General features: G+C 44.0%; 40 protein-coding genes and 3 pseudogenes. 28 read left to right on the top strand and 15 right to left on the bottom strand.

What is annotated here, in order from left to right:
* Nucleotides 1–298 precede the first annotated feature (298 nt).
* The 9 genes from gshA (at nucleotide 299) to AC0J5Y_RS00175 (ending at nucleotide 8,892) form a co-directional block, all read left to right on the top strand.
* Entirely contained in the window at nucleotides 299–1,882 is a 1,584-nt protein-coding gene (gene gshA, locus AC0J5Y_RS00215) for a glutamate--cysteine ligase (protein WP_475130999.1), read from the top strand.
* A gap of 55 nt (nucleotides 1,883–1,937) precedes the next feature.
* A complete protein-coding gene (locus AC0J5Y_RS00210) occupies nucleotides 1,938–2,468 on the top strand; it encodes a disulfide bond formation protein B (protein WP_475130998.1) in 531 nt (176 codons plus the stop codon).
* Between the two features lie 193 nt (nucleotides 2,469–2,661).
* Nucleotides 2,662–3,285: a copper resistance protein NlpE N-terminal domain-containing protein gene (locus AC0J5Y_RS00205; protein WP_475130997.1), complete on the top strand. Its 624-nt coding sequence runs from the start codon at nucleotides 2,662–2,664 to the stop codon at nucleotides 3,283–3,285.
* A gap of 289 nt (nucleotides 3,286–3,574) precedes the next feature.
* Nucleotides 3,575–5,092 (top strand): UDP-N-acetylmuramate:L-alanyl-gamma-D-glutamyl-meso-diaminopimelate ligase, encoded by a 1,518-nt coding sequence (gene mpl / locus AC0J5Y_RS00200; protein WP_475130996.1) that lies wholly within the window; start codon nucleotides 3,575–3,577, stop codon nucleotides 5,090–5,092.
* Between the two features lie 301 nt (nucleotides 5,093–5,393).
* Nucleotides 5,394–5,648, top strand: a complete 255-nt coding sequence (locus tag AC0J5Y_RS00195; protein WP_475130995.1) for a GlsB/YeaQ/YmgE family stress response membrane protein — start codon at nucleotides 5,394–5,396, stop codon at nucleotides 5,646–5,648.
* Between the two features lie 147 nt (nucleotides 5,649–5,795).
* A complete protein-coding gene (locus AC0J5Y_RS00190) occupies nucleotides 5,796–6,116 on the top strand; it encodes an IS630 transposase-related protein (protein WP_475130059.1) in 321 nt (106 codons plus the stop codon).
* The gene (locus tag AC0J5Y_RS00185) at nucleotides 6,097–6,633 is read left to right on the top strand and encodes an IS630 family transposase (RefSeq protein WP_475130994.1); all 537 of its coding nucleotides are present in this window, start codon (nucleotides 6,097–6,099) and stop codon (nucleotides 6,631–6,633) included. The genes AC0J5Y_RS00190 and AC0J5Y_RS00185 overlap by 20 nt, the downstream gene beginning before the upstream one ends.
* 139 nt (nucleotides 6,634–6,772) lie before the next feature.
* Nucleotides 6,773–7,327 carry a peptide deformylase gene (def, locus tag AC0J5Y_RS00180; protein ID WP_475130993.1) on the top strand — a complete coding sequence of 185 codons (555 nt, stop codon included), beginning with the start codon at nucleotides 6,773–6,775 and terminating at the stop codon, nucleotides 7,325–7,327.
* Nucleotides 7,328–7,716: 389 nt separating this feature from the next.
* Nucleotides 7,717–8,892 carry a type III PLP-dependent enzyme gene (locus AC0J5Y_RS00175; RefSeq protein ID WP_475130992.1) on the top strand — a complete coding sequence of 392 codons (1,176 nt, stop codon included), beginning with the start codon at nucleotides 7,717–7,719 and terminating at the stop codon, nucleotides 8,890–8,892.
* 95 nt (nucleotides 8,893–8,987) lie between these two features.
* On the opposite strand, the gene AC0J5Y_RS00170 is transcribed toward AC0J5Y_RS00175, so the two are convergent.
* The 3 genes from AC0J5Y_RS00170 to dnaJ form a co-directional block, all read right to left on the bottom strand.
* Nucleotides 8,988–9,908 carry a hypothetical protein gene (locus AC0J5Y_RS00170; protein WP_475130991.1) on the bottom strand — a complete coding sequence of 307 codons (921 nt, stop codon included), beginning with the start codon at nucleotides 9,906–9,908 and terminating at the stop codon, nucleotides 8,988–8,990.
* 100 nt (nucleotides 9,909–10,008) lie between these two features.
* Nucleotides 10,009–10,839, bottom strand: coding sequence for a 4-hydroxy-tetrahydrodipicolinate reductase (gene dapB / locus AC0J5Y_RS00165; protein WP_475130990.1), 831 nt, complete (start codon nucleotides 10,837–10,839; stop codon nucleotides 10,009–10,011).
* A 175-nt stretch (nucleotides 10,840–11,014) separates the two neighbouring features.
* Nucleotides 11,015–12,154 carry a molecular chaperone DnaJ gene (gene dnaJ / locus AC0J5Y_RS00160; protein ID WP_475130989.1) on the bottom strand — a complete coding sequence of 380 codons (1,140 nt, stop codon included), beginning with the start codon at nucleotides 12,152–12,154 and terminating at the stop codon, nucleotides 11,015–11,017.
* Between the two features lie 364 nt (nucleotides 12,155–12,518).
* Between dnaJ and AC0J5Y_RS00155 the strand changes: the two genes are divergently transcribed.
* Nucleotides 12,519–13,172, top strand: coding sequence for a DUF2939 domain-containing protein (locus tag AC0J5Y_RS00155; protein ID WP_475130988.1), 654 nt, complete (start codon nucleotides 12,519–12,521; stop codon nucleotides 13,170–13,172).
* A 121-nt stretch (nucleotides 13,173–13,293) separates the two neighbouring features.
* Here the strand turns inward: AC0J5Y_RS00155 and AC0J5Y_RS00150 are convergent, their stop codons facing one another.
* Complete coding sequence (locus tag AC0J5Y_RS00150) at nucleotides 13,294–14,379, bottom strand: disulfide isomerase DsbC N-terminal domain-containing protein (RefSeq protein ID WP_475130987.1); 1,086 nt, start codon at nucleotides 14,377–14,379, stop codon at nucleotides 13,294–13,296.
* Nucleotides 14,380–14,694: 315 nt separating this feature from the next.
* Nucleotides 14,695–15,399, bottom strand: a complete 705-nt coding sequence (locus AC0J5Y_RS00145; protein ID WP_475130986.1) for a pseudouridine synthase — start codon at nucleotides 15,397–15,399, stop codon at nucleotides 14,695–14,697.
* A 198-nt stretch (nucleotides 15,400–15,597) separates the two neighbouring features.
* Here AC0J5Y_RS00145 and AC0J5Y_RS00140 point away from each other — a divergent pair.
* The 5 genes and pseudogenes from AC0J5Y_RS00140 to AC0J5Y_RS00120 all read left to right on the top strand — a co-directional run bounded on the left by AC0J5Y_RS00140 (nucleotide 15,598) and on the right by AC0J5Y_RS00120 (nucleotide 19,807).
* Nucleotides 15,598–16,217: pseudogene (locus tag AC0J5Y_RS00140) on the top strand (YigZ family protein).
* Between the two features lie 103 nt (nucleotides 16,218–16,320).
* Complete coding sequence (locus AC0J5Y_RS00135) at nucleotides 16,321–17,370, top strand: YheT family hydrolase (RefSeq protein ID WP_475130985.1); 1,050 nt, start codon at nucleotides 16,321–16,323, stop codon at nucleotides 17,368–17,370.
* A 36-nt stretch (nucleotides 17,371–17,406) separates the two neighbouring features.
* Nucleotides 17,407–17,949 (top strand): acyl-CoA thioesterase, encoded by a 543-nt coding sequence (locus AC0J5Y_RS00130; protein WP_475130984.1) that lies wholly within the window; start codon nucleotides 17,407–17,409, stop codon nucleotides 17,947–17,949.
* Nucleotides 17,950–18,115: 166 nt separating this feature from the next.
* Nucleotides 18,116–18,493, top strand: coding sequence for a DsrE family protein (locus AC0J5Y_RS00125; RefSeq protein ID WP_475130983.1), 378 nt, complete (start codon nucleotides 18,116–18,118; stop codon nucleotides 18,491–18,493).
* A 270-nt stretch (nucleotides 18,494–18,763) separates the two neighbouring features.
* Nucleotides 18,764–19,807 carry an NAD(P)H-dependent flavin oxidoreductase gene (locus tag AC0J5Y_RS00120; RefSeq protein WP_475130982.1) on the top strand — a complete coding sequence of 348 codons (1,044 nt, stop codon included), beginning with the start codon at nucleotides 18,764–18,766 and terminating at the stop codon, nucleotides 19,805–19,807.
* A gap of 240 nt (nucleotides 19,808–20,047) precedes the next feature.
* On the opposite strand, the gene AC0J5Y_RS00115 is transcribed toward AC0J5Y_RS00120, so the two are convergent.
* Nucleotides 20,048–20,995: an alpha/beta fold hydrolase gene (locus AC0J5Y_RS00115; RefSeq protein WP_475130981.1), complete on the bottom strand. Its 948-nt coding sequence runs from the start codon at nucleotides 20,993–20,995 to the stop codon at nucleotides 20,048–20,050.
* Nucleotides 20,996–21,254: 259 nt separating this feature from the next.
* On the opposite strand from AC0J5Y_RS00115, the gene AC0J5Y_RS00110 reads away from it, so the two are divergent.
* The 5 genes from AC0J5Y_RS00110 to AC0J5Y_RS00090 all read left to right on the top strand — a co-directional run bounded on the left by AC0J5Y_RS00110 (nucleotide 21,255) and on the right by AC0J5Y_RS00090 (nucleotide 26,724).
* Nucleotides 21,255–22,817, top strand: coding sequence for an MATE family efflux transporter (locus tag AC0J5Y_RS00110; protein WP_475130980.1), 1,563 nt, complete (start codon nucleotides 21,255–21,257; stop codon nucleotides 22,815–22,817).
* Nucleotides 22,818–23,218: 401 nt separating this feature from the next.
* A complete protein-coding gene (locus tag AC0J5Y_RS00105) occupies nucleotides 23,219–23,473 on the top strand; it encodes a DUF2798 domain-containing protein (RefSeq protein WP_475130979.1) in 255 nt (84 codons plus the stop codon).
* A gap of 147 nt (nucleotides 23,474–23,620) precedes the next feature.
* The gene (locus AC0J5Y_RS00100) at nucleotides 23,621–24,598 is read left to right on the top strand and encodes a zinc-binding dehydrogenase (protein ID WP_475130978.1); all 978 of its coding nucleotides are present in this window, start codon (nucleotides 23,621–23,623) and stop codon (nucleotides 24,596–24,598) included.
* Between the two features lie 71 nt (nucleotides 24,599–24,669).
* Complete coding sequence (locus AC0J5Y_RS00095; RefSeq protein WP_475130977.1) at nucleotides 24,670–25,674, top strand: YhdH/YhfP family quinone oxidoreductase; 1,005 nt, start codon at nucleotides 24,670–24,672, stop codon at nucleotides 25,672–25,674.
* Between the two features lie 201 nt (nucleotides 25,675–25,875).
* Nucleotides 25,876–26,724, top strand: coding sequence for an HNH endonuclease (locus AC0J5Y_RS00090; protein WP_475130976.1), 849 nt, complete (start codon nucleotides 25,876–25,878; stop codon nucleotides 26,722–26,724).
* A gap of 225 nt (nucleotides 26,725–26,949) precedes the next feature.
* Here the strand turns inward: AC0J5Y_RS00090 and AC0J5Y_RS00085 are convergent, their stop codons facing one another.
* Together AC0J5Y_RS00085 and guaA are read right to left on the bottom strand one after the other, a co-directional pair.
* Nucleotides 26,950–27,927 carry a hypothetical protein gene (locus AC0J5Y_RS00085; RefSeq protein ID WP_475130975.1) on the bottom strand — a complete coding sequence of 326 codons (978 nt, stop codon included), beginning with the start codon at nucleotides 27,925–27,927 and terminating at the stop codon, nucleotides 26,950–26,952.
* 67 nt (nucleotides 27,928–27,994) lie between these two features.
* On the bottom strand, nucleotides 27,995–29,590 hold the full coding sequence (gene guaA / locus AC0J5Y_RS00080; protein WP_475130974.1) for a glutamine-hydrolyzing GMP synthase: 1,596 nt from the start codon (nucleotides 29,588–29,590) through the stop codon (nucleotides 27,995–27,997).
* Between the two features lie 715 nt (nucleotides 29,591–30,305).
* Between guaA and AC0J5Y_RS00075 the strand changes: the two genes are divergently transcribed.
* A complete protein-coding gene (locus AC0J5Y_RS00075) occupies nucleotides 30,306–31,985 on the top strand; it encodes a YadA-like family protein (RefSeq protein WP_475130973.1) in 1,680 nt (559 codons plus the stop codon).
* 121 nt (nucleotides 31,986–32,106) lie between these two features.
* Nucleotides 32,107–33,168: a hypothetical protein gene (locus AC0J5Y_RS00070; RefSeq protein ID WP_475130972.1), complete on the top strand. Its 1,062-nt coding sequence runs from the start codon at nucleotides 32,107–32,109 to the stop codon at nucleotides 33,166–33,168.
* A gap of 117 nt (nucleotides 33,169–33,285) precedes the next feature.
* On the opposite strand, the gene AC0J5Y_RS00065 is transcribed toward AC0J5Y_RS00070, so the two are convergent.
* Nucleotides 33,286–34,449, bottom strand: a complete 1,164-nt coding sequence (locus AC0J5Y_RS00065; protein WP_475130971.1) for a MalY/PatB family protein — start codon at nucleotides 34,447–34,449, stop codon at nucleotides 33,286–33,288.
* 412 nt (nucleotides 34,450–34,861) lie between these two features.
* On the opposite strand from AC0J5Y_RS00065, the pseudogene AC0J5Y_RS00060 reads away from it, so the two are divergent.
* The 4 genes and pseudogenes from AC0J5Y_RS00060 to AC0J5Y_RS00045 form a co-directional block, all read left to right on the top strand.
* Nucleotides 34,862–34,936 (top strand): annotated as a pseudogene (locus AC0J5Y_RS00060) (ESPR domain-containing protein); the annotation flags it as partial.
* 405 nt (nucleotides 34,937–35,341) lie between these two features.
* Nucleotides 35,342–44,980, top strand: a pseudogene (locus tag AC0J5Y_RS00055) (hypothetical protein); the annotation flags it as partial.
* Between the two features lie 585 nt (nucleotides 44,981–45,565).
* The gene (locus tag AC0J5Y_RS00050) at nucleotides 45,566–45,901 is read left to right on the top strand and encodes a YadA family autotransporter adhesin (RefSeq protein ID WP_475132172.1); all 336 of its coding nucleotides are present in this window, start codon (nucleotides 45,566–45,568) and stop codon (nucleotides 45,899–45,901) included.
* An 85-nt stretch (nucleotides 45,902–45,986) separates the two neighbouring features.
* Nucleotides 45,987–46,448, top strand: a complete 462-nt coding sequence (locus AC0J5Y_RS00045) for an outer membrane protein assembly factor BamE (protein ID WP_475130970.1) — start codon at nucleotides 45,987–45,989, stop codon at nucleotides 46,446–46,448.
* 271 nt (nucleotides 46,449–46,719) lie between these two features.
* Here AC0J5Y_RS00045 and AC0J5Y_RS00040 read toward each other — a convergent pair whose 3' ends face one another.
* Nucleotides 46,720–47,535 (bottom strand): crotonase/enoyl-CoA hydratase family protein, encoded by an 816-nt coding sequence (locus tag AC0J5Y_RS00040; RefSeq protein WP_475130969.1) that lies wholly within the window; start codon nucleotides 47,533–47,535, stop codon nucleotides 46,720–46,722.
* A gap of 204 nt (nucleotides 47,536–47,739) precedes the next feature.
* On the opposite strand from AC0J5Y_RS00040, the gene AC0J5Y_RS00035 reads away from it, so the two are divergent.
* Both AC0J5Y_RS00035 and rlmF read left to right on the top strand, forming a co-directional pair.
* A complete protein-coding gene (locus AC0J5Y_RS00035) occupies nucleotides 47,740–48,477 on the top strand; it encodes a LysE family translocator (RefSeq protein WP_475130968.1) in 738 nt (245 codons plus the stop codon).
* Between the two features lie 65 nt (nucleotides 48,478–48,542).
* The gene (gene rlmF / locus AC0J5Y_RS00030; RefSeq protein ID WP_475130967.1) at nucleotides 48,543–49,580 is read left to right on the top strand and encodes a 23S rRNA (adenine(1618)-N(6))-methyltransferase RlmF; all 1,038 of its coding nucleotides are present in this window, start codon (nucleotides 48,543–48,545) and stop codon (nucleotides 49,578–49,580) included.
* A 113-nt stretch (nucleotides 49,581–49,693) separates the two neighbouring features.
* Here rlmF and AC0J5Y_RS00025 read toward each other — a convergent pair whose 3' ends face one another.
* The 5 genes from AC0J5Y_RS00025 to dnaA form a co-directional block, all read right to left on the bottom strand.
* Entirely contained in the window at nucleotides 49,694–50,275 is a 582-nt protein-coding gene (locus tag AC0J5Y_RS00025; protein WP_475130966.1) for a manganese efflux pump MntP, read from the bottom strand.
* Nucleotides 50,276–50,399: 124 nt separating this feature from the next.
* A complete protein-coding gene (gyrB, locus tag AC0J5Y_RS00020) occupies nucleotides 50,400–53,015 on the bottom strand; it encodes a DNA topoisomerase (ATP-hydrolyzing) subunit B (protein WP_475130965.1) in 2,616 nt (871 codons plus the stop codon).
* A gap of 499 nt (nucleotides 53,016–53,514) precedes the next feature.
* On the bottom strand, nucleotides 53,515–54,723 hold the full coding sequence (gene recF, locus AC0J5Y_RS00015; protein WP_475130964.1) for a DNA replication/repair protein RecF: 1,209 nt from the start codon (nucleotides 54,721–54,723) through the stop codon (nucleotides 53,515–53,517).
* A gap of 168 nt (nucleotides 54,724–54,891) precedes the next feature.
* Complete coding sequence (gene dnaN / locus AC0J5Y_RS00010) at nucleotides 54,892–56,067, bottom strand: DNA polymerase III subunit beta (RefSeq protein ID WP_475130963.1); 1,176 nt, start codon at nucleotides 56,065–56,067, stop codon at nucleotides 54,892–54,894.
* A 158-nt stretch (nucleotides 56,068–56,225) separates the two neighbouring features.
* The gene (dnaA, locus tag AC0J5Y_RS00005; RefSeq protein ID WP_475130962.1) at nucleotides 56,226–57,671 is read right to left on the bottom strand and encodes a chromosomal replication initiator protein DnaA; all 1,446 of its coding nucleotides are present in this window, start codon (nucleotides 57,669–57,671) and stop codon (nucleotides 56,226–56,228) included.

Below are 57,671 nucleotides of genomic sequence, written 5' to 3'. Positions count from 1 at the left end.
ATTTTTCCTGTAAAAATTTGGGTACCTGGGCTATTGATAAAAATAGAGTTGCCCTCCATAAAAACTTTCAAGAAAATAAGCACAAACGATCAATTAAAGTCCCAAATTTCTTAGGGCTTTACTGCTATTTTATGGCTAAAATTTCTGCCAAATAGTGTGGAATTCACCTTCAGCAAAACGGACAGTATTTGTAATCGTGCGTGGTTTTTAGCCTGTCTTTGGGCTAAACTGAAGTCCCTATTCTCTATTTCGATTAGCCATTGATGGTTTTTTAATCAATAATAACCAATAACAACAGATGATCCTTATGAGTAATTTTGCGAGTAGCTTTGTCGATTTTGATATTCCAAACTGGTTTGCCAGCCAACATTTAGCAGGTATGTTACGTGGTATCGAAAAAGAAGGATTGCGCGTGACGCCTGATGGTTATTTGGCCCAAACGCCGCATCCTGCCAAACTCGGCTCCAAGCTGACTCATCCTTTTATTACGACAGATTACTCTGAAAGCTTACTTGAGCTGATTACTGACCCCAAGTCATCACCAAAAGAGACGCTAAACATGCTGCGCCAGTTGCATCTGTTGGTATATAAAGGTATTCCTGAAAATGAGCTGATGTGGCCGCTATCTATGCCTTGTATGCTGTCATCAAATGATGAAGATATTCCGCTCGCGGACTATGGTAGTTCTAACACGGGTAAATTGAAAACTTTGTACCGTAGTGGACTTGGTGTTCGTTATGGTCGCCGGATGCAGACCATTGCAGGTTTACATTATAATTTATCATTTGGTGACGATTTATTCACTGCGTGGCAAACACAAACGCCGACTGCACAATCTCTAACATTAACAGAGTTTAAAAACGACAAATATCTTGGTCTGATTCGTAACTTTAAACGCCTGACCAGTTTGGTGCTGTATTTATTGGGCGCAAGTCCCAGTGTCTGCCCGTGCTTTGTTTCAGGGGTTAAGCACGACCTTGAGATATTCAATAATTCAACGTATTATAAACCAACTGCTACCAGCCTGCGGATGGGCAAACTTGGCTACACCAATAGCGTGCAAGAGCACCTTGATATCCGCTACAACAATTTGCCTGAATATATCAAAGGGCTGCGCCGTGCAATTCAGACCCCACACGAAAGCTTTGAGAAGCTTGGCTTAGATGATGAGAATGGCAATCCTATTCAAATCAACAATCATATTTTACAAATAGAAAATGAATACTACAGCCCTATTCGTCCTAAGCAAATAGCCATGAGTGGCGAAAGCCCAACTGAAGCACTTGAGCGTCGTGGTATCGCTTACGTTGAGTTTCGTGCGATTGATTTAGACCCTTATAGCGATATCGGCATCCGCTTATCTAGTGCTTGCTTTTTAGAAGTGATGGCGCTTTATTGCTTGCTTAGTGATTCCCCTGAATTACTGCCTGAAGAAGAAGAGGCGCTTGCCATCAATCTTGAGCGCGTCGTTAATGAAGGTCGCCGTAAGGATCTACAAATCCTAAATAATGGGGCTGAGCAATCATTAGAAAGCTGGATGCTGATGCATTTAAACCGTATGCAGCCACTCGCCGCCTTACTTGACGCCCATCATGGCGGCAATGATTATCGTGCAGCAGTTGCCTTGATGCAAGGTAAGGCTGGTCACTCTGAGTCAACCATTTCAGCGCAAGTAAATTCTGATAGCAAGCGCTTGGGCAGTTTATGGCAGCTTGGCTTTACCTTAGCGCAACAGCATCGCGACTCGTTATTGCAGCAAACCCTCAGTCCCAATACCCAAGCAAAATATGAAGTGCTCGCCGAAAAGTCCATTTTACAGCAAGCGGAGATGGAGGCAGCTGAAACAGAAGATTTTATGGATTTCTTGCAGCAATATCGTTAATCTTTCTTATCTTTCTGTCCTTTATTAACAAGCACTTTATAAGAGTATCTGCCCCATGCTACAGCTAACCATTTACCGCAATCTGCAAATATTTTTAGTCATAATGACCGCGATAGGCATGAGCTTTGCTCTATTTTTCTTACAGCGTTATATGGGCTTCACACCTTGCCCGCTTTGTATTTTTCAGCGGATTGGACTTATGATCATGGGCGGCTTTGCCCTCATCGCGGCGGTGCTGAATCCTAAATCAATGGCGCTACGATTGATATTATGGCTAGGTAGCCTAGCAGGTATCGGTTGGGCGACTATAGTTGCAGGGCGTCATGTTTGGCTACAGCATTTGCCAGCTGATCAAGTACCCTCATGTGGTCCGGGTTTGGATTACTGGATGGATACCTTGCCTATGCAGCAGATATTAAAAGAGGTATTTGCGGGCTCTGGTGAATGCGCCTCTATTGAATGGACGTTTTTGGGCTTAAGCATCCCTGAACAATCTCTGATTTTATTTAGTATTCTCATACTGACCCATTTGCTTATCTTGTGGCGTATCGTACGTCCTGATACTCCTAAGCCTCTCGCTCGATAAATAACGCACGGCGCGCTATTCATAGTTTATCCATTTTTATCACATAATTTAACGAAATCAAGCTCGCAACGCGGGCTTATTGTCGTTACTCTAGTCGTTTTCGTTCTATGTGATTTTTACGCTGATTTTAGAGTCAAAATGACATCGATTGTAATTAGAAATACTGTTCAAAAATCTGCTCTGTGGTAATACTATGATAAATTTTTCGCCTGTATTTCCTGCTTCCTTCCTTAATAACCGCTGTACGCGTCTGTTATTAGCCGTGCCGGTCTGTATAGCCTTGGTAAGTTGTGACAGTGCCTCTTCTTCTACAAATAAAAATACCCAAGGTGCGCCGATTAACAGCGACCAAAGTAACGTTTTGGAGAATGATGAGCCTGCCTTGCTAGAAAATGATGCCAAAGCATCAGCTAATGAAGAAAGTCATCAAGAAGGACAGACACTTATTGCAGCAGCAAGCTCGAATAATAACTCAGTACGCTCACCGATGATTTCAGCAGCAAACAGCGACAGTATGTTGCAAGCGACCTTGATGGGCGATTATGGTGGCGTGGTCCCCTGCCCATCTTGTGGCAGTATTAACGTTACTTTAAACTTATTCGCCGATGGTTCAGTATTAAAAACCAGTGTCTTTAATCAGGCTGAAACGCCACAACCGCCTTTGGTAGAATCCGGCGTCTATCGTCAAGACAATGATGTGATTACGATCGTTTATGAGAAAAAAAATATCGAAACCTATCAAATTCAAGACAATCATTTGATCATGATGGATGAGTATAAAAATCCTGATGAAAACTATGCTTTAGCACGTCAATAACTGCTTGAATAGTAACGCCATACAGCATATTTGAGATAACACTAAATACGACTATTTTATAATTCTGATAACGCCTATTTACTAGGCGTTTTTTATTGGTCAAAGAACCATGATTACTTTACAATGAGCGCTTGCCTGCTGTACCACGATTGTTGGCTCAACATAAAAGAGTACTGGCTTAAATAGTAATTTGCTAAGATAAATATTAGCTCAGCCAAAATATAGCAATCTCTTTTATTGGCTTACGTTAGATTTTCACTCCTCTTATTCAAGCTCGTACGGAACGTCTATGCATATTCATATTCTTGGTATTTGTGGTACTTTTATGGGCTCTCTGGCCTTATTGGCGCGCGAGCTTGGACATACGGTCACGGGCTCAGATACCAACGTTTATCCGCCGATGTCTACCCAACTTGAAAACGCGGGCGTGGCCATTGAGCAAGGCTATCTTATAGAGCATTTGCAACCAGCACCAGATTTAGTCGTCGTTGGTAATGCGATGAAACGCGGTATGGATGTCATCGAATATATGCTGGACACAGGTCTACGCTATACCTCTGGACCCCAGTTTTTATCTGAGCAAGTATTGCAATCTCGCCATGTCATCGCAGTGGCAGGTACTCACGGTAAAACCACGACGACGACCATGCTCGCGTGGATACTGCACTATGCCGGTATCGACACTGGGTTTTTAATCGGTGGCGTGCCACTTGTTGATACTGCTGATGCCCACTTGCAGCAAGTCTTTGCTCACAGCAGTTATTTGGGTGCTGACAAAATTGATAATGACGATTCGGCAAATACTGGCTATTTCGTTATCGAAGCAGATGAATACGATTCTGCATTTTTTGATAAGCGTTCAAAGTTCGTACATTATCGTCCGTGTACGGCTATTTTAAATAACCTTGAATTTGATCATGCGGATATTTTTGCCGATCTTGATGCTATTCAGACCCAATTTCATCATATGGTGCGCATGATTCCAAGCACTGGCAAAATCATTATGCCAACAGCGACTGTCAGCTTAGAGGAAACGTTAGCGAAAGGTGTTTGGACACCTGTTTGGCGGACAGCAGTATTGGACTCAGCGGCACATAATACTCATACAACAGATAATACTCACGCAAAAGATAAACATGTGAAAGATAGTAATGATTGGCAAGCTGAACTTATCAGCGAAGATGGTGGTCAATTTGCTATTAGTTTTGTGGCTGATACTGCTGATAAAGAAGCCACGGGAATCGTCGATTGGTCGATGAGCGGCATTCACAATGTGAATAACGCCTTGGTTGCTGTCGCAGCGGCTTATACCATCGGCGTCAGTGTCAAAACCGCTTGCGCCGCTTTATCAGCATTCGCTGGTATCAAGCGCCGAATGGAGCTTATAGGCAATGTAAATGATATCTTAGTCTTTGATGATTTTGCTCATCATCCAACAGCGATTACGACCACATTAGATGGGGCTAAGAAAAAGCTAGCTGATAGACGACTTTGGGCAATTATTGAGCCACGTAGCAATACCATGAAAATGGGTATCCATCAAGACAGTCTGGCGCAGTCTGCTACCCTTGCCGATCATACCTTATGGTATGAGCCTACCGGACTTGAATGGGGTCTAAAAGAAGTTATTAATAATGCCACTATCGCAAATCCAGATATTGGCAGCCAACAGGTAATCTCTAGCGCGGAAGATATCATTACTCATATTTGCAAATATGCCAAGGCTGGTGATGCGATTGTGATTATGTCTAATGGCGGCTTTGAAGGTATTCACCAGCGTTTACTAACGGCTTTAAATAACCGTTAATCTGGCTTTATAGCGGTATAAGTAAAAGGCATCACTCATTATTAATGATGCCACGATTTTTATTTGTCTACTTTTTTTGATTACCAACTCATAATACATTGCCATTTCGTTAGCGACTTTGCTACCTTTGTAACACCCCGTTTACCTATTTCCCTTGCTAAATAGCAAATATCGCTTTTTTCTCACAGAGCCCATACATAGGTAACATTTTTTGCTTATTTCTCGATCTCGATAATGTTTACAATGGATTCAACAAAATAAGTAAACCATTATAAATGATAGACACTTTAGGAGAATTGATATGAGCTTTATTTGGATGATTATTGTTGGTCTGGTTGCAGGTTTATTGGCACGTGCGATTAAGCCAGGTAGCGATCCTATGGGTTGGATTATGACGATTGTATTGGGTATTGTTGGTGCGATGCTTGGTGGTTTTATTGCTGGCATAATTGGTATCAATGCTGATGGCGGTTTCACTGGTTTAATCTTCTCAGTAATTGGTGCGATTATCTTACTGTTCCTCTATGAGATGATTATGAGCAAACGTCGCGTATAATTGGATATACCTAAATAGCTAATATATTTCAATAACGAATACATAAAATAAAGGTCTTGTGCAATCAAGGCCTTTTTTATGGTTTCAAATTCCTCTATCAATAGATTAATATAGTAAAAGAAACATAAATCCGCTACAGTAGACATCATGGCATACTCAAAAGACTACCGACAACTGATACTGTGCAAGCTTGAAGAAGGCTATAGCATTCGACAACTTGCAGAGGCGTATCAAATTAGCACCAACACCATCCAGCGTTGGAAAACATATCCTGAGCGTAAAAAACGTCAGTTTACCCCAACTAAGATAAACGATGAGTTACTGAGAGCCGATGTAGCCGCTCATCCTGATGATTATCAGCACGAGCGAGCTCGGCGTTTTAACTGCACTCAAAGAGCGATAGGCATCGCCTTGAAGCGCATCAGCATCACTCAAAAAAAAGAGCTTAATGCATCCAAAAGCGGATGATGAAAAACGTCTTATATTTCTTGAACACTTAAGACAGTTTGAGCTTGAGGGCAGACCCGTCATCTACCTTGATGAAAGTGGCTTTAAGTCTCATGAGAACCGACCTCATGGTTACTCTGAGAGAGGTAAAAAATGCTTTGGTCAATACAACTGGCAGCTTAAAAACCAAACCAATGCAATAGGTGCTATTTACAATAACCAGCTGTTCGCTGTGGGACTCTATGATCGCAGTGTCAATAGTGATGTATTTCATAGTTGGGTTGAACAACTGCTGCTACCAAGCCTACCGAAAGGCAGTGTGATCATTATGGATAACGCAACATTCCATAAGCGAAAAGACATAACTGAACTCATAGAAAGGGCTGGTCACGCTATTTTATGGTTACCACCTTATAGTCCTGACTTAAATCCTATCGAGCAGATGTGGGCTTGGGTCAAACAAAAACGTAAAGAGTGGCGGTTAGATTGTGTTGATACTTTGTTCTTCTATTTCTTATGGCTGTGTGGCGATTTATGAGTTCTTTGACTATACTATAGTTTTCTTATATTTATCGATAAGGATATCTCTCATTAGCTATTGATAAGCATTACTTTTGTCCCCATTTAATTTATAATATTCAACCTATTTTTTTATCTTTATCATTGAGGTGAGCCTTATGGCGTTACTCCCTATTTTAAGTTATCCCGACCCGCGCTTGCGTACGATTGCAACGCCTGTCAAGGAAGTCACTGCTGACATCAAGACCTTAATCGCCGATATGATTGAGACCATGTATGATGCACAAGGTATTGGTCTGGCTGCCAGCCAAGTGGATCACCATATTCAGCTCATCGTGATGGATTTATCTGAAGATAAAAACGCCCCTAGGGTTTTTATTAATCCTAAAGTAACACCATTGGTAGAAGAAAAGCAGTCCTATGAAGAGGGTTGTTTGTCGGTTCCGGATGTCTATGATAAGGTTGAGCGCCCAAACAAAGTGCGTATCGAAGCCCTAGATGATAATGGTGATAGGATTGATGAAGAAGTAGAAGGCTTACTTGCTGTTTGCATCCAACATGAAATGGATCATCTAAATGGGGTGATTTTCGTCGATTATTTGTCGCGTTTGAAACAGACGCGTGCCCGTGATAAGGTGCGTAAATTCCTTAAAATACGTGAAAAGCAAGGCGAGCAAGTCGCGGAAAAAGCGCTACAGCCAGCAAATTCTTAATCTATATTAAGCTCAGCATAAAAACGATACAGCGGGACTGGAATGAATTTTTTGCAGCCTCTGTCTGCGCAGGCACAGCACGCCAGAAAAATTTATACCAGTGCCGCGTCAAAACATGATGTATCTACTTTATTTAGAATCGACTATATTTCTCTGATAAGTTGATTGTCACATACGTTTATCATCACGTGGTTTCGTTGGCTCATGCTACGTTTTATTAGACGCTGTCTGTTTTAGATACTGCACATAGCACAGCGATAAGGGGACGATTGAACGCTTAGATTTTAGCGTAAAAAATTTGGCTTTTATTATTAGTTCTGGTTAGCATCACTCCTTATTAGCTTCACTCCTTATTCTCATTAAATACTGTTTTTATTAAAGGTTCTACTATGATTAAAATCGACCAATATTTTGACCCTGCCGGCTGGCAGAAATTCACTAAAGCTGCTGAAGGTCGTGAAACACCACTCTTGGTGGTAGATCTCAATCGCATCAAAACAAAGTTTCATGAAATGGTCGGTTTTTTTCCTCATGCTAAAATCCATTATGCGATGAAAGCAAGCCCTGCCGTCGAAGTCATCAATCTGCTTGCTGAGCTTGGTTCAAACTTTGACTGTGCCTCAATTTATGAGCTTGATCGCGTGCTTGACTGCGGCGTTGAGCCCTCACGTATCTCTTATGGTAATACCATCAAAAAGCCTGAACATGTCAAATACGCCTTTGAAAAAGGGGTTGATTTGTATGCGACCGACTCAGAAGCAGATCTAAAAAATATCGCAAAACATGCGCCTGGTTCAAAGATATTTGTACGTATCTTGGTACAAGGGTCAGATACCGCTGAATGGCCATTATCACGCAAATTTGGCTGCCATCCAAACATGGCGATTGAGTTATTGATTCAAGCGCAGGAGTTGGGCTTGGTACCTTATGGCATCTCATTCCATGTGGGCAGTCAGCAAAAAGACGTTGCTGCTTGGGATGATGCTCTAGCCAAAGTCAAATATATGTTTGATTGGATGAAGAACGAAGAAGGCATTAAGCTACAAATGATTAATTTGGGTGGCGGCTTTCCGGCAAACTATCTGAGCGAAGTCAACCCTATCAAAGTCTATGCTGAAGAGATTCAAAGCTACTTAAGTGATGACTATAGTGCCGAAGATATGCCAGAGATTATTTTGGAGCCCGGTCGCTCATTGGTTGGTGGTTCAGGTGTACTGGTTAGTGACGTGGTATTGATCTCTCGTAAGTCGCATACTGATCTGACACGTTGGGTCTATACCGATGTGGGTTTATTTCAAGGTTTAATCGAAACCTTGGGGGAAGCTATCAAGTACCCTGTTTATACACCAAAAATGGAAACCTCAACCAGCGCGGGTACGGTCGTATTGGCAGGTCCTACTTGTGACTCAACTGATATTATGTATGAAGAGGCAGGTTATCAGCTACCGGAAGAGCTAGAGATTGGTGACAAGATATTTTGGTTAACTACGGGTGCTTATACCAACTCGTACTCATCTATTGAGTTCAATGGTTTTCCACCATTAGAAGTGGTCTATGTTGACTAGTTTTTGATAAATAATCGTTACTATAAAAAGCGCGGCATTGTGAATAACAGTGCCGCGCTTTTTTACGTTTATTTCGCTATAGTACTTATCATTAGCTACTGTACTAGTAGCGATATTGGCACATCATTGCTACGGTTATTATTTTGGTTGCCACCATAACCTGCGGTCTGATTTTGACTGTTTTGAGAGATTTGCCCTATAGTTACCCACTGTCCACGTGGCACAATAAGGGTACTATTCAATCTTTGCCCTTGCACACTACTATTGTAACCATGGCGATTATAAGGAGAATTGGCGCGCACGAGCTTCTCTTCAACTTGGGTCAATTGTACTTCGACTTGTCCATTAGCAAGCAGTCTTGGCGTGACCGCGATACCTTGGCTCGTTGGCAATAAGACCTGCTGCTGGATAATAATCTTTCCTACTGGACGGTTGTAAGCTGGATAGGTTGGATAACTATTGGCAGTATAGGTTTGATTTAGTGCGTAGAGTGTATCAGTGCTGATGCTTGCCGTGCTACCTGACAAGGTTTGGATTTGGTATAAATTGTTATTCTGCTGATGGCTATTACTCTGGTTGATAATCCCTACGCCTTGGATACCGCTATTACTAATAGTGACCTGCCCTTGCTGAATATTACCCTGAACACTACTATTATTGCCGACACGCACAGCGACCGTCAATGCCTGTGGCTGACGGTCAATCTGAGTCAATAACTGCTGCACTGCTTGATAATTGGTAGCTGTCGTGTACAGGACTAACTTATCTTGATAAGTGGTGACCGTACCGCCGTCACGGCTCGTGTTTAACTGTTGGCGCACAGCTGGTAGTAATAAATCACCGCCGTAAGTGTGAATGACGTAGGTTTGATAAGCAGCTGCTTGTACGACTATTGGCACTACAGTTAAACTTAGGATAAATACTATCTGGCGTCCATAATTTATGGTTTTGACAGTTTTTATCATAGCCAGCTTTCGACCAAAACTCGCTATTAGATTTTCACTAAACTTATTCATGATTGACCTCTAACAATAGTTAAACGCTATCAAAAGCCATACTCAGCAGCGACCAAACCATAAGAAAAACCCTAATAACTCAAACCTTGCTCGTTAAAGCTTAGTCATTTAAACCTAAGACATCCTGCATATTATATTGTCCAGCCGATTGCTGAACAATCCACGTAGCGGCACGCACAGCGCCAGCAGCAAAAGTCATCCGTGCGCGCGCACGATGGGTAATTTCAACAACTTCGCCATCTGCAATAAACATCACAGTATGATCGCCGATGATTTCACCGCCACGAATCGCATGAATCCCAATCGTACCTGATTCGCGCTCGCCAGTTTGTCCTTCACGACCATAGACAGCGACGTCTTTTAGGTTCTGTCCACGTGCTTCTGCCACAGCTTCTGCCATCATGTAAGCCGTACCTGATGGCGCATCGATTTTATGCTTATGATGCGCTTCAATCACCTCTACATCAGCATCAGTGCCAAAAGCTTTAGCAGCCATCCCTAGTAACTTTAATGATAGATTAACACCTGTTGAATAGTTACCCGCATAAACGATAGCAACTTGCTCACTCGCTTTTGCCAATACTTGCTCTTGCTGCTCATTAAATCCTGTCGTGCCGATAACCATGGCGACGTTGTGCTCAGCACAGACTTGCAGGTTTTTTTCAGTAGCAGCAGGCAAGCTAAAGTCAATCAATACATCAATCTTATTAATCACTGACTGTAAATCATCAACTATTTGCACATCCAATCGACCGACCGCAGCAACTTCACCCGCATCTGCTCCAACCAAACTTGAACCTTGACGCTCAATCGCTGCAGTTAATATCGTTTGTGGATTGTCTTGTATCGCTTCGATAAGCATACGTCCCATACGTCCACCTGCACCGATGACACCGACATTAATCATTTTTTTATTCTCTGGCTGACTCATATAATTATCCTAAGTACTTTATTTTTAATACGCTGGTTTTTAAATTTATTAGGCTAAGTTTAGCAAATATCAGCTTATGAATGGTTTTTTATCCAACCAATAAAAAGCCCAAAAGTTTCACGTGAAACTTTTGGGCTAAATATTATTAAGAATACGCTTTTATCAATGCTTATCCTTAATCAAATAAGTCACCAATCTTTTTAAAGAAAGATTTTTTATGTGGTGACTGCTGATGCTTACTATCACCATCCAGTGTATCTTGGAATTGACGTAGCAAATCTTTTTGCTCACGAGTCAGATTCACTGGTGTTTCAATGACCACACGGCAGATCAAATCACCTTTCATGGTCGTACGTACTGGTGTTACACCTCTACCGCGTACACGCAGCAATTTACCGCTTTGCGTGCCTTCAGCAACTTTGATTTTGACCTTGCCATCTAAGGTTGGGATTTCGACTTCTTTACCGAGTGCTGCATCAGTGATACTAACTGGCACATCCATATACAAATCAGCACCTTGACGGGTAAAGACGTTGTGCTGTTTGACACGTACTTCGACGTATAAGTCGCCGTTTTGTACGCCTGCGCTGCCCGCTTCGCCTTCGCCTGCTAAACGGACGCGATCACCATCATCAACGCCTGCTGGAATAGAAACTTCTAGCGTGCGTGACTTGTCTTTGACGCCATTACCATGACAGTCAGAACAGGGATTTTTAATTTGTTTACCAGTACCGCCACAATGTGGGCAGGCCTGTTGAACGGCAAAAAAGCCTTGTTGCATACGGACTTGACCTTGACCATGACAAGTTTGGCAAGTCACGATATCAGAGGCATTTTTTGCGCCTTTACCATCACAGGTATCGCAAGGCGCAGGAGCTGTAAAGCTGATTTCTTTTTTGCAGCCACGTACCGCTTCTTCTAAAGTCAGCTCAATCACATAACGTAAGTCTGAGCCGCGACGCGAACGCCCACCGCCGCCGCCGCCACGTGACTGACCAAAGATATCACCAAAGTTGCCAAAGATATCACCAAAGATATCTTGGAAGTTCCCCCCACCGCCACCGCCGAAACCACCACCGCCCATGCCGTTTTCAAAAGCAGCATGACCCATACGGTCATAGGCTGAGCGTTTTTCTTCGCTACTTAATACTTCATAAGCCATCGATGCTTCTTTAAATTTTTCTTCAGCATCTGGGTCTTCAGAGTTACGGTCTGGATGGTATTTCATGGCAAGCTTGCGGTAGGCTCGCTTGATCTCTTTATTATCAGCGGTCTTACTGACACCTAGTATTTCATAAAAATCGCGCTTACTCATGGGCTCTCCTATCGTCTTCACAGTCCACCGCTTGGTTGCTTTATCGTTCAATACCGCTCATCATCGCAAAAAACGTTTCACATGAAACATAGCGGAAGACAGAGAACAGTGATGACAATCGTATGAATCTTACCAGCGAATACAGTGGGGTGCTGCTTAGTCAAATCAATTATTAAAAGTTTGCGCTATTTATGGAGATGACAGCACCATTTATCAAGTTGGCTGAAGTACAAAGTGTTAATTAGACTCTTTAGTTAATATTAAAAAGAATTCATTAAGGAATGAACAAAGGTTTTTATACCTATATAATGCTCAGCCATGCTAGTATTTATCGCCATTACGCTTGTATCAAGGTATCGATTTTATGAAAAAGCTGATTATTTTATTGATTGTCATTGCTGTTACGGTCTATGCAGGCTCGCCTTATTACAGCGCTTATCAGCTTAAAAAGGCTTATGATGCCAAAGATGGTGCGACTATTGCGGCAGCTATCGACTATGAGCAAGTACGCCCAAGTGTGCAAAACCAGCTCACTGAGCAATTTGCCGTGACCATGACAAAATACCCATTGGTCGCTGAGCTTGGCGGCGAGCCGTTAAAAGAGGCAGCTAATGGTTTTATTATGCAAGCAGTCGCTGGTGCCATCACACCGCAAAATATTGAAAAAGTCATCAATACTCAAGGTCAAGCCAATACTGCCACTAAAGAGCTGGCGGCAGCGTGGGCAATCGCTAGCAATCAAGTCGATTTAAAAAATCTCATTCAAAATCTGATTATTCACCGCGGTGATGTTAATGCTGTGGTCAAAAATCAGATGCAGCAAATCATGGAAAAGCAGGCTAATGAGCTTGAACAGCAGGCAGCACAAGGGACTGACAGTGACAAACCCCAATTAAGTTACTGCGGTATCAACTGCTTTACCATCAGTGGTCAGGTGAAAGGCTATCCTTTGACTATAGAGATGCAGCGTGAGGGTTTAATTAACTGGAAAATCGTCGATATCGTGTTGCCGCAATAGACTTGCTACCATCAACTGTTATATGAATAAAAACCCGCCCTATGAGTTATGTTGATAGGGCGGGTTTTTATTTATTATTCAATATGATATCTATCATAACTATTATAGAAATATCAACGACTTATTTTACTCCCAAGAATTCTAAAAACTCAGGACTCTCAAAGCTCGCTTGAAACAGTACACCATCTTCACGATAAATAGCAGGAGTTGCCATAACGGCTAAACCTGCCGCTTTCTCACGATTGCCTGCCACATCATCAGTTTTACAAGATGCAGGCGCTGTTGTCATCTTGCCATGTAGCATTGCTTGATCAAGCGCTTTACGACGACTGTCCTCATCACCTTGGCACCAGATACCGCGCATTTGCTCAGGCGACGCTTCATAAATTGGATAACCAATGGTTTTTATCGTCACGCCTTTGGCATTAAGCATCGGCATCTGCTTATGTAATCTTCGGCAATAAGGGCAATTGACATCCGTTGCTACGTAAATCACCGCTTTTTCAGCACTGGTGGCAGGATAGGTAATCAGCTGCTTAGTATCCAATGTGGTTAGGACAGATTGATTTTTAAGCTTTTCAAAGCGGTTATCCAGCCCAGTAAACTGACCATTATCGATGACTGAGATCTCACCATCGGTGATGTACTGGGCGTCATCTGATAATAAGAATGGTACGCCCTCTAAAGTCGCACCCCAAATCACACCCGGTACTGCAGTGTAAAAGAACGGTGTTTTGCTATTCATGTTCTTAAGCGCGCCCATGTTAGCCAGCATAGCTGATTTGACGGCTGTGCTGACTGGCTGACCTACTTGCTCGCTATTACTGCGTGGCAACGCTTCGGTCATGACGCGCTTGCTTGGGTTCTTTTGTAGCTCGCCTTGGATGACATATTTACCATCTTCAGTAATATGTAGTGGCAATTGCTCAGCCAAATTGACTTGATACATATTGGGTAATTTAGAAGGTACAATCGAGGTTATCTGCGTTTTGATACCTGCTTGAGTCAGCAATTGGCGCAAACGGCTATCAATAGATTTACTGACTGTACCAATAGCTTTCGTATTCTGACCAGCTTGGGCGCTGTGGTTAACCTTTTGGCTGACTGCTTTATTGGTCATATCGGCAGTGTTAGGCTGTGCACAAGCAGTAGTTGTCAATAAAACAATACCTATCAAGCTTGCAGATTTTAATATAGCGAATTTCACAAAGACAGTCCTATCTGGTTTTTAATAATGATCGTTATTTACCCATCAATATTTAACAGAAGAGCAGTAAATAACATTATGTAAAAATATAGATTAAAAAGATAAGCAGACTGTAGCATAAGGGGGATTTTTGCAAAGGCTTAACAGTTTAATTTTGCAAAACTGCTACTGAGCTTTAAGAGATAGGCAACACAAGCATACTGTAAGACTAACTGACAAAATAGCAGGCAACAAAAAGCAGCTCACTATTGAGTGGCTGCTGATTTTGAAGTAATTTGTCTAAAACGTAATTTTATAACCTAATAGGCTATAACTCTAAAATTTTGCTACTTCTTCTGGTGTTAAGAAGCGACTGTCGCCTTTTTCTAACCCGTCTAAAGTAATGTGACCAACACTAGCACGATGTAGCTCAACCACTCTGTTACCGAAATAGCCCATCATACGTTTTACTTGATGGTATTTACCTTGCTCTAAGGTTAAACGCGCATGAGTTTCATCGATGAACTCGAGGGTCGCAGGCTTGGTTTCTTCGTGGTCACCTTCTAAAAGGATGCCTTCAGCCACTTCTTTAATAGCATTGGCTTGAGCGTTATTATCCATAGCATCTGCTAACGTCAACTCGTAGACTTTGGCATGTTCATGCTTTGGGCTAGTTACGCGATGTAACCAGCCGCCATCATCACTGATGAGCAATGCACCAGTCGTATCAACATCAAGACGCCCAGCAATACGTAAACTGCCAAGCTCTGGCACCGCAATAAGGTCAGTGACAATTGGGTATTCTTTAGCTTTTAGGGTACATTCAAAGCCTTCAGGTTTATGAAGCAAGATATAGCGATTGCCAGTGGCGACCGACAATGGCTCGCCTGCCCACTGTACATCGTCATTAACAATATCGACATGTACACCGGGATCTTTAATGACTTGCTCGTTTACTGTGACTTCACCAGCGTGCAGAATTTTTTTGGATTCTTTACGCGACAGCTCAGTGGCTTTACTCAGAAATTTATCTAGACGCATACGATTTGCCTACCATCCGTTTTGGGATACTCACTCTCAATCAAAGACCAACGATGCATGCACGTGCACGTTTGTTGTTGGCTATCTTCAATGGTCAGAAGTGGTACTATAATGAAAAATAAAATTTACACTGCGCCAAATACGGACAACAGTGAAAGTTAGACAAGTTTACCATATCCAACCTAAGCCTGATGAAATATGAGCTATCAAACGCTAAAACGTGCCGTCACTGCACGCTTAGAAATCAAAAAATCTGACTTTATTACCTATGCTTATCCAGTGACCTCTCGTGAGCAGGCAATGTTCCACGTGGAACAACTACGTGAGCAATATACTGATGCCCGTCATCACTGCTGGGCATATATCATTGGTGACCCTAATAACACCACCAGTGCAGGGTTTGACGATGATGGCGAGCCCAATGGCACTGCGGGACGACCAATATTAAATGTCTTGCAACATAAATCTATCGGCAATGTCATTGTTATCGTCGTACGTTATTTCGGTGGTATCAAGCTCGGTGCTGGCGGTTTGACCCGTGCTTATGCAGGTTCAGCGCAAGCGGCAGTGGATGAGATGATACTAAGCCCCTATGTTCCTATGTTCCTATGTTCACGGTACAAATACTGGCAGAGTTTGCGACCGAAGCCCAGTGCCGCTATGTCGTCGAGAGCTTAAACGGCAGCATCGAAAATGTCGCCTATAGTAAGCAGGTTACCTTGACTGTGACGCTCGCTGAGGCAAATATCGAGCACTTAAAAGAACATCTTGCGATGGATGGACACGTATTAGACGAGTCACAAAAACTGAATGAGTAACCATGCGTTCACTGAAAACCATTGGTTTTGATAACGACCGTGGGTATGATAAAGCACTGATTATTAACAACGATTTTCAACACCCATTATATAAGACACTACTATGTCAACTTCATCAGCAACCAAGCCATTCGTGCCTGCCCCTTTTAAACCACCATTTTGGCTGACCAATCCCCATCTACAAAGTATTTTACCCAAGTTTTTTGCGCCAAAAACGCCTACTTATCGCCGCGTTATCAAACAAGACTCGCTTGCCGAAACAGATATCGCCTATGACTTTTATGACGCCTACCCTGTACAACATGCAGAAAGCGGTGAGCTTGAGCAAACACCTTTAATCGTACTATTCCACGGCATGGAAGGCAGTAGCGACAGCCATTATGCGCGCGCTTTGGCGTATCAGATCCACGCGCAAGGCTGGCATTTCGTCGTCGCTCACTTTCGTAGTTGTGGTGGCATTCCTGCTAATGGTAGAGTTTTTTATAATGCGGGTGATACCGATGAAGTACATCATGCGCTACAAAATCTAAGTCAACAATACGCCAATATTTATGCGGTTGGGGTGTCACTAGGTGGTAATGCGTTGGCAAAGTATATGGGCGAATATGGCAATGAATCACTATGCGACGGCGCTGCGGTCATCTCCGCTCCCGTCGATATGTCATCGGCTGCTCTTAGTATGCACAGCTTTTTGAGCCATCGAATTTATACCCCTTATTTACTCAACCCTATTATCAAAAAAGCCTTAGCTAATGACATCACTAAAGATGAGATCGAATCGATCAAAGCGGTCAATCGCATCAGTGACTTTGATGATATTTTTACCGCCCCACGTCATGGCTACCGCTCTAACAATCACTACTATCAAGCTTCATCAGCCCTTCCTTATTTGATAAAAGTGACGAAGCCTTTATTACTCATTAGCGCCAAAGACGATCCTTTCCTTGGTTTTACCGCCACACCAAACGATGTATCTGACAGTGTCACTATTTTAGACACTGAGCATGGCGGGCATGTAGGCTTTATTCGTTATCGCTCTGATAAAGACAAGTCACCTCATCTTTATAAAAAATCAAGATTTGATATCAACTGGATACCCGAAACCGTTAGCGCCTATTTTAATCATATCGGCGTAGCCTCGAATAAACCCTAGAATAAAAATACTAACTTTACCTGTTGAGACAGCTTTATGTATCCATTTATCCGCTTTGCCAGCACCATCGCCCATGCCGCGCTGCAAGTAAAAAAAGGCAATACATTAACATTTAAAGATAGCAGTGAGATTACCTTTCGTTGTCGCCTGACAGACATTGATAATTTCTTAGAGATGAATAATGGTCGTGTATTCACGCTGTATGATTTGGGGCGTATGGATTTTGCGGTACGTAGCGGACTTGGCAGCCAACTGCTCAAACAGCGTTGGGGCTTGGTGGTCGCTGGTAGTACCATTCAATATCGCAGAAGAATTCGTGCTTTTGAAAAAGTCACTATGAAGACCCAAATCGTCGGCTTCGATGAGCGCTGGATATATATTGAGCAATCAATGTGGGTAAAAGGTAAGCCTTGCTCGTCGGCTCTACTACGTACAGGCGTCACCGAAGGGGGTAAAGTGATCGAGACCGCACGAGTACTAGCAGCACTAAATCAAGCAGATTGGCAGTTACCACCGACTGGCTATGTAGCAGAATGGATTGTCAGTGATGCTGACCGTCCGTGGCCGCCGCAATCTTAGAATTTATTATTTAACTTTATTCATAAGTCACAACCCAGCAACCTTATAGCTACTATTTACTAACAATACATTATATGAATACATATATTAAATATTAGGATAGTAGTGAGTTTTATACTCAACTGAATCCTATCCAATTAAAAACAGTCTAATCAAGGAAAATAATATGGTTAATAATACGGATTATGTCGGTACGCTGTTTGATAATAGTGAGTCAAACCCAAGTAAAATCACTTTAGCTTTTACTATGGCGGGTGTGGCGCTGAAAAAAGGACACTCTGCATCAGTCATATTGATGGTGGACGCGGTACATTTGGCATTACCAAACGCTTTAGATAACGTCGATATTGGTGCACCATTTGAACCTGCTGGCGAATTGCTAGAAGCCTTTATCGAAAAAGGTGGTCAGGTATTGGTCTGCGGCGCATGTATGAAACACAATGGCGTAGAAGAATCAGCCATTGATCAGCGCTTCACTGTTATCAGTGGTGACGATGTAGTTGATCTGCTGATAAATGCAAAAGGCTCTTTGCAGTTGAACTAAAAATACAAGCTAAGCAATTCGTTTATAAGAATGGGTCGGCTTTTTTAATTATCTTCTTGATAATTAAGAAAGCCGACCCATTTTTTACGTTAAATTTTAACTTTCAGACCTTATTTGAATCTTTGATGATCAATACTGACCACTTCCCCGTAGTCAAAAAACCCTCCCTTCTATTCAGTAACTAAATACACATTATCTAACACGCACGCAATCCAGCTTTGCTAAAGTAAGTCATGCGAAACTCCTCATAAAATAAAAAGGAAACCTGTCATGACCTTACTGAACACCCTTGATTTAACCTATCCTATCGTTCAAGCACCGATGGCAGGAGCCACTACACCTGAGCTGGCAGCGACGGTGAGTAAGTTTGGTGGACTGGGTTCATTGGGGGCTGGCATGACGGCGCCAGACGTTTTAAATAGTGAAATTAATACCATTAAATCGCTCACCGATCGCCCTTTTATGATTAACTTAATGGTGTTATCAGAGCACGAATCTAGTGCTTTGGACAGCGAAATACCTACTTGGCTAAGCGAGTATTATCGAGAGAAAAACATCGAAGTTACTCTACCGCAGCACCCAGCGCTAAGCTTTGCAGAACAGCTACAAGTGCTCTATAACAATCCTGTACCTGTTGCCAGTTTTACCTTTGGCATTATCAGCGCTGAGCAGGTGCAGCGTTTGCAGAGTCTAGGCACACGGGTCGTCGGTACGGCCAATCATCCATTAGAAGCAAAAGCATGGGCAGATATTGGCGCAGATGCGGTGTGTGTACAAGGGGTCGAAGCGGGTGGGCATCGCGGTGGTTGGTTGCCGCAAAGTGAAAACGATCCATTGGGATTATTGACGCTAATAAGTCAAACGCGTGCCTGCACCGATATTCCTTTAATCGCGGCTGGTGGCATTATGAACGGACAGGACATCAAAGCAGTTCAAACAGCTGGTGCCGAGCTGGCGCAAATTGGAACGGTGTTTTTGACCACAGATAAATGCGCTATCAATGACATTTATAAGCAAGCGCTACTCGATGCCAGTCAAGGTGGACGCAGCTCTGAGACGCGCTTAACCAGATTATTCTCAGGGAAACAGGCTCGTGGTTTATTAAATGATTATTTGCGTGATTTTGCTCAATTTGAGAGCGCGCATGAGCTACCGCCTTACCCACAATTAAATGCGATGACGAAGTTTGCACGTGCCCATGCAACCAAAAACCGCGATGCCGAACATCAGTCTTTATGGGCAGGACAAGGTGTCGCTTTGGTCAGGCAAGAGCGCACGGTTGAACTGCTAGAGCGACTGGTAAGAGAGAGTTAGTTTGGGCGACGTAGGCTGATTTTTAACCCAGCCTACAATATAGTAGGTGCAGTTTTAAAAGAATACAGTGCTACTGGGATGAATTATTCGCAGCCTCTTTCTGCGTAAGCATAGTAAGCAACAAGAATTGATACCAGTAGCACCTTATAGTTTTTGTATTTCTCTTATTGAAGACTGACTACAGCTTATAGCTAATCAAACGTTAGATCATTTACGCCTTAAAATATCATATGTAAATGACTAATTCTTTAACCCTTCACGAAACGCTTTATAATCATTCGCCGTATCTTGCACCGCTTCTATCATCGGTACATGACCGATTTTTGGCATCGTAATCACTTGTGATTGTGGGATGATTTCTTTTATTAGCGTCACGGTTTCAGGCTTGATGACCTTATCCTCCTCACCCCAAACCACTAGTGTTGGAATATTATATTCAGCGATAACCTTGGCACGCTGCTCAACATTGTCTTCAACTATTTGCGCGAGTATTTTGGATTCTAATGCTTTATTAGCGATACGCTCTTGCGCGAATACGGCTTTTACAGACTTAGGAATGTAAGGCGGCTTAGACATGACAAAGTCATACATAGCATAAAAGTCTTCCTTCTTATCGACCAATAGCGGATTGTTCTCAAGAGTTGCACTTTCTAAGGATTTCGGCACACCCACTGACCAAAAGCCCGCACTATCTATCAGCCACAGACTTTTAACTTCTTTAGGATACTTCGCAGCATAAGCAACACTGATAGCACCGCCCATTGAGTTGCCACCGACATGAATGTTAGATGCCACGCCTTTAGCTTGCAGTAGCTCGTGTAAGCGCGTCGCTTGCATCTCTGAGCGATAATCAGCCGCCATCGGTTTACTAGAATCACCAAAGCCGAGCAAATCAGGAATGATGAGATTATAGTTCTCTAACTGCCGAGCGACACGCGTAAAGTTGTCTTTATTACCACCAAAGCCATGAATCAATAATAAAGGCTCGCCCGCGACATTACCGTTTTCTGCATAGACTATTTTATCGCCAGAGCTTAACGTAAACGACTGAGTCGTAAGGTCTGATTTTGAGCGTTCATACTGAATAATCTTTTGGGTGGTATTTATCGCCCAAGTATTGGGCATGGTGGTACAGCCGACTATTGAAAGACTTAGTAGAGCAGCAAAACCTAGGCGCTTTAATGGCATCGAAATATCCTTCTTGAAAACCAGAAAAATGAAGTAAGAGGTAAAAATCATCATCCTAGCACAAGAGTATTTTGAGTTTTAGCACTTATAATAACCACCCTCCCCTTATAAATTGCTCGACAATCGCCTAAAAAAATGACAGGCAAATAAGCATAGCGTTTGCCGAGGGGTTACAGCTCTAATAAAGACGGTTGACGCTTTCTGGTTTATGATAAGGGCTTTTGTTTAGTCAGTCCTGCATATTGTAAAAGGATAAACATTGAGTAAAACAGATACCTCTATTGGTAAACGGCGCGACCTTACCGAAGGATCGATTGCCAAAACGATGCTACTGTTTGCATTGCCAACACTTGGATCATCGGCATTACAGTCGTTAAACGGCTCAATCAATGCTGTCTGGGTAGGTCGATTTTTGGGTGAGGAAGCGTTAGCAGCCACAGCCAACGGCAATATCTTGATGTTTATACTGATCTCCTTCGTTTTTGGTTTCGGTATGGCGTCTACTATTTTGATCGGTCAGGCCATGGGCCGCCGTGACGACATCATGGTCAAGAGAACCATGGGAACGGCGCTGGGCAGCATTATTCCGATCAGTATATTGGTCTCGGCAGTAGGCTGGATATTTGCGCCGATGCTACTTGATCTGCTGGGTACGCCGCCAAGCGCGGTCGACCTTGCACTGAGTTATTTGCGGATGATTTTCGTGGCGATGCCCGTCACGCTAACGTTTACGCTCATAATGATGGCACTGCGCGGGACAGGTGATTCTACGACGCCGCTTTGGTTCATTATTATATCGGTGGTTTTTGATGTGATTTTAACACCAACACTGATTTTGGGTTTAGGGCCTTTTCCCGAATGGGGTATATTTGGCGCCGCCTTCGCAACCGCTACCGCAAATACGCTAGCGCTTATTGGCATGGTCGTCACCATGTACCTGCGTGGCTCGGTGCTGACACTTCAGCTGCCAGAGCTTCGCTTTTTGCGCGCAGACCGAGAAATCCTAAAGTCGATGTTTTCAAAAGGCTTGCCGATGGGTCTTCAGATGATCGTCATTTCTTCGGCGGCGTTGACGATGCTGTCACTGATCAACCGCGAGGGTGTGCAGACAACTGCCGCTTACAGCGCAACCCAGCAGCTTTGGACATACGTACAGATGCCTGCCATGGCACTAAGTGCCGCAGCCAGCGCGATGGTTGCACAGAATATCGGTGCCGATCACTGGAATAGAGTCTCAGAAATCACACGATGGGGACTCATTTTTAACGTGATATTGACAGGGTTTATTATTGGGGTTCTGACTATTTTTGATGGCACTATTTTGGGCTTTTTTCTGGGCAGCGATAGTAAAGCTGTGCCAATCGGACAACATATTCAGTCAATGGCGACATGGGGCTTTGTCTTTTTTGGGATCGCGCAGGTACTGTTCGGCACTATGCGGGCAAACGGCTATGTGATTTGGCCGCTGATTGTCATGGTGATTTCGATGTATCCGGTGCGCCTTGGGTTTGCTTTTGGGCTTTATCCATTACTCGGAGAAGATGCGCTTTGGCTGTCGTTTCCAGCAGGCATGGTAGCCACCGCGCTGATGGGAGCAGGACTGTATCTGCATGGTGGATGGCGCAAGGGTAAAAAATTGGTCGCAGAAGAGGCGGCTCAAGGGAGTGAGGGATATCGCGTGCATGGCGGCACCTCTGCGTCTTGCCGTGATGTTGCACCGACGACTGTGTGGAAACTGTTACCTTTACGCCGTATCACAAGGTTACATCGCCGACTTCGTAGACGCCTTTATAGACGCCGTATGATAAAGAATCATAAATAATAGTAGCGTGGTTCATATATACGCGCTTAGTTTGACGGCTCTTGATTATTGGTAAGCTGAGTAAACTGTATTTTTGCATATCAAAAAGCACCGTATGTCAGAATCTTTACTGGGCTAAACGTTGACTGGTAAAACATTAAGACGTGGTATTAGTCAATAAAAACTCAACCGCTGCCGCTGCATGAATAGCAGTGGTATCAAACAAGGTATTATAAACACTGCTAGCCGAATATTTCGTTACTCACGACCATTTACTAAGGCATGTCATCAATTAGATTATGAGTATTAAAATGCATCAATGTGCGAATTGATGGCACGCCCTAGCTCACAATTATATGAATTCATACGTGCCAGCATTATCAGCTGCACGTCGTTACCACCACGTAGGACACTCCAACAACATGGCCAAATTCCCCACCATCAAAATCCGTACTCGCCGCAAGTACTACCGTCTTATCTTTACCGGTCTGATGGCGCTGATGATGTCACTTATTATCTCATCCGCTTTATTACTGGTTAAAGTAGGGTTCGTTGATGGCTTCTTTATGGAATTAATGCACTCGTGGGTGCTGGCCTTTGTCTTTGCGTGGCCGAGCGCCTATATCTGTGCGTATCTGGTACAAGAGCACGTGCTTAGTCGCATTGAGTTTTATTGAGTCATACAAGGATAATCACATAACAACGTTCCTTAACCAAACAAGTACTGATAACTGGGAAGCAGAGTTGTTACTGTTAATGGTTGAAAATCAACTCATCAACTCACTTCTTAGAAAAATATCTAAAAACTAAAAAAAGGATTTATCATGCGTAGTGCAACTTATGACCATTTTGGCAAACCCACTGAAGTACTCAGCATCGGCGACCGCCCTACTCCAGAGCCTAAAGCCAATGAAGTCCGAGTCAAAACGATACTCGCCTCTATCCACAACCATGACCTACTAACCATTCGCGGTCAATATGGCTTTAAACCTGAAATGCCTGCCATCGGTGGTAGTGAAGCGGTCGGTATCATCGATGCGGTCGGTAGCGAAGTTAAGAATCTGAAAGTCGGTCAACGTGTGGCAGCCGCCAGTGTACAAGCGACGTGGGCAGAGTATTTCGTCGCTGTGGAAGATATGGTATTCCCCATGCCCGACAGCTTAGATGACGAAATGGCAGCACAATTGATTGCAATGCCACTGAGCGCGCTGATGCTGATCGAGTTCTTAGAACTAGAAAGCGGTCAGTGGATTATCCATAATGCTGCCAATGGCGCAGTCGGCAAATCGCTTGCGATGCTGGCAGCAGCACGCGGCATCAAAACCATCAATGTCGTCCGTAGTACGGATGCGGTAAAAGAGCTGGACGCGCTCGATATCAAAAACAATATCAATTCCTCAGATGACGACTGGAAAGACCAAGTTCGTCAGATCATTGGCGATGAAACAATCAGTGCTGCGGTTGATTCTATCGGTGGTGAGTCTAGTAATGATCTACTGGCATTACTGGGTCATGGTGGCACATTGGCATCGTTTGGCATCATGTCAGGCAAACCAATGGTGCTAAATCCAACCCATATTATTTTTAAACAAGCGATGATTAAAGGCTTTTGGGGTAGCAAAATCAGTCAAGAAATGAGTGTTGACAACAAACAACGTCTGGTCGATGAGCTGATCGAACGTGCTAACGATGGCGACTTAAAACTGCCCGTTGAAGCGACCTTTGATTTGGCTGATATCTTAAAAGCAGTTGACGGGAAAATGCAGTCAGAAAAAAGCGGTAAAGTGCTCTTAAAGCCTTAAGCTGTTCTTTAAGCATTTTTCTCTACTCACAAGTGGATATCTACATAAAAAATCCAATTAGGAATAGCCTTATGTCTAAACAAACAACGTTTAAAGCTTTGGTCGTCGAAGAACATGCTGATGGCACTTTTAGTAAAAGTATTCAAGAACGCAGCGTCAGTGATTTGCCTGAAAATGATCTGCTCATCGAAGTGCATTATTCATCGCTCAATTATAAAGACGCGATGTCGGCCTCGGGCAATAAGATGATTACCAAAAACTATCCTCATACGCCCGGTATTGACGCGGCCGGTATCGTGGTCAGTGACAAATCAGGCACGTTCACAGAGGGGCAAGAAGTCGTCGTCTTTGGCTATGATTTGGGCATGGATACCGATGGGGGCTTAAGTCAAATGATCTCTATCCCAGCCGATTGGGCAGTCGAATGCCCGTCTTCATTGACGCTAAAAGAAGCGATGATTTATGGTACTGGCGGCTTAACGGCAGCATTGAGTATCCAAAAGCTTGAGAAAATGGGCGCAAAACCTGAAGATGGACCAGTCGCCGTCACTGGCGCAACGGGCGGTGTCGGTAGTATCAGTATCGCGATTTTAAGTCAGCTAGGCTATGACACCATCGCCTTCTCTGGCAAACCAGAACAAAGCGATCACCTCAAAAAATTGGGCGCAAGCGACGTGCGTCATCGCGATACGATCAATGAGATCGGTAGTCGACCTGTCGGGCGCGAATTGTGGGCAAACGCCATTGATACCATCGGTGGCGACTACTTACCCAATCTGCTAAAGCAAACCAAAGCGGGCGGCGCGGTCACCTCTTGTGGATTGGCGAGCGGTGCTGGGTTTTCGATGTCAGTGATACCTTTTATCACCCGTGCGGTGTCCCTACTCGGTATCGATTCGGTCTATATTCCACTGGCTGATAAAAAGGCGATCTGGGAGCGTGTCGCTACTGATATGAAACTGCCTAATCTAGAGAGTTATGGTGAAGAAATTACCTTAGAGCAAACGCCAGAATACTTGGATCGCTTTATGTCGAGTACAGTGGTGGGTCGTTATGTGGTGAATGTGCGGGGTTAAGGTTTTGGTTTAGAAGCTAAACTATATTAGCATCGGCGGTGTTCTTTACTTTGAAGAGCGCCGCTTTTTTATTTCTTAGAATAACAGAAAAATTTTTATCATTGTATAAGTTTGGAATTAACAATGAAAAGCATAGAAATTATTATTAATAGCAAACTTAAGTTACTCTAATCCCTTAATATAAATAATAAGGAAGCCCTAGTGTTTGAAATAGGAAAAATTTATCACCGTCGTTCTGATATACATGGCATATATAAAGGCCAACAGTATGGTGGTATAGCAACGCCTGTCGAGCATCCATATATATTTATTTTCACCGGAGATGCTGGCGGTGAGTATGGCTATATTGATGATTTTGATCCCAATGGCACTTTTAAATATACTGGTGAAGGGCAAAAAGGTAACATGAAAATGACCAAAGGTAATTTGGCAATTCATGACCACCAAAGAAACAATAAAGAAATCCTACTTTTCGAATCAACATCACGAGGCTTTGTAAGGTTTTTAGGTTATTGTAATTACGTTTTTCATCATATTGAAGAGCGGCCAGATAGAAATGGTGAACTTCGTGACGCTATCGTTTTTCATCTAGATATGGTTAATAATCAAAATATCGATACAGCTCAAACTCTAAGTTCCAAAGTAGTTGAAGCGCCTAAAGCTGTTTATACAACTAAGCCTAGTAAAGGTAGGTCATTGCAGCAATTACGAGAAATGGCCTTAAGTTCAACACCAACCCAAGCAAGCACTCAAGAAAAAATTCAGTCTATTCAAAACCGTAGTGCAGCAATTAAACTTTATGCCAAAAAAAGAGCTAACGGTGTATGCGAAGGATGTAATGAGACAGCTCCATTTGAAACTAAATCTGGTCCTTATCTAGAAATACACCATTTAACAAGGCTGGCAGATGGTGGTCCAGATAGACCTGAAAATGTAATTGCGCTTTGTCCTACTTGTCATTGTAGAGCACACCATTCATTGGAACATGTAAAGTTTAATGAATCACTTAGAAATATAGTTGATAAGATTGAGGCTGATATCGGTGAGTAATATAGTTAAAATATCTCAGAAACGCTACAGTGCTGCTGGTATAAATTTTTTGCAGCCTCTGTCTGCGTAGGCACAGCAAGCAAGAAAAATTAATATCAGCAGTACTTGATGTATCGATATTACTTTTCCCTGACTATACGATAAATTTTTACACATCCAAACACAAAAAAAACACCCAACCAAGTTGAGTGTTTTATTTTAGCGAAAAACAAAACCACTAAACCGCTATTTCTTCTTTTTCTCGGCGCGTTTTTTCTCAATGAGTGCCTGAGCAGTTGTATTATTCTCCCACCACTCACCCATGTCTTCCCAGTAAAGAGACGCCTGCTCTTTACTGCCTATTTCCATACCATAACCACTACCAAAACTGCGAGGTCTAGAATGGCGTTTTTTTAGTATTTCATGAGCCACGTTAGGTAAGTTCTGCTGCGCTATATCCCAATCTTGCTCGGCTTTATCCATCTTACCTAGATAGCAATAAGCGAGCGCTTTACCAAAGGTGGTATTAGCTAGCATATCTTTTGGATAGTTATCACAAATTTGGATTACTTTTTGATAGTCTTCAGTGAACATGTACCACTCTACCAACCATTCACGAATGCCCAAATTATCATTAGGGCAAACTTGCAATAGTCTCTCTCCTTGCTCACACGCCTCGTTAAAGTTCATATTGTCAGCATAGAGATTTGCTAGCTGGAATAGCGCTCGCAAAAAGGGACGGTTCTCCATAATTCCCCAAGGCAGCTTACTTTTGTGCCAGTCAAATTTTGAGGGAAAATATTTTAGATACAAGCGCATGCATTCACGACTGCTGAGCAATGCTAAAAAGCTATCACTGTACTCTTCGCACAAAAATGCTAAGTTAAAATAGGCATCTGGATCCTCTAGATTTTCTAAAACTAAAAACTGTGCCACATCGCGTGCCGCTTCATAACCATCACTCTTCAAAGTCATTTGAATGACTTGGAATGAGGTAGGTGGCTGTTCATCAAAGTCTTGCATAATTTCATGCTGAAACTTGGTCATAACTTCGTTCATAACTTCATTGATATCACGACCTGCTTTGGTCTGCTCCTCAATAAAGTTTTTTACTTTAGTGTTTAAATCGCTACTTTTACGGTCATCAGCTGATTTCTTTTTTGGAAACTCAATGACTGAGTCTTCAAACATCCACTCGTTTTGTCCTACGTGAATCAATTTCATAATCCATTACTCCTTTACGGTATGTTTAATAGTTCAAAAATTCACTATCTAGAGAACCACTTCCCACCTACTCCCACTCGATCGTCGCTGGTGGCTTGCTCGACACATCATAAGTCACGCGTGAGACTTCAGCGATTTCATTCATGATACGGTTCGATACCGTCTCAATCAAATCATATGGCAGATGTGCAAAGCGCGCAGTCATAAAGTCTACGGTCTCAACCGCACGTAGCGCAATCACCCACGCATAACGGCGACCATCACCGACCACACCCACCGACTTAATCGGTTGGAATACTGCAAATGCTTGCGCAGTCTTGTCATACCAGCCTGAACGCTCAAGCTCTTCCATAAAGATAGCATCGGCAGAACGCAAGATATCAGCATATTCTTTGGTCACTTCGCCCAAGATACGCACGCCCAAACCCGGTCCTGGGAACGGATGGCGGTTGATCATTTTGGCAGGTAGACCAAGGGTGATACCCAATTTCCGCACTTCATCTTTGAACAAATCACGTAACGGCTCAACCAACTCAAACGCCAAATCATCTGGCAAACCGCCAACATTATGATGGCTCTTGATGACGTGGGCTTTACCTTGATGCGACTTAGCAGATTCAATCACGTCTGGATAAATCGTCCCTTGCGCTAAGAATTCGATGACTTTACCATCGCTTTGCTCACTCACTTCACGTGCACTATTAGCGAATACATCAATGAACGTCTTACCGATAATTTTACGTTTTTTCTCTGGGTCAGACTCGCCAGCCAATGCCGTTAAGAATAACTCTTCAGCATCGACACGAATGACTTTGACGCCCATGTTTTCGGCAAACACTTGCATCACTTGATCGCCTTCATGCAGACGAAGCAGACCAGTATCAACAAATACGCACGTTAATTGATCGCCAATCGCTTTATGCAACAGTGCTGCGACGACTGAACTATCTACACCACCTGAAAGACCGAGCAATACTTGCTTATCACCGATTTGCTTTTTCAGTTGCTCGATACGCATATCGATGATGTTGTCAGGCGTCCAGCTACCCGCGCAGTCACAGATTTGATGGACAAAACGTCCTAGCAATGCCTGACCTTGTGCGGTATGCGTTACTTCAGGATGGAACTGTAGCCCATAATAGTGGCGCGAATCATCTGCCATGATCGCAATCGGGCAGCTTGGCGTGCTGGCAACGATATCGAAACCTTGTGGAGCATCGACCACTTTATCGCCATGACTCATCCAGACATTTAGCTTCGCTGCAGCGTCTTCGATACCATCAGTTAGTGCCGATTTACCATTAACGTTAATGGTTGCAGCGCCAAATTCATGGATATCACTGGCATGGACTTTACCACCGAAACGCTCTGCCATCGCTTGCATACCATAGCAAATGCCCAATACTGGTACATCCAATTCAAACACAGCGTCGTTGATACGCGGGCTGTTGTCGGCATGTACGCTTTCAGGGCCACCCGATAATATCACGCCTTTTGCACCAAAATCGATGATGCGCTGGGTATCGATATCATAAGGGAACATCTCACAAAACACGCCTGAATCACGGACACGGCGGGCGATAAGCTGGCTGTACTGTGAGCCAAAATCGAGAATTAAGATGCGATCTTCTTTAATAGTAGGAACGTTGGCAGCAGTGGTCATAACGTAGTGTCCATCAATAAATAAATTGGTGCGCTATTTTAACAAGTTTAGGCCGCATCAGGGTTACTTCCTCAGCAAAATTTCGCGTTTTAAACGTTTTCTTAGGAAAAAACGCTGTGTTGTGCGCATAAACCTCTTTTTCACTGTGTTGCCCTTAAGTTGTTTCTTGCTGATAGGTTGCTTATTTGACTTGATCCTTATCAATCATTTTCTAGTGTCTGTCTTCTCGACGTCAGGCATAACTAAGCCTCAAAATCCCACTCCCCCTCTTGTTTTTATTTTATGCTGAAATTTTTGCTTACAAAATATCACTGCTTATCCCTTGGTTTATGTAGAATTTGTTAACAATAATCCTCGATTAGTAGTCGAATTTTATTATATAACCATGTACAGTAAAGCAGTGAATGCCCATTATATTCGCCATCAATGTGTGTTACTCCAAGCAAAAAAACTGAGTGAGACGACGCGTGGCTGATGTTTTGATATTTTGCAGTAGATTGGCTCATAAATCGCAGGACAGCGTTTTGGCCGATGTACTATCGTTCCTTTAAATAAGTGACCCATCAGCGATCTAGTCGCACTATAAGTATTATCAGATGGTCAATTGTTAGACTGCTCATGTCAGCGCGCTTTGATACTCATGCGCGATGATCTCCGTCAACATCCAACCAAACCACTGCAAGGCCATTATGGCTTTTTTAAAAGGATACACATAATGAAAATGGAATTGTTATCACCCTCAGCCCTAAAAATCAGCACCCTCACCCTAGCAATCGCTGCCGCGTCTTTTAGCACCACCACCGTTATGGCAGCTGAATGTCAACTCAATGATGGCACTATTGGAGGCGCAACCAGTAATGGTGTCACAGCACTCGCTTGTGGCAATGCAGCAAGCGCTGGTGGTACAAACGATACGGTCGCCATTGGTAATGCTGCACGTGCCACCGGCAATTCTACGACTGCGGTCGGCGGCGAAGCCTTCACTGGCACTGTGGCGGCGGGTACTGACTTAAACTTTGGCGCTCTCACTTCTACAGGTGGTACACCGGGTGCGACTGCCATCGGCTGGCGTGCAACTGCTACTGCAGAGAGAGCTACCGCGTTAGGTCATCTAGCCAGTGCTACTGGTGTTCGCTCTACAGCGGTCGGTGAAGACGCTTTTGCTGGCGGCACCAATGATACGGTTGCCATTGGTAATCTGGCAAACGCAGGTATGAATTCAGCTACTGCTGTTGGTGGACAAGCCAATGCCGCTGGTTTGGGTTCAAGCTCTATCGGTTGGCAATCAGCAGCCACAGGCGAGCATGCACAAGCTTTTGGTCATTTAGCTACTGCTCAAGGTGAGCGCTCACTCGCTATCGGTGAAAACGCTGATGCACAAACAGATTTTTCTACTGCTATTGGTAATGAAACCATTGCCAACGGCATCGATGCATTAGCCATCGGTGATACAGCCAATGCTACGGGTAATTCGACAACCGCTGTAGGCGGCGAATCAGTGGCGACGGGCCCAGGTGCGACTGCTATTGGTTGGAAATCAGGAGCAAACGCCGAGCGTGCTCAAGCGTTCGGTCATTTGGCTCAGGCAAATGGGGTACGCTCAACAGCAGTCGGTGAGGCAGCAACTGCACAGGGCGAGCGTTCTGTGGCTTTAGGTAACGAATCAGTCGCAGGCGGCACCAATGATACGGTTGCCATTGGTAATCTGGCAAACGCAGGTATGAATTCAGCTACTGCTGTTGGTGGACAAGCCAATGCTTCTGGTCTAGGCTCAACCTCTATCGGTTGGCAATCAGCAGCCACGGGCGAACGTGCACAAGCATTTGGTCATCTCGCCAAAGCAACGGGCGTACGCTCAACGGCAGTCGGTGAAGCCGCTCAAGCACAAGGCGCTGGTTCTGTGTCTTTAGGAAACGAATCAACAGCGGGTGGTACAAACAGTATCGCTATCGGTAATGGCGCAACTGCATCAGCCGACAACCAAATCGTTTTGGGTAATGCAGGTCAGCTCCAAGACAGCACCGCCTCACAATCAGGTGGCACAAACATCGTCACCACTGATGCAAACGGCACACTAGGTACGAGTGTCAGTGTCGATTCACTAGCAACGTCAAGACAGTTCAACGACTTACGTAGCCAATACAATCGTCAAGAAGACCGTTTAGATGAAGCAGAAGATGGTATCGCGATGGCACTATCGATGGAAACCCCTGTTATCCCTGCAGGCAAGAGATACGCTATGGGATTTGGCACGGGTTATTACAATAGCAGCACTGCTGTGAGCGCCTCTTTTGCTGGACGGGCAAGTGACAATGTGACGATTTCAGCTGGCGCAGGCTATGGTACTGATACTGGCAAAGTAGGCGCGCGTGGCGGGGTTACTTTTTCTTGGTAATTAACCCATCAATGTCTACTGTGTCCACAAGTCTATGTGAGTGAGATGCGGTAGATATGATTGACCTCAATCAAATCAACTAACAAGCCTTTAAGGCTTTTAAAATATAGGATAAAGTATTATGAAAACGGAGTTTCTACCGGGCGCAGCATTAAAGATTACCTCCCTCACCCTAGCAATCGCTGCCGCGTCTTTTAGCACCACTGCCGTGATGGCATCTGAATGCCAAATCAATGATGCAAATGCTACCACTATCTTAGGTGCGACCAGCAATGTCAAAATCGCCCTCGCTTGTGGCAATGCAGCAAGCGCTGGTGGAACGAACGATACGGTTGCAGTTGGTAATAAAGCCAATGCAGGTATGAACTCCGCCGTGGCCGTTGGTGGTCAAGCCAATGCCGCCGGTCTAGGCTCAACCTCTATCGGTTGGCAATCAAAAGCCACGGCTGAACGCGCTCAAGCCTTTGGTCACTTGGCTGATGCCAGCGGCGTACGCGCAACTGCAGTCGGTGAAGCAGCAAAAGCTGGCGGCACTAACGACACAGTTGCAGTTGGTAACCAGTCTATTGCAGGTATGAACTCTACCGTGGCAGTTGGTGGTCAAGCCAATGCCGCCGGTCTAGGCTCAACCTCTATCGGTTGGCAATCAAAAGCCACGGCTGAACGCGCTCAAGCCTTTGGTCACTTAGCCGATGCCAGCGGCGTACGCGCAACTGCAGTCGGTGAAGCAGCAAAAGCTGGCGGCACTAACGACACAGTTGCAGTTGGTAACCAGTCTATTGCAGGTATGAACTCTACCGTGGCCGTTGGTGGTCAAGCCAATGCCGCTGGTCTAGGCTCAACCTCTATCGGTTGGCAATCAAAAGCCACGGCTGAACGCGCTCAAGCCTTTGGTCACTTAGCTGATGCCAGTGGCATGCGGGCGACTGCAGTCGGTGAAGCGGCAACGGCAAAAGGCGAGTCTTCTATTGCGATTGGTAATATTGCCGTTGCGGGCGGTTTGAACAGCATTGCTATCGGTAATGGTGCCAATGCGGCTAGTAACAATCAGGTCGTCTTGGGCAATGCTGGACAAGTTCAATCCAGTACAGCGTCACAGACAGGTACTGTCAAGATCGTGACGATTGATGAAAACGGCACGCTGGGTACGATGATGGTTGACTATTATAAGTCCGCTCAGTAAGCCGATTATAAAAGCATTCACTGTAGTCAAAAACCATAAAAACCCTGCAATGGCAGGGTTTTTATGGCTTTCATTCCTCTAAAGTAAAAGTAGCACCCCACTCTCATGTTGGCATTATCAATGCTGGCTGCTGTTATCTAAAGCCTTATGAATACGCTTTAACCCTTCTAGCAGCAGCGGTTTAGGACACGCCACATTGAGACGCATTTTAAGATGCCCCTCATCACCATATTTGATGCCTGCATTCAGTTCAACCTTAGCGGCTCTTAGTGTGTCATAAAGCACTTGATCCTCTTGTGCATACGCTGAACAATCCAGCCAAATCAAATACGAGGCTTCTGGACGCATCACCTTAATCTTAGGTAAATGCTTCTCTAAAAACTGTAGCGTTAAGTCAATATTGGCTTCAATATAAGTCAGCACCTGCGTCAACCACTCACCGCCTTGCTCATAAGCGCTCTGCATCGCGGTATACGCAAATAAATTCAGCTCATACTCGTCATTCAACCCTTGCTGCTGGCTAATTTTTTTGATTAATGCCTCATCTTTGGCAAATATCAGTGAGCCTTTAATACCAGCGATGTTAAAGGTTTTGGTCATCGAGGTTAGGCTGACGACTTTGTGCTCATAGCCTGTTGCTAGGGTTAAAAAAGGCGTAAATATATGCCCACTCAAAGTTAAATCTTGATGAATCTCATCGCTGACAATCGCCACATTGTGCTTTTTGCAAATCGCAAGAACCGCTTCAAGCTCATCCGCTGTCCACACGCGCCCGCCCGGATTATGCGGATTGCAGAACAAATATAGCTTTACCTTATGCTCGATAATTTTGGCTTCGATATCGACTAAATCCAGATGATACCGTCCCTCAATCTCCTGTAATGCAGAAGTCACCAGCTTACGATTGTTGTCCAAAACCTTGGTCATAAAAGGCGTATAAATAGGATTATTGATGAGTACTGCATCTCCTACCTCAGTAAATACTGTCATCATCAGCGCCAAACTTGGCACCACACCGGGCGAGAATAAAATACTTTCTTTATCCAGCCATAAGTCATAACGACTACCATGCCAGCCAATGATCGCGTCATACAACGCTTCCGTGGGTCTGGTATAACCCAATATGCCATGCTGCGTGACTTGTTCAATCGCATTTAGGATAGGTTGGGCGGTCTTAAAATCCATATCCGCGACCCACAGCGGAATCGTGTCATCGGTATAGTGCCATTTAAGCGACCCCGTGTGACGTCTGTCTATTATTTCATCAAAGTTGTACAGCATAGCTTCTTTTCCATAATGATCTCAATCAATTGTAGCCCCAATAGTATCGTGTTGCTTATGCCCTAATATATTTACAGCATCGTAATTTGAGAAACAGTGTATATCAGGCGTGATATCTACTGACCCTATCGTTTTTATGCCAAGTATGGCGGGGTAATCATTGGTCTAAAACTTTACGGAGTAACACTGTATTTGTTTTGTTATGGAATGCTGATATGCTAGGGTTAGAAGGTAGCAAAATTGTTATTCGATGTTTTCTTATTGTTGCAATACACAGTATGATATGGAAACTAAATGTTTTTTTAACTGCTTTTAGTTTGGTTTATGTACATCATTTAAGTCTTTTGTTTCTGTCTAATTATCCATATGTTTTACCATGCTTCAGCCACTAATTTTTATAGGATGAAAAATTATGAATCGCAATTATAAAGTAATCTGGAATAGATCTTTAAACTGTTTCATGGCAGTTGCAGAGTATGCAAAAAGCCGTGGTAAATCATCTGGTACAGTGACAAGTTCATCTAGCGCATCAGCCGCTGTATCGACAGGCGCACGATTGTTGCGCTTGAGTAGCCTAACGGTAGCACTGGCCGCCACGGGACTCACGCTATCAACGCAAGCATTTGCTGTGGCAGGCATTACTGGCGGAACAGGCAGCGGTACAGCGATATCTGTCTGTGATCCTAATATGATTGGAGCTCCGACGGGTAATCAAGCCAATTCGGGCGCAGCCGCTTATAATATTGCTATTGGCTGTGAGTCTTTTACAAACAATGGTCAAGCAAGTATCGCTGACCGTTTAAATCCTTACCATACTAATAACGCGGCGGCGGCGGCAACAGTAACTGGTTCTCAACCTTATGCAGCAGGAAACCAAGCAGCAGGATCTGTCGCAATTGGTACTGGTGCAAGAACGGAACAAATATTAGGATTAGCATTAGGTGAGTATGCAAAAACCACTAATATTGCTGGTGTGGCCATAGGTGTAGGTGCATTATCTCAAGGTAATACGGCATTAGCATTGGGTCGCCAATCAGTAGCGACGGGTGACTTTTCACAAGCGCTCGGTAATGTATCTGCCGCTACTGGTACGGGCTCACTTGCTATAGGTCACTCTGCAACAGCAACAGGGTATCGCTCTATCGCTATTGGTGCACCAGATATTGCTAATGCGGGTAGTGTTGGTGGACAGTCAGGTGCGGCGTATCAACCTGATGGGCAAACCAAGTCATCTGCTCAGGACTCTATTGCACTCGGTGGCGGTGCACAAGCAACCGCAGCTAATACTTTATCACTTGGTGCTTTTTCAGCAGCCACAGCTGAAAAATCAGTGGCGATTGGTACAAATGCCCAAGCCACAGCTACTAATGCTGTTGTTATTGGCGATGGTGCAAATACCGCTGTTACAGGTGGTGTTGCTATTGGTTTGAATGCACAGGTGCTAGGCGCTAATAGTGTCGCACTAGGGCAAGATTCAGTTGCCAACGCTCAAACTGGTAACGCTTTTTTGACGGGTACTGCTGCAACCACACAAGGTACGGTATCTGTTGGTAGTAGTACAGTGACCAGACGCATTCAAAATGTCGCCGATGGATCTGCCCTGACAGATGCAGTAACTGTGGCTCAGTTGACAGAGCAAAATACTAGAACCAATCGTCAGGGCGTTGACACAGCGGCGGCGCTTGGTGGTAATTCTGCTTATGATGCAGCGACAGGAGCTGTAAGCTTACCTTCATATAGTGTTGGTGGAGCGACTGTTAGCAATGTCGGTGCTGCGATTACAAACCTAGACGGTCGTACGACGACCAATACTACCAATATTGCGAGTAACACAAGTAATATTACTAGCTTGCAAACTCAGACATTTAGACTGCGTGCAAATACTGACTTAGCAACTCCAGTGGCGGCAGGTGATACGGTTACTTTCATTGATGGTAACAATGTCAACATCACTCGATCTGGCAACAACGTCACTATCGGTACTTCATTGACGCCGACATTTACGACAGTCACCTCTACAGGCGCAATGAATGCAGGCTCTCTAAACGTCACTGGTGTATCTAACCTAAATGGCGGTGCTAATTTAAACAACACCAAGATTACCAGTGTTGCTAATGGAACAAATCCTGGTGATGCAGTTAATTTTAGTCAGCTAACCACAACTAATAATAACGTTACTAACGCTCAGACAAGTGCTAACAATGCTCAGACAAGTGCTAATAATGCTCAAACGACAGCCACTAATGCCCAAACTGCTGCAGGTAATGCTCAAACAAGTGCTAACAATGCTCAAACGACAGCCACTAATGCCCAAACAAGTGCTACCAATGCTCAAACGACAGCTACAACAGCATTGAATCAAGCCAACCAGGGCTTTAACATCAGCGCTGCAGGTGGTGCTGATGACAACGTTCAACTGGGTCAGACTGTTGACTTCACCAATACTGATGGCAACCTTGTCGTAACCAACGATGTTGACAACGGTATCAACTACGACCTAGCAGAAGACATCAATTTGGGTGTTAATGGTAGCGTCACCACTGGTAATACTGTGACCAACACTGCAGGCGTTGCGATTGATGATGGCGTAGGTAACGCAACCACCATTACAACAGCTGGTACCAACGTTGTTGATGCTGCTGGTAACGAAGCCGATTACACCGCAGTAGGAACAAGCCTAGCTGATGCATTAGGCAACACCAATAACAGTACCGTACTTGGTAACACCATCACCAGTGGTACTGACGTGACCACCATTACCGCAGCAGGCACCAACGTCACTGACGGCACCAACACCAGCAATTATGGTGCTGATGGATTCACAGCAACTGACGGCACAACGAGTACCGTCTTTAACCAAGCAGGCGTTAGCTTCTTAGATGACCTAGATGCTCCAGTTGGTCCAAGTATTACCGCAGCTGGTTTCAACGCTGGAAACACCGTTATCACAGGCGTAGCAAGTGCAGGCGATATCACCGATGCCGCTAACGCGAACAATGCGACGAATGCAGGGGATGTGAATACAGCAATCCAAGGTGTGACAGCAGCGGGCCTTAACTTTGCAGGTGATAGTGGCACTAACGTCAACCGTCCACTAGGCTCCATTCTTAACATCACAGGTGGTGAGACTGATCCTACCAACTTAACCACTGGCAACATTGGTGTGGTTGCAAACGGCACAGATGGACTCAGTATTCAACTGGCAGAAGCAGTTGACCTAGGCGAAGATGGCAGCGTCACCACTGGTGACACTGTGGTCAACAATACAGGCGTTAGAATTGATGATGGCACTAACATCACTGCTGTCACGCTAACAGGTACCAACATCACTGACGGTACCAACATCGCAGATTATGGCCTAACAGGCTCAAGCCTAACAGATGGTACTAATACCAATAACAGCACAGCGCTTGGTAACACCATCACCAGTGGTACTGACGTGACCACCACTACCGCAGCAGGCACCAACGTCACTGACGGCATCAATACCAGCAACTATGGTGCAGAAGGACTATCAGCTATTGATGATCTTGGCAACACCGCTACCTATAATGCTGCTGGCTCAAGCCTAGCTGATGCATTAGGCAACACCAATAACAGTACCGTACTTGGTAACACCATCACCAGTGGTACTGACGTGACCACCATTACCGCAGCAGGCACCAACGTCACTGACGGCACCAACACCAGCAATTATGGTGCTGATGGATTCACAGCAACTGACGGCACAACGAGTACCGTCTTTAACCAAGCAGGCGTTAGCTTCTTAGATGACCTAGATGCTCCAGTTGGTCCAAGTATTACCGCAGCTGGTTTCAACGCTGGAAACACCGTTATCACAGGCGTAGCAAGTGCAGGCGATATCACCGATGCCGCTAACGCGAACAATGCGACGAATGCAGGGGATGTGAATACAGCAATCCAAGGTGTGACAGCAGCGGGCCTTAACTTTGCAGGTGATAGTGGCACTAACGTCAACCGTCCACTAGGCTCCATTCTTAACATCACAGGTGGTGAGACTGATCCTACCAACTTAACCACTGGCAACATTGGTGTGGTTGCAAACGGCACAGATGGACTCAGTATTCAACTGGCAGAAGCAGTTGACCTAGGCGAAGATGGCAGCGTCACCACTGGTGACACTGTGGTCAACAATACAGGCGTTAGAATTGATGATGGCACTAACATCACTGCTGTCACGCTAACAGGTACCAACATCACTGACGGTACCAACATCGCAGATTATGGCCTAACAGGCTCAAGCCTAACAGATGGTACTAATACCAATAACAGCACAGCGCTTGGTAACACCATCACCAGTGGTACTGACGTGACCACCACTACCGCAGCAGGCACCAACGTTGTTGATGCTGCTGGTAATGAAGCCGATTACACCGCAGTAGGAACAAGCCTAGCTGATGCAGTTGGCAACACTAACGTAAATACTGCTACAGGTAACACTATCGATGACGGCACTGGCAACATCACTGCTGTAACAGCACTAGGCACCAACGTCACTGACGGCACTAACACCAGCAATTATGGTGCTGATGGATTCACAGCAACTGACGGCACAACGAGTACCGTCTTTAACCAAGCAGGCGTTAGCTTCTTAGATGACCTAGATGCTCCAGTTGGTCCAAGTATTACCGCAGCTGGTTTCAACGCTGGAAACACCGTTATCACAGGCGTAGCAAGTGCAGGCGATATCACCGATGCCGCTAACGCGAACAATGCGACGAATGCAGGGGATGTGAATACAGCAATCCAAGGTGTGACAGCAGCGGGCCTTAACTTTGCAGGTGATAGTGGCACTAACGTCAACCGTCCACTAGGCTCCATTCTTAACATCACAGGTGGTGAGACTGATCCTACCAACTTAACCACTGGCAACATTGGTGTGGTTGCAAACGGCACAGATGGACTCAGTATTCAACTGGCAGAAGCAGTTGACCTAGGCGAAGATGGCAGCGTCACCACTGGTGACACTGTGGTCAACAATACAGGCGTTAGAATTGATGATGGCACTAACATCACTGCTGTCACGCTAACAGGTACCAACATCACTGACGGTACCAACATCGCAGATTATGGCCTAACAGGCTCAAGCCTAACAGATGGTACTAATACCAATAACAGCACAGCGCTTGGTAACACCATCACCAGTGGTACTGACGTGACCACCACTACCGCAGCAGGCACCAACGTCACTGACGGCATCAATACCAGCAACTATGGTGCAGAAGGACTATCAGCTATTGATGATCTTGGCAACACCGCTACCTATAATGCTGCTGGCTCAAGCCTAGCTGATGCATTAGGCAACACCAATAACAGTACCGTACTTGGTAACACCATCACCAGTGGTACTGACGTGACCACCATTACCGCAGCAGGCACCAACGTCACTGACGGCACCAACACCAGCAATTATGGTGCTGATGGATTCACAGCAACTGACGGCACAACGAGTACCGTCTTTAACCAAGCAGGCGTTAGCTTCTTAGATGACCTAGATGCTCCAGTTGGTCCAAGTATTACCGCAGCTGGTTTCAACGCTGGAAACACCGTTATCACAGGCGTAGCAAGTGCAGGCGATATCACCGATGCCGCTAACGCGAACAATGCGACGAATGCAGGGGATGTGAATACAGCAATCCAAGGTGTGACAGCAGCGGGCCTTAACTTTGCAGGTGATAGTGGCACTAACGTCAACCGTCCACTAGGCTCCATTCTTAACATCACAGGTGGTGAGACTGATCCTACCAACTTAACCACTGGCAACATTGGTGTGGTTGCAAACGGCACAGATGGACTCAGTATTCAACTGGCAGAAGCAGTTGACCTAGGCGAAGATGGCAGCGTCACCACTGGTGACACTGTGGTCAACAATACAGGCGTTAGAATTGATGATGGCACTAACATCACTGCTGTCACGCTAACAGGTACCAACATCACTGACGGTACCAACATCGCAGATTATGGCCTAACAGGCTCAAGCCTAACAGATGGTACTAATACCAATAACAGCACAGCGCTTGGTAACACCATCACCAGTGGTACTGACGTGACCACCACTACCGCAGCAGGCACCAACGTTGTTGATGCTGCTGGTAATGAAGCCGATTACACCGCAGTAGGAACAAGCCTAGCTGATGCAGTTGGCAACACTAACGTAAATACTGCTACAGGTAACACTATCGATGACGGCACTGGCAACATCACTGCTGTAACAGCACTAGGCACCAACGTCACTGACGGCACTAACACCAGCAACTATGGTGCTAATGGCTTTACGGCAACTGACGGCACAACGAGTACCGTCTTTAACCAAGCAGGCGTTAGCTTCTTAGATGACCTAGGTGCTCCAGTTGGTCCAAGCATCACAAACACAGGTATTGATGCAAATAATACTCTGATTACCAATGTATCAAGCGGCCTTGAAGGTGGTACTGTTGCTGGTGCGACAGGCAATACCCTAACCAACGCCACCAATGTAGGCGACTTACAAACCGTCGCTACCGAAATCACAGAACGTGGCTTTAACATCAGCGCTGCAGGTGGTGCTGATGACAACGTTCAACTGGGTCAGACTGTTGACTTCACCAATACTGATGGCAACCTAGTCGTAACCAACGATGTTGACAACGGTATCAACTACGACCTAGCAGAAGACATCAATTTGGGTGTTGATGGTAGCGTCACCACTGGTGACACTGTGGTCAACAATGCAGGCGTTGCGATTGATGATGGTACTAACATCACTGCTGTGACAGCACTAGGCACCAATGTTACAGATGGCAATGGTAATACTGGTAACTATGGTGCTGATAGCATGATTTTGACTGATGACTCAGGTAACGTTAATGCAAGTAGCGCTATAGGTAACGCTGTATTTGACGATGCAGGCAATGTTAATTTGAGCGGCGCCATAGGCAATGCGATATTTGATAATGCAGGTAATTCTAATCTCAGTGGGGCACAAGGTAACATCATACGTGATGATGCAGGTAACATAACCACCACTACCGCAGCAGGCACCAACGTCACTGACGGCACCAACACCAGCAATTATGGTGCAGAAGGCTTTACGGCAACTGACGGCACAACGAGTACCGTCTTTAACCAAGCAGGTGTTACCTTCTTAGATGCCACAGACACACCCGTTGGTCCAAGTATTACCGCAGCTGGTTTCAACGCTGGGAACACCGTTATCACAGGCGTAGCAAGTGCAGGCGATATCACCGATGCCGCTAACGCGAACAATGCGACGAATGCAGGGGATGTGAATACAGCAATCCAAGGTGTGACAGCAGCGGGCCTTAACTTTGCAGGTGATAGTGGCACTAACGTCAACCGTCCACTAGGCTCCATTCTTAACATCACAGGTGGTGAGACTGATCCTACCAACTTAACCACTGGTAACATTGGTGTGGTTGCAAACGGCACAGATGGACTCAGCATTCAACTGGCAGAAGCAGTTGACCTAGGAACTACTGGTAGTGTTAGAGTAGGAAACACTAACGTAAACAATGCTGGTATAACTATTTTAAATGGTACAGTTGATACAGTTACTCTTGGTAGAAACGGACTTAACAATGGTGGTAATAGAATCACGAATGTAGCTGATGGTGTTGTATTAAACGATGCGGCGACCTTCGGGCAAGTCACGAACCTTGATAACAAAGTCAATAACTTAGGCACCAGCACTGCAGACAATCTAGGTGGCGGTGCAACTTACATGGCCGCTACTGGCACAGTAAGCGCACCAACTTATACACTAGATAATGGTACTAACACTGGCACTACAGCTGACTTCAATAACGTAGGCGATGCACTAGGTAACCTAGATGGTCGTACAGCTACCAATACAGCAGCTATTGAAAGCGGCTTTAACATCAGCGCTGACAATGGCCTTACTGACAACGTTCAATTGGGTGAGACTGTTGACTTCACCAATACTGATGGCAACTTAGTCGCCACTGTCTCAGACAATGGCATCAACTATGACCTAGCAGAAAACATCAATTTGGGTGTTGATGGTAGCGTCACCACTGGTGACACTGTGGTCAACAATGCAGGCGTTGCGATTGATGATGGTACTAACATCACTGCTGTGACAGCACTAGGCACCAATGTTACAGATGGCAATGGTAATACTGGTAACTATGGTGCTGATAGCATGATTTTGACTGATGACTCAGGTAACGTTAATGCAAGTAGCGCTATAGGTAACGCTGTATTTGACGATGCAGGCAATGTTAATTTGAGCGGCGCCATAGGCAATGCGATATTTGATAATGCAGGTAATTCTAATCTCAGTGGGGCACAAGGTAACATCATACGTGATGATGCAGGTAACATAACCACCACTACCGCAGCAGGCACCAACGTCACTGACGGCACCAACACCAGCAACTATGGTGCCAATGGCTTCACTGCTACCGATGTCGCTGGAAACAATGGCATCGCAATCAATCAAGGCGGCATTAACTTTATTGACAACGTAGGTGCACCAACAGGTCCAAGCATCACAGCCACAGGTATTGATGCTGGAAATACCGTTATCACAGGCGTTGCCGATGGCGTAGTAGCCACCGATGCTGCAACCCTTGGTCAGCTAAATGCCGCCAGTGCCGAAGCTGATGCTAAGACCGACGCATTAGGCACCAGCACTGCAGGCAACCTAGGTGGCGGTGCAACTTACATGGCCGCTACTGGCACAGTAAGCGCACCAACTTATACACTAGATAATGGTACTAACACTGGTACTACAGCTGACTTCAATAACGTAGGCGATGCACTAGGTAACCTAGATGGTCGTACAACCACCAATACAGCAGCTATTGAAAGCGGCTTTAACATCAGCGCTGACAATGGCACTACTGACAACGTTCAATTGGGCGAAACTGTCGACTTCACCAACACTGATGGTAACTTAGTCGCCACTGTCTCAGACAATGGCATCAACTATGACCTAGCAGAAAACATCAATTTGGGTGTTAATGGCAGTGTGACCACTGGTAATACTGTGACCAACAATGCAGGCGTTAGAATTGATGACGGCACTGGCAACATCACTGCTGTAACAGCGCTAGGCACCAACGTCACTGACGGCATCAATACCAGCAACTATGGTGCGAATGGCTTCACAGCAACTGATGGCAATGGCAATATCACCACCTTTAATCAATCAGGCTTAAGCTTTACAGATGTCAACGGTGCAACTGGTCCAAGTGTTACCGCAGCTGGTTTCAACGCTGGAAACACCGTTATCACAGGCGTTGCCGACGGTATATTAGCAACCGATGCTGCAACCAAAGGTCAATTAGATTTAGTATCTAATGGTTTGACAGATTTGACAGCAGGTGCTGTGCAGTATGAGCGAGATCCCAATGACAACAGTATCATCAATTATGATCGAGTTATCTTAGCAGGTACTACTGCAGTGATTGATCAAGATGAAGACGGCAACGACTTCGTTGTGAGCGGTGGTACAAGGTTGTCTAATGTGGCAAACGCTATTGATGCCGCTGATGCTGTCAATAAAGGTCAATTAGACAGTTTGATTGCTCAAAATGTCACAAATGTCGAAGTTACCGATCAAAACGGTAATCCTGTGATGATCAATATCACAGATCAAATAGTTAACCGCAATATAGACAACGACAATATGGATTCGTTGTTCCTAACTTATAATGTTGAAGGTCAAAATGTCACAGACCGTTTAACTATCGGTGAAACTGTACAACGCATGAACACAGAAGGTGTGAAGTTTGCGCATACTAAGGCTGTTAGCGCCGAAGGTGATTTAGGTATCACCAACGACTCAAGTGCTGGCGGTGATAACTCAACTGCTATTGGTGTCAATGCTATTATTCTCGAGGGCGCTGATAGTACGGTTGCATTGGGTCATAATACCAAAGCATCAGCCGAAGCGACAAACTCAGTCGTGATTGGTAAAGACTCACAGGTATCTGGTCAATCATCTATTGCTATTGGTGATGGTGCTCAAGCTTTAGGCAATCAATCTATTAGTATTGGTGATGGTGCTCAAGCTTTAGGCAATCAATCTATTAGTATTGGTACTGGTAATATCGTCAACGGTGATAACTCTGGTGCCTTTGGTGACCCAAGTATTATCAATGGTGATAATAGCTACTCTGTTGGTAACAATAACACGATTAACAGCAACGATACCTTTGTATTGGGTAATAACGTTACCTCAACAGTAGAGGGATCAGTGGTTCTAGGTACGGGTTCTGCAGCAAGAACAGGCGCTGGTGTCGCAGGCTATCTTGCAGTTGGTAATGCTGCTATCACAGCGACTACCAGTACCACGGGCGCTGTGGCTGTAGGTGACGCGACCAACGGTATTTATCGCCAAATCACGGGAGTCGCAGCAGGTACGGCTGATTCTGATGCTGTCAACGTTTCACAGTTAAAAGCAGTCAGCGATACACTCCAGAATAACAACGAAGCCCTCAGCAATGCTGCGGTTAAATATGACACAAATCCAGATGATACTATCAATAAAGGCAGCATTACCTTGGACGGCGGTGCTGCAGGCACAACGATAACCAATCTTAAAGCAGGTAACATCAGTGCTGTTAGTACCGATGCTGTTAATGGTAGTCAATTACACAACCTCGGAAATGGTGTTGCAAATATTATTGGTGGTAATGCAGCATTTGATGCAGAAGGCAACCTAACAGTCAGCAACATTGGTGGTACAGGAGCAAGCAATATTAATGATGCTATCGCGGCTGTTAACAGTGGTAATGCTCAAGCCAATGAAAACATCCAAGCCAATACCGATAGACTTGATGCAGGTTTAAGCTTCGGTGCTGATAGTGGTACCGTTATCAATAAGCCAATTGGAGATACAACAGCACTTAAGTTTGAAGGCGGTAACAACATCACGACGACCACTACCAGCAGTGGTATCAAGTTTGACTTAAATGGCAACATCAATGTGGATAACATCACAGCTAATGCAGTGACTACGGGTAATACAACGGTCAATAATAGTGGCGTAACTATCAAAGATGGTCCAAGTATAACTACTGCAGGTATTGATGCTGCTGGTACCAAAGTGACGAATGTTGCAGATGGCATGGCGCCTAGAGATGCTGTGAACTTTGGTCAACTAGATGCAGTCACTAGAAACTTAGGTAATAGCATCAATGAGTTGGGTTATAGAATTGGTGAGGTTGAGGAGGATGCCAATGCCGGTATTTCAGCAGCAATGGCAATGTCTTCACTACCACAAGCGTACATCCCGGGTAAGTCTATGATAGGTGGTGGTGTCGCTACTTACAATGGTCAGAGTGCAGTTGCGGTTGGTATGTCTAGAGTATCTGACAATGGTCGTTGGGTAATCAAGGTAAATGGTACAGCGGATACTCAAGGAAATGCAGGCGGCGCAGTTGGTGCAGGCTTCCATTTCTAATTGAACCACATGACTTTATGGCAGCGCTTTTAACTGATCAATGAGCGCTGTCAGCTTACTCATAAAATATATTAAGGGATAGATGATGAAAAAATCTGTATATCGTTATGGCTTGTTAGCCACGACCGCTTTGCTATTCACAGTGGGTTGTACTCAAAAAAACATCATGCCAACTTGGCATTTGACGCCTGGTGCCCAGCATGGTTCAGTGGATGCCAACAATCTTGTGTTTCCTGATGCACAAAAAGCATGGCAAAAAGGTGGCACTATTACCACTCAAGATGACATTGCTAAGATCAAAGTAGGAACGACCAAAGATGAGATTTATAAACTGATTGGTACACCGCACTTTAGCGAAGGTTTTAATGCTCGTGAATGGGATTATATTCTCAAGTTTTATGATGCTAATAACAACGTAGACACTTGCCAATATAAAATCATCTTTGATAATACCTATGAAGGTCGTATGCGTGATGATGAGTTTGGTGCCACTGAGTTTTATTGGCAGCCAGCTTCTTGTGCCCGATACGCGCAATTCACCCGCTAATTTTACTAAACAAAAGAGAGCAAGACAGTTCATGTCTTGCTCTCTTTTATTTTATTTCCGGGTCAACAAATACCCAAGCTTTATATCCTGTAGTTGATATATCTTAAAAAAACCATATAGTTGAAATATTTTAAATTCGCTACAGTATTGCTGGTATAAATTTTTTGCAGCCTCTGGCAGCAACGGCACAGCAAGCAAGAAAAATTTGCACCGGCAGTACGTGTTGTATCGATATTACTTTTCACTGACTATATATCCTTGTTCTCCCGACCTAACGCCCCACAAACTCAGCCTCACGTCTCTCAACCATCGCCATTGCACCCTCTTTCGCATCTTCTGAATGAAACAAATGCGGCAGATAGCCATGAATATTAGCTAATGCTGCTTTTGCGCCATTACGACTGGCATCTTGCGCTGAGGATAGTAATCCTTGCACGCCAAGCGGTGCTGCTGTGCAAATCTCTTGCGCAATAGTCAGCGCGCGCTCATACTCTTCGCCACTTTCAACTACTTCACTGACCAGATTTAACCTATCCGCAGTTTGCGCGTCAAAGGCTTTACCAGTGAGTAAATAAGGCATGGCTTTTTGCCAACCTGCTGCCGCCACGAAACGTACTGTCGCGCCACCAAACGGCATGATGCCGCGCTGGACCTCCATTTGCGCAAAGTTGCAATTATCGCTAGCAATAACCACATCACTATTGAGCATCAACTCAATCCCAGCGGTAAAGCAAGTGCCTTGTACCGCAACGACGATAGGTTTAGAGCGCAATTTTCCACCGATGCCCCACGGGTCGATTTCGTCGGCAGCAAACTCAAACGCGCCTTTATCCCATTTATCTTGCAGCTCCATCAAATCAAGCCCAGCAGTGAAATGCTCACCGTGAGCGAATATCAGCGCACAGCGAAGATTAGTGTCATTTTCATATTGAGTGAGTGCGTCAGACAGTTGCTTAATCATATAGCTATCGAAGGCATTGCGTTTATCCGCTCGATTGAGTCCGATTAGGCAGATGTAATCTTGGACATTATAGGTAATACGAGTGTCATTTCCAGTGTCATTGCTATTGGGGCTTTCCATAGTCATGGTCTTATCCTTTTTAAAGCATTCATTTATAGAGTACAAATTACACTAAATTGATATTACTACAGCTAATAAACCTTCCTTTCAATATAGACATACGTTCGGTGTAACGCAAGCACCATATCAGCGGCGATATCAATATCAGTTGACCTCATTTACGGTAATGTGCAACTATTATCCAACTCAAAACATGACTCAGAGCATTTTATGGAATTTTGGCACGGTTTTTTGCTGATCACTAGCGTCCATCTACTCGCTGCCGCCTCTCCGGGTCCTGATTTTGTATTGGTCTCGCAGCAAACCTTGGTAAAAGGGCGACGCACGGGTTTGATTTGTAGTCTTGGTATTACCTTGGGTCTTGCCGTACATATCATTTATTCGGTGCTAGGACTGGCAACGCTGATTGCCCATTCGCAGCCATTACTCACTGCTATTAAATGGTTGGGTGGTAGCTATCTTATTTATCTCGGATGGCAAGGCATTCAAGCCAAACCTAAAAAACCAACCGACTTAGCCCTTTCCGCAGAGTCAACAGATTCAGGCGCTCACATTCCACAAGATACGCTTACCAAGCAAACGACGCTTAGCACTCACATAGCGCTTTCTGATAAAGCCATTTCTAATAAAAAACTGCCTACTGATATTGAATCGACCACTGACATTCTGCGCCGTGGCTTTTTTTGTAATGTGTTTAATTCAAAAGCGCCAGTATATTTCGTGGCGATATTCACCCTAGTGCTCTCACCCGATATACCGCTTTGGCAACTGGCTATTTATGGCGTATGGATGATGATCTTGCAGATGGCATGGTTTAGTACCGTGGTGATGTTATTGTCTATTCCTGCCATTCATCGTCGCTTTCAGCGTTTTGAACATTGGATCGACCGTGTATTGGGTACAGCGATGATAATATTGGGATTAAATCTTATTTTACGTAGTCGATAAGATGCTAGTGACTCGTGAAATCTGCTAAAATGGCGCATTATATTCAAACATCAAAGCCCGATACTATGACCAGTAAGCCTATGAACCGTCGCCCGACCGCCAATAATCACAGAAACCGATCACCTGAGACCGCCAAAAAACTTGGTCAGCTACATCCGCGCAATCCGCACCAAGGTCGTTATGACTTTGTAGCATTGACTCGTGCCTTACCAGAGCTTGCCAAGCACACCATTGCCAACCCTAAAGGTGAGTCGACGATTAACTTCTCCGATCATCAAGCGGTACGAGTGCTCAATCAGGCACTACTAGCAAATTATTATGGTGTGAAATTTTGGGATATTCCGGAAGGTTATCTCTGCCCACCGATCCCTGGTCGTGCTGACTATATCCATTATATCGCTGACTTGCTTGCGCAAACCACGCATGTGAATAAAGACAATACACCGCCAACAGGCAAAGAAATTCATGCCTTAGATATTGGCACGGGTGCCAGTGCAATTTATCCGATTATTGGTAGTCAAAGCTACGGCTGGCGCTTTACCGCCTCTGATATCGACCCTATTTCGGTCAATACAGCCGCGCTGATTTGTGAGACCAACCCAAAGCTAAAAAGCGCCGTTAAAGTCAAACTACAGACCGAACCTAAATTTATTTTTAAAAATATCATCGGTCGCCAAGATTACTTTGATGTCGTGGTATGTAATCCGCCATTTCATGCCTCGTTAGAAGAAGCGATGGAAGCCAATAGCCGTAAGCAGCATAATTTGCAACGACATCGTGGTAAGAATGAGAACGAACAAATCAGCCGTAGCTCAACAAAGTCTGGCAATGCCGCGCAAAACCTAAACTTTGGTGGTCAGCATAAAGAGTTATGGAGTGAAGGCGGAGAGATTGCCTTTTTAACTAAGATGGCAAAAGAGAGTCAAGATTTTGCTGAGCATGTTGGCTGGTTTACGACGCTGGTATCTAAGTCAGAAAACGTAAAACCTCTACAACTGTTGTTAAAACAACTTGGCGCTGCCCAAATGCGCATCATTGAGATGAGTCAAGGTCAAAAAAGCACTCGTATACTTGCATGGCGTTTTAACACTGACGAAGAGTAAGTAATAATTAATTTTATAAATAATTATGGTTTCACGTGAAACAAAAAAGCACCTCTTTGATCATCAAAGGGGTGCTTTTTATTGTAGAAAATAAAGCCAAATAGTCGCTATTATTAACGGATAAACATGACCTTTATGCCAATGACTATTAATACCAATCCACCAAGTATCTCAGCTTTATCTTCAAGCCACGTTCCAGAAGATTTACCTAAATAGATACCAAAAAAGCCAAATCCAGCGGTAACGATCGCGATGATGAGACACGCTAACCACGCATTAAGTGCCAGTAAATTTAAAGTAAATCCTGCTGCCATTGCATCAATACTAGTGGCAATGGCCAGTGTAAACATCATACGATGATTGATTTTTTCTTGTATGTTATCATCGAAACTATCTTCTAGTACCGCTTCAACCTCACCATTAAATGCTTCATATAACATCTTAGCGCCAAGCAGAATAAGGATACCACCACCAATCCACGGTGCAGCAGTCGCCAACCAGCCTAGCAATACTGCACCCAATAAATAACCGATTAGCGGCATCACACCTTGTGCGATACCAAAATATAACGCGGCATAAATAGCTAAACGTAGAACATAAGCAGACGATCGTTTTTGGGACTTAGCACCCAAGCCAATTGATACCGCAAACGCATCCATTGCCAATGCTATAGCCAGTAAAATAACTTCGATCATTTCTATATCCATTATTTAAAACATGTATTCAATTAAGTTTCACGTGAAACAAACTTAATATTAAAAAACCACCGCATTGGTTACCAAAGCGGTGGTTTCTCATTGATTCACAATATTATGCCATTTAGATATCTAAATTAGAAACTGTTAACGCATTCTCTTCGATAAAGATACGACGTGGCTCAACATGATCCCCCATCAAGCAGGTGAACATATGATCTGCTGCGATAGCATCTTCAATATTGACGCGCAACATACGGCGGTTCTCAGGGTCCATAGTGGTATCCCACAGCTGATCGGCATTCATCTCGCCCAACCCTTTATAACGCTGAATCGCTAGACCTCGGCGCGCGTCAAGCATCATTTGCTGCCATAAATAATCAAAGTCACGTATTGGAATGTCTTTGGTCGTACCTGCAGTAGCTTCACGACGGATAAAAGCATCTTCATCAAGCAAGGTATTCCATTCTGCCGATAAACGCAGCAGCTTAGTATACTCACCCGAATTGATAAAGCTGGCATCGAGCAAGTAATGATGTGCTAACTGATGCACATAGACCGTAATACGTGGTAGCCATTGTGCTTTAGGAGCTACCGCTTCAGCATCAAAGCTATCACCTTCTTCAACGGCAACCACTGGTTTCATTCCTAATAAATCAGCAGCAGCAGCATCCATATTTTTAGGCTGCGGTGCATGGATATTCACCAGCTCAATCTCAGGACTTAAGTCACTACCAAAGTGCTCAAGCTGAGTCTGTAGCGTGTCTTTCCATGCTTGCATTGCATCTTTATCATACGTCATATCAGTACTAAGCTTTGGCGTATGCGTCAATGCGTCCAATAAGATGGCTGGATAACGAATCTGCAAACGCGCTTTAATCAGCTGTGTTTGATTATAATCGTTTAATAATGTCTCTAACGCTTGACCGGTAATCGCTGGTGCATCCGCACTGATATGCAGCTTGGTATTATCAATCGTTGATGATAACAAATAGGCTTTAAGCGCTTCATCGTCTTTTAGGTACAGCTCTTGACGACCTTTTTTGACTTTATAAAGCGGTGGCTGGGCAATATAAATATAACCACGCTCAATCAGCTCAGGCGTTTGACGGAAGAAAAAGGTTAATAGCAAGGTTCTAATGTGCGAACCATCAACGTCCGCATCGGTCATGATGATGATTTTATGATAGCGAACTTTATCAGGATTATATTCATCAGGTCCAATACCGCAACCAAGTGCAGTAATTAGATTACCGACTTCTTGCGAAGACAACATTTTGTCAAAACGCGCGCGCTCAACGTTTAGGATTTTACCTTTTAAGGGCAAAATTGCTTGCGTTTTACGGCTACGACCTTGCTTGGCTGAACCCCCAGCAGAGTCCCCTTCCACGATATATAGCTCTGATAATGCAGGATCTTTTTCTTGGCAATCCGCCAATTTACCCGGCAGACCTGCGATATCTAATGTAGTCTTACGACGAGTCATCTCACGTGCTTTACGAGCGGCATCACGAGCACGAGCGGCATCAATAATTTTACCGGCGATCAATTTACCAGCGCCTGGATTCTCTTGCAGATAATCATTAAACTTATCATGCATTGCTGATTCGACGGCAGATTTTACTTCACTTGATACCAGTTTATCCTTGGTTTGACTCGAAAACTTAGGATCTGGCACTTTGACAGATACAATAGCCGTCAAGCCTTCACGGGCATCATCACCAGTTGCAGCCACTTTCTCTTTTTTGAAGAGATTTTCTCGATCCATATAGGTATTCAAACAACGCGTGAGTGCTGAGCGGAAGCCAGATAAATGCGTACCACCGTCACGCTGTGGAATATTATTAGTGAAGCAAAATACCTTTTCGTTATAAGTATCTGTCCACTGCAACGCCACTTCGACACTGATACCATCATCTTGATTGCTGATAAAATGGAACACATCATTGATGCCATCTTTACCAGCATTGATATAGCTGACAAACTCTGACAAACCACCTTTGTGCTCAAACTCATGACGTTTATCAATACGCTCATCGGTGAGTACAATACGTACACCCGAGTTTAAAAATGACAACTCACGTAAGCGTTTGGCTAAAATATCATATTCAAAGATAGTACCGGTAAACACGTCATTGCTAGGATAAAAACGAATCTGAGTGCCTGTTTTATTTGTCGGCTCCATTTCCTGAATATCGCCATCAGGCACGCCATCGGTATAAGTCTGATGATAATGATAACCTTCACGCCAGATATTCATCTCAAGCTTTTTGGATAATGCGTTAACGACTGAAACGCCAACCCCATGCAGACCGCCCGAGACTTTATAGCTATTATCATCAAACTTACCACCAGCATGCAGTACCGTCATAATAACCTGTGCGGCAGACACACCTTCTTCTGGATGAATGTCGACAGGGACACCGCGACCATTATCCATCACGCTGACAGATTCATCTTCGTGGATAATGATATCAATTTGATCACAATGACCAGCAAGCGCTTCATCGATAGAGTTATCCACCACCTCAAAGACCATATGGTGCAATCCAGTACCATCATCGGTATCACCAATATACATACCAGGACGCACGCGCACCGCTTCTAGTCCGCGCAGTACTCGAATGTCTTTCGAGCTGTAATCAGAGGGTAATACCTCAGAAACGACAGCGGCGTCAATAGTCTCAACTGCGCTGTCTGACGTTAATTGCTGGTGGTCGGTAGGTAATGAGTCACTCATGTGCATTCCTTGATCTAGCCATTATCAGCTGTTTATCATCAGCTCACCACAGTGGTGATACTTAATGATGCTATCTATAATATCGTTTTGTAGTCATATTCTGTCTTTATTACGGTTGGCTTAAGCTTTTTAGAAAATGATATAGAGGCAAAAAACCAGATTGAAAAATATGTCAGGTCTGCATACTCTATTTGATCCATACTGCGATTATTCCTAAAACTATGAAGCTTAAAAACATTAAATTAAATTCATTGTTATCAGTAACTTAAGTCCTTACAACTAATAATAAAGATCCATATAAAACGGTAAGATAACTTGCTGAGAATAGGGCAAAAATAAAGCTCTATTTTAGCATTTTTTTGCCTGTAAGTCACTGTTTAAGGAACGTTTTCTGAGTAATGGAATGTGGGATAAAATGAGGATAAAACATGAAAGGAAATGGTTGCTTAAAGATATAAAATAAAGATTAACAACGAAGATATGATTACCCTAATAAAAGCTACTGAATTGATGAAATATCACCTTGTTTCATGTGAAACACATTAGGTTCTGACCAATATTCATTTATTAGTGGCAAAATACTGTCTGTCAAACTACTCATAAATACCTGACACGGTAGCTGTGCTAAGGTAGATAATAAAATCTCTATCGCCTTATCATCCAACTCTGCAGTGATATCATCCAATAGCACCACTGGTGTAACCCTTAGCTTATCGTCACTGCTAGATAGCGCGCTATTATTTTTAGCCTTAAGCAACAATGGTAGCTGTGATAAGCGTAAGGCTGTAATCAACAACTTCTTCTCTCCGCGAGACAATATATTGGCAGCCTGCTCTTTTAAAATAGGCAGTTTAGCAGTCGAATCCGCTGCTAAAGGTGAATTTAAGTGCTCATTAGGAGCCTGTATCGGACTTGTAGAGCGCCAATGCACGTGAATATCAGCACGGTGATTACCAATACGGGTATAACCTAGCTGCAAATCCTGCTCTAGGCGCTCATTAAGCTGTATATCGAGCGCTACACTGGTATCGTAGCCTGCATTGTAGCTTAAGCTTAATTGCTCAGCATAGGCAGGCAATAACTGTACAATGCTCTCAGAAAAATAAGGCTGCCAAGCTTCAAATATAGCTTCACGGTAGTGATGAATCAACGCTGCATGACTGGCAAGCCCTTTATCCCAAGCCCTAAGCTCAGCGAGCTGAACGTGAGTCAAATGACGTCGTTGTTTTAATAAACTATTGCGCTGCTTTAAAAGACGTTGATAAGCAACCCACTGGGGGTGAAATCCTTGTTTCATGTGAAACACTAACCAATCCAATAGCTGGCGACGACTGGCACTACCCTGCTCTAGCATGTCCATCGTTGATGGGTCTATAAGCAATGTTGGTAGCTGCTCGGTCAAGATGCTTTGGTTATAAACAGTGATTTGATTTAGACGCAGAATAGTCGTCGCATCCGCTTTCTTTTGGATAGCTAAGGTACGGCTGTCATTGAGCTTAGCATGTATAGTGACAGATTCTTGATAATGTTGGATATAGCGTTTAGGCTGATGATGACGGAAGCTTTTGCCTCTTGATAACAAGAATATGGCTTCAAGTAACGAGGTTTTACCACTGCCATTAGCGCCGATAATGACGTTACAAGCAGCAGGCGATAAATTGATATGCTTTAGATTACGCAAATGAGAGATTTGTAGACGTTCAATCATAATATCGACAGCCGCCTATTAAGCCTGATTATACATTCGCAGGCAAAAGTTCGATTAAAATTTAAAATTACAGGCTTTAGAACCTGAAAATCATCAAAATCAATTAAGGTTAAAACCCATACTAACTATGAGTTTTAATCTTAATTATCCAACATTTTAAAGAGTAAACTATATGCGCATTGGCATAATGACGTACTGATGGAACTCATCATTTAACTGATTAACCAATACCGATGCATTTGACTGGCTCATATGCATTTGCAAGTCGCCTTGGATGACACCCAATACATCTTGTAGATAAGCGGCATTAAAGGACAACTCCATTGGTTCTCCTTGATACTTAGCTTGGATCATCTCAACCGCTTCATCTTGCTCAGCGTTATTCGCGCGTACTTCTACCATACCATCACTGGCAAAATTAAAGACCACCCCGCGAGATTTCTCATTACTCAAAATCGCTACACGGCGCAGCACATCCATCATTTTTTCTTGATTAAATAAAGCAAGCTTGTCGGTATTGCTTGGCATCACACGGCGATAATCAGGGAATTTACCATCAATCAGACGCGCGGTAAAAGTCACCATCAAATCTTGACTGACTTGACCTGCACTATCCACATCACCAAATGGCAAACTGACTTGCAAAAACTCACGACCAAAACTCAACGTGACGGCATTGTCTTTATCACCAAGCATTTTGCCGAGCTCGGTAGCCAAACGCTCAAGCTCAATTACAGCCTTACGTGGCAAGATAGCCTGCATATTTAAATCTGCATTGACGTCAATAACGCTACGTGCTAATGCCAGTCTATGGCCATCAGTTGCAACCGTCGTTAACTGCTGCTGTGAAACATCAAATAGCATACCCGTTAGATAATAACGAACATCTTGAATTGCCATTGCAAACTGGGTTTTATGAATCAAGTCAGTCAAACGGCTGCGACTAATCGTTAATGGTGTGATATTTTCAGGATTGCCCAAAGTCGGATAATCTTCACTAGGCAATGTACCTAAAGTAAAACGGCTCTTGCCACTGGTCAATAAGCAGCGTTGGTTTTCTTGAGTTGTCAGACTGACTTGTGCTTGAGCGGGTAAAGATTTACAGATATCTCTTAATTTGGTTGCAGGCAATGTCGTTGTGCCCGATTCAACACAAGCACCAACAGGCAATTTCAACGTCGATGTCAGCTCTACTTCTAAATCAGAAGCAGTCAAAATAAGCTCTGACTCAAATAGCTGTAGCTTGATATTACCCAAGATAACCATATTGTGGCGTTTATCAGCAGCCTTGGCGATCAAGTTAATGGCTTTTAGTAACGACTCTCGATTAATCGATAATTGCATGCTTAGTTACTCTTATTTGATTGATTTTTTTATAAAATAAAAAATACTGACCTAATATACCTTGTCTACTGATGATAATCTATTAGGGGTCTGTATACGCCTATTTTCAACATTATAAACCATATTTATCTACTAAAATATAGTGGTAGCTGAGCCTTCTAACCAGCTTGCAACATCAATGCTAAGGTCTTGTAATCTTTGTCAAACGCTGGATCGGCGGCACGTAGCTCATTCACTTTATCACAAGCATGCATCACTGTTGTGTGGTCGCGTCCCCCAAAGGATTGTCCAATCTCAGGAAAACTCTCGCTAGTCAACTCTCGTGATAGTGCCATCGCTATTTGACGTGGTCTAGCAATACTACGCGTACGCTTGCGTCCGAGCATATCTTTAATCGTCACATCATAATATTCAGCGACCACTTTACGAATATTATCTATATTGACGGCTTGTACGCGCATAGCAACGATGTCTTTTAACGCATACTGCACCATCTCAAGAGTAATAGGGGCACCGGTTAAGTTGGCATTAGCAAACACCTGATTTAAAGCACCTTCCAAACGTCTTACGTTAGAAACGACATTTTGAGCGATAAATAACGCGCACTCTTTAGGTAAGCTCATGCCATAAGAAGCGGCTTTTCTTTGTAAAATTTGTACGCGCGTATCAATTTCAGGCGGATCAACTGCGACCGTTAAACCCCAAGAAAAACGAGATCTAAATCGCTCATCAAATTCAGTCATTTGTGATGGATGACGATCGGATGCCAAAATCAGCTGTTTATCACCACTAGTAAAATCTGCAAATAATGTTAAAAATTCATTACTGCTTTTTGTCTTTCCAGCCAATACATGAATATCATCTACTATTAACAAATCTACTTTTTTTATTTTCTTCTTAAAGTCTTCTATTTTATTATTTCTTAATGAATAAACTAATTGATTAATAAATTTTTCAGAAGTGAAATAATAAAAACTTTGATTATTTTTTAAATAGCGATGTGCTACAGAATGCATTAAATGCGTTTTTCCCAAACCAGAAGGTCCATATATAAATAAAGGATTGTGGCGGTTTTTTGATTGGCGTTTGCCAAGCTCGTAGCATGCTTTATAGGCAAGGTTGTTAGACTTACCTGTGACAAAGGTTTCAAAGGTAAAATCAGGATTTAAATAATTTAAGGATTTCGCATCAGCAGAGTCAGTGGCTTCCACATGACGCATATTGGCATCAATATCTGCTTTGGCATTATTTTGATGAATGGTTTCAAAGTCATGATTTGCGAGGGGAGGGGAGACGATATCTTCTGAGAATAAAGACCCTGACTGTAGCAAGCTTGTATCATCAGCAGTACGACCAGCATTATCAACACGTACAGTAACCTCTTCAATTCTTCCCTGACTATGCTTAGTAACCAGCTGTTGAATATCCTCTAAGTGATTCTTTTTGATATAAGTTACAAAGTAATCATTAGGCGCAAGAATGATTAAAGTGTTGTTTTCTTGATGAGCTGACAATGGTCTCAACCACATGGTAAACACGTTATCTTTGACGTGATAACGTAAGTCGTTTAGGCATTTATCCCAAATATTTGCTGTATCTATCAT

Source organism: Psychrobacter sp. TS_SC_6 (assembly GCF_056156305.1).
This window is presented reverse-complemented; position numbering and strand designations above follow the sequence as displayed.

Bases quoted from the DNA above. Each gene is read 5' to 3' on its own strand.
- AC0J5Y_RS00190 (WP_475130059.1), top strand. From the start codon at position 5,796: ATGGCATACTCAAAAGACTACCGACAACTGATACTGTGCAAGCTTGAA.
- AC0J5Y_RS00040 (WP_475130969.1), bottom strand. From the start codon at position 47,535: ATGACTATGGAAAGCCCCAATAGCAATGACACTGGAAATGACACTCGT.
- AC0J5Y_RS00210 (WP_475130998.1), top strand. From the start codon at position 1,938: ATGCTACAGCTAACCATTTACCGCAATCTGCAAATATTTTTAGTCATA.
- rlmF (WP_475130967.1), top strand. From the start codon at position 48,543: ATGACCAGTAAGCCTATGAACCGTCGCCCGACCGCCAATAATCACAGA.
- AC0J5Y_RS00115 (WP_475130981.1), bottom strand. From the start codon at position 20,995: ATGCCATTAAAGCGCCTAGGTTTTGCTGCTCTACTAAGTCTTTCAATA.
- AC0J5Y_RS00100 (WP_475130978.1), top strand. From the start codon at position 23,621: ATGCGTAGTGCAACTTATGACCATTTTGGCAAACCCACTGAAGTACTC.
- AC0J5Y_RS00145 (WP_475130986.1), bottom strand. From the start codon at position 15,399: ATGCGTCTAGATAAATTTCTGAGTAAAGCCACTGAGCTGTCGCGTAAA.
- recF (WP_475130964.1), bottom strand. From the start codon at position 54,723: ATGATTGAACGTCTACAAATCTCTCATTTGCGTAATCTAAAGCATATC.
- AC0J5Y_RS00125 (WP_475130983.1), top strand. From the start codon at position 18,116: ATGGTTAATAATACGGATTATGTCGGTACGCTGTTTGATAATAGTGAG.
- AC0J5Y_RS00070 (WP_475130972.1), top strand. From the start codon at position 32,107: ATGAAAACGGAGTTTCTACCGGGCGCAGCATTAAAGATTACCTCCCTC.
- dnaJ (WP_475130989.1), bottom strand. From the start codon at position 12,154: ATGAGTAAGCGCGATTTTTATGAAATACTAGGTGTCAGTAAGACCGCT.
- AC0J5Y_RS00025 (WP_475130966.1), bottom strand. From the start codon at position 50,275: ATGATCGAAGTTATTTTACTGGCTATAGCATTGGCAATGGATGCGTTT.
- AC0J5Y_RS00050 (WP_475132172.1), top strand. From the start codon at position 45,566: ATGGCGCCTAGAGATGCTGTGAACTTTGGTCAACTAGATGCAGTCACT.
- AC0J5Y_RS00205 (WP_475130997.1), top strand. From the start codon at position 2,662: ATGATAAATTTTTCGCCTGTATTTCCTGCTTCCTTCCTTAATAACCGC.
- AC0J5Y_RS00170 (WP_475130991.1), bottom strand. From the start codon at position 9,908: ATGAATAAGTTTAGTGAAAATCTAATAGCGAGTTTTGGTCGAAAGCTG.
- AC0J5Y_RS00085 (WP_475130975.1), bottom strand. From the start codon at position 27,927: ATGAAATTGATTCACGTAGGACAAAACGAGTGGATGTTTGAAGACTCA.
- AC0J5Y_RS00075 (WP_475130973.1), top strand. From the start codon at position 30,306: ATGAAAATGGAATTGTTATCACCCTCAGCCCTAAAAATCAGCACCCTC.
- AC0J5Y_RS00120 (WP_475130982.1), top strand. From the start codon at position 18,764: ATGACCTTACTGAACACCCTTGATTTAACCTATCCTATCGTTCAAGCA.
- dnaN (WP_475130963.1), bottom strand. From the start codon at position 56,067: ATGCAATTATCGATTAATCGAGAGTCGTTACTAAAAGCCATTAACTTG.
- AC0J5Y_RS00155 (WP_475130988.1), top strand. From the start codon at position 12,519: ATGAAAAAGCTGATTATTTTATTGATTGTCATTGCTGTTACGGTCTAT.
- dapB (WP_475130990.1), bottom strand. From the start codon at position 10,839: ATGAGTCAGCCAGAGAATAAAAAAATGATTAATGTCGGTGTCATCGGT.
- dnaA (WP_475130962.1), bottom strand. From the start codon at position 57,671: ATGATAGATACAGCAAATATTTGGGATAAATGCCTAAACGACTTACGT.
- AC0J5Y_RS00105 (WP_475130979.1), top strand. From the start codon at position 23,219: ATGGCCAAATTCCCCACCATCAAAATCCGTACTCGCCGCAAGTACTAC.
- mpl (WP_475130996.1), top strand. From the start codon at position 3,575: ATGCATATTCATATTCTTGGTATTTGTGGTACTTTTATGGGCTCTCTG.
- AC0J5Y_RS00095 (WP_475130977.1), top strand. From the start codon at position 24,670: ATGTCTAAACAAACAACGTTTAAAGCTTTGGTCGTCGAAGAACATGCT.
- AC0J5Y_RS00045 (WP_475130970.1), top strand. From the start codon at position 45,987: ATGAAAAAATCTGTATATCGTTATGGCTTGTTAGCCACGACCGCTTTG.
- AC0J5Y_RS00195 (WP_475130995.1), top strand. From the start codon at position 5,394: ATGAGCTTTATTTGGATGATTATTGTTGGTCTGGTTGCAGGTTTATTG.
- AC0J5Y_RS00135 (WP_475130985.1), top strand. From the start codon at position 16,321: ATGTCAACTTCATCAGCAACCAAGCCATTCGTGCCTGCCCCTTTTAAA.
- AC0J5Y_RS00175 (WP_475130992.1), top strand. From the start codon at position 7,717: ATGATTAAAATCGACCAATATTTTGACCCTGCCGGCTGGCAGAAATTC.
- guaA (WP_475130974.1), bottom strand. From the start codon at position 29,590: ATGACCACTGCTGCCAACGTTCCTACTATTAAAGAAGATCGCATCTTA.
- AC0J5Y_RS00065 (WP_475130971.1), bottom strand. From the start codon at position 34,449: ATGCTGTACAACTTTGATGAAATAATAGACAGACGTCACACGGGGTCG.
- gyrB (WP_475130965.1), bottom strand. From the start codon at position 53,015: ATGAGTGACTCATTACCTACCGACCACCAGCAATTAACGTCAGACAGC.
- def (WP_475130993.1), top strand. From the start codon at position 6,773: ATGGCGTTACTCCCTATTTTAAGTTATCCCGACCCGCGCTTGCGTACG.
- AC0J5Y_RS00035 (WP_475130968.1), top strand. From the start codon at position 47,740: ATGGAATTTTGGCACGGTTTTTTGCTGATCACTAGCGTCCATCTACTC.
- AC0J5Y_RS00185 (WP_475130994.1), top strand. From the start codon at position 6,097: ATGCATCCAAAAGCGGATGATGAAAAACGTCTTATATTTCTTGAACAC.
- AC0J5Y_RS00130 (WP_475130984.1), top strand. From the start codon at position 17,407: ATGTATCCATTTATCCGCTTTGCCAGCACCATCGCCCATGCCGCGCTG.
- gshA (WP_475130999.1), top strand. From the start codon at position 299: ATGATCCTTATGAGTAATTTTGCGAGTAGCTTTGTCGATTTTGATATT.